The organism is Paraburkholderia fungorum (genome assembly GCF_046027215.1).
In the GTDB taxonomy this organism is placed as follows: Bacteria; Pseudomonadota; Gammaproteobacteria; order Burkholderiales; family Burkholderiaceae; genus Paraburkholderia; species Paraburkholderia fungorum_D.
Map to the genome: position 1 here is coordinate 230687 of NZ_JAQQEN010000003.1, position 57671 is coordinate 288357.

The following is a 57671-nucleotide window of genomic DNA, read 5'->3' on the forward strand; positions in this document are numbered from 1 at the left end:
GCCGCGCTCTCGGTAGCACTGCTGCTGAAATCTCCCTACCAGTCGATCATCGCCCTCTCGATCGGCTCCGCGGCCTGCTTCTGCAGCATCACGACCTTCTGGCAGCTGCCTAGCCGCATTCTCACCGATCGCGCTGCAGCCGCCGGCATCGCGCTGATCACGAGCATCGGGGTATCGTCAGGATTCTTGCTGCCGTATTTTATCGGTTGGGTAAAGGATACGACCGGCACGTTTGTCCTCGCATTTGTCGGCATAGCCGCGACGATGGTGCTCGCCTCGATCACGGTCACGCTGCTCGAGGCACGCTGGCGCAACGTTGGCCAGCCACAGCTTGCCGGCGAATAGCGTGGCCAGCGCCTCGCCGATCATAGGACTATCATCGACGGATCCATTGCCCATTTCTTTTCGCCAGCAAGGATTCCCGATGCGCCGCGGTGTCCCCAGTCTCAGTGCGCTGCAAGCCTTTGAAGCCGCGGCGCGACATGAAAGCTTTTCGAAAGCAGCCGTCGAGCTGTCGCAAACGCACGGTGCTGTCTGCAAAAAGGTCAACGAGCTCGAGGCTCATCTGGGCATCCCGCTGTTCGAGCGGGTGCGTCAGCGTCTGGTACTGTCCGCGGCGGGCGCAGAGTACGCGCGGCGAATTCGCGTCCATCTCGACCAGATTCGCCGCGATACGCTCGAGTTGATGCGCAAGCAAAGCGAAGTGAAGATCCAGTTGGCCGTCGGCGTCACGTTCGCGTCTCAATGGCTGATTCCGCGTCTGCATGACTTTTACGAGTTCAACCCGGACCTGCAACTTCACATCATGGGGCGCGACCAGCCGACGTTCTTCGACAATTCAAGCTTCGACGCCGCGATCTATTTCGGACAGAGCCTGTGGCCCGCTATGCCAGGACAGCCGCTTGTGAGCGACGATAAGATTCTGGCTGTCTGTGCGCCCGGGTTGATCGGCAGGCGCGATAGCCTGAGCAGCGAAAAGATCGGCGCACTGCCCTGGATTCACACCCGCGATCTTCCGCGCGCGTGGCTTGCATGGTCCGAAAGCGCGTCCACGCAGATCATTGAGCATAGCGCGATGAACCAGCACTACGACATGTTCATCATGGCAATCAACGCGGCGACTTCCGGACTAGGTGTGGCCTTGCTTCCGCATATCCTGATCGAACGGGAGCTGCGCAGCGGCGCACTCGTCCAGGTGCATCCTCATTCGATCCCGAATCCGGAGACCGTCTACTACTCGTTTCCCGAGCAGAAACGTGACTGGGAACCGCTTCAACGCTTCGATCAATGGCTAGGCGCGGCTGTGCGCGACTATCGCGAAGGCTGCCATCGCGAGCGCACGGCAGCATTCGAAACGACACTTGCGTCAACCTGAGGACGTCCCGTATGAGGACGCCCATATTCACGCGAGTTCGCGCAGATCAGGGCTGTCGCGCAGCAGTTGCTGGTAGAGCCCCTGGAAGTTGAGCCACGCGACGTAGTCGGATCCCAGTTGCGCGCGCGTTGCCCGCGCGTCCTCGTCCGATAGCGGCTCAATTGGACCGGCCGCCTCGGCCAGCAACTGCACCTCGCAGCAACGCTCCATTGCGATGAAGCGGTACGCCGCAGCGTCGACCGTTGAACCAACGGTCAGCAGGCCATGATTGAGCAGAATGACGGCGCGCTTTGTACCCATCGTCTCCGCGATTCGGCGCCCCTCTTCGGTAGCGAGCACGACTACGTCGCCGCGAAATAGCACGTGATCGTCATAGAAGAGACAGGCTTCCTGATTAAGCGGAGCAAGGAGCCGTGCGCGCGCTGAAAACGCGCGGCCTGACGGCGTATGCGTATGGGCTGCTGCAACGACATCGGGATTCGCGCCGTGGATGCCGCAGTGAATCGCCGCCGCAGCGGCGTTGACGGGTCCGGTCCCGTGATAAACGTTGGCCTCCTCGTCAATGCAAACGAGATCATCGGGATGGATGGACGAAAAATGCTGCGCGTACGGATTGACCCAAAACCGGTCGTGAAACTCCGGATCGCGGACCGTGATATGTCCTGCTATGCCTTCGGCCAGCCCGAAGCGCGCAAAGATGCGGAATGCCGCAGCGAGTTTGAGCTTGCGATGTTGCCGCTCGTCGTCGAGGCTGGCGAATACCGGCGGCTCGGGCAAGCGTCCGCCGATTGGTTTGGGAATCTGCAACTCGCGGACTTCCGCGTGGCCCATGACATACTCCTTCGCGCTGGTGGGAGTCTTGATTTTCGTCTGCACAGGGAACACCGTCCATCGACGATTTGTCACAAGATCGCTTCTTGCGCTCACAACTCCGGGGATGACATACACCTCACCGCGTGATCGTCGCTCGACGATCACGCGCTCAGCGCACGGCCCGCTCGAGCACGGATTTGCCGAAGGTGTCCTGAGCAAATACATCGAGCGCCCGCCGGATCGCGACGACCGAATGCTCCCCATTGGCGCCACCTGTGTGCCCTTCGTAGATCACCGGCGTTCCGAGATCAATGGGCAAAACACGCGTACATAAAACATTCAATCGCAAGTGTTGGGATAGTCATGCGATACTCATCACTTGACGAACTACGCCGCGTATCGAATGTGGTTCGAAGAATTGACGCACGCCGACCAAGCAAACATGCGAGGCGATGATTTCAGCCACATCTGGCGATCACAAGAAGGCACTTGACGGTTTCATACTCTCCCCATGGAAGCAAATTGCTACGGTGCGCCCTGCGCCGACAACAGCGCGCAAAAAAAGACCGATGATCTTGCGCGCGACATCATTGAGCAGATCGCCGATAAGTGGACCATCCTGGTGATCGATGCACTTGGAACTGACGGCGAGATGCGTTTTTCGCGCCTACGCGAACACATTGGTGGCGTCAGTCAGAAGATGCTCACGAAGACCTTGCGCCAGCTTGAGCGCGACGGCCTGGTTTCGCGCCATGTGCACCCCGTGATACCGCCGCGCGTCGACTATCGGCTGACACCGCTCGGAAACAGCCTTCTGGACAAAATCTGTGGGATTTGGGATTGGGCTGAAAGCCACATGACAGAAATGGAAGCGGCGCGGCTGCAGTTCGATCGTAGAGAGAAGCGGGTTGGCACCTCACGGTCGCCCGACGGGGCGACTGTCTAGACGGCGCGATTCAGGCGGTGCGCTTGCGCCGTGTTGGGGGGAGCGTCCACTCCCCGCCCTCCTCTACGTGTTCCGTCAGCTTGTTGATGCAGTCAAAAAGCACCCGCTTTTCCTCTGCTGACAAAACGGACATGAGCTGCTCGTCGAAGACCTTGCCGATCCGATCGCACTTGCGGACAATTGCCTTGCCTTTCCTGGTCAAGTTCAGGTTGATGACACGTGCATCCGTCGTGCCGGTAGAGCGCGTCAGCAAGCCGCGATTCGCTAGTGTGGTGACCAGCTTCGAAATCAGCGTCTTTTCAAGGTAGGTCAGCTCAATCAGCGGGCCGAGAGAGATACCCGGCTGCATATCGACGAAGCGCAGCACGCGCAGGTCGCGCAGGGTTACGTCGCATTCGGCTTCGTAAAGGCCAGACGCCACGCCCTTGGCCAACTCGCTCAGTACATCGAGGCGGAAGTTCAAATGCTCCAGTCTTGGATACGGCGCCTTCGACATGCTGCTCTCCCATTCAGCTATTCTGATTCCGTTGCACACTGCAACTTTTGAATTTTACGTGTTTCTTGCACGAAACGTACCATCGTGCGGAAACTCCTATACGTGCAGACAAGCCGGCGCTCGCCAAACGGCACGAGCGTACCGCAATGCGCATGAATGGGGCAAGCACGCCCGATGCCGGTGCCGCAAGCGGATAGATGCTGACTAACCCTTCGCCCCTTCGTCAATCGCCTTGAGCACCAAACCAAAAAATTCGTCGGCGTGGGCCGGGTTGATCCAGCGCACCACCACCGCCAACTCGCGTTCAGGTTCAATCCAGGTGAACGAACCGCCAGCGCCGATTGCAAAGTAGCTGGACGCCGGCACGCTCGGAAAGACGCTGCGCCCGTGGTTGAGCCAGACCAGGTAGCCATAGAACGGTGCGATCGCACACGGTGTCAGCATGCGCTGCAGCCACTCGCCGGAGACGATCTGCTGGCCGTTGACGCTGCCCTGGCCCAGCAGAAGCTGAGCCACCTTGATCTGGTCCTGGGCGCTGATTGACAGGCCGCCACCCCAGTGCGTGCCGCCCGGAACCGACTGCACGCGCTGTCCGCCCACTTCCACCCAGGCGTTGTCGTAACCGACCCATTGCCAGTTCTCGCTCGCGTCGAGTCGCCGCATGATCCCTTCGCGGAACACCTCTGGCAACGGTCGGCGGAACAGGTGCAGCAGCGCCAGCGAAAACTGGTTGATGCGCACGTCGTTGTATTCCCAGTAGGTGCCGGGAGCCCGTAACGGCCGGCGGTCCCCCTTCTTCCCATCGGGCTCCTTGCCGAATTTGACGTATCGGTAGTGGTCGGCCTCGTCGGGCAAGCCGAAACACACGCCTTGCCATTCGCTCGTCTGCTGCAGCAAATGCGCCCACGTCACGCTCGCGTTGTGCTCATCATCAAAGCCGATACCAGGCACGCGCACGTGCACCGGCTCGTCGACATCGGGCATCAGGCCGCGATCGTGCGCAACGCCGGCCAGCAGCGCGAGATAAGTCTTGGCAATGCTGAAGGTCAGGTCGGCACGATCAGGTTCGCCCCACGAAATTAGCGGCCGGCCGGCCCGAGTGATGACGCCGGACACGGGACCACGCCCATGCACGGGTCCAAGCAGCCGGTTCCAGGGTGGTGGGTCGTCCGGATGTACGCCCCATACGCCATCGACCTCACGGTCCCACGGGGTTTCATGATCGATCGCGAATTGCACAGCATGCTGGAGATTGGCGGTTTGCATGAAGGTCCTTTACCGGGCGCAAAACAGCTTGACGAGGTTCACCCAATAACTCGCACCGGTCGCAAGCGCGGCGTCGTTGAAATCGTAATGCGGATTGTGAAGCGGTGCCGCCGGAGTCGCCTCATCAACGCCCATCCAGATGTACGCGCCGGGCTTTGCGTGCAGCATGAACGCAAAATCCTCCGAGGCCATCGAAGGCACACAACCTCGCCGCACGCTGGACGCGCCGACGGTCGCCTCAGCGGCCGCAGCTGCAAGATCGGCTTGAGCAACAGTGTTGATGGTGGCCGGATACGCGTAGCGATAGTCAAGCGTCGCGTTTGCGCCCAGTGCGCGCGCGATACCCGAGGAGACTTCGTCGATCGACGCGCGGATCCGTTCCTGCACATCGCTCGAGAAGCAGCGCACGGTGCCGCGAATGACCGCACGGTCAGGCAGTACGTTCCACGCTTCGCCGCCATGAATTTGCGTGACGCTAACGACGCCAGATTCCTTCGGGGAAATTCGTCGGCTGATGATTGTCTGCAATGCGGTGACGATCTGGCTGGCACACACCAGCACGTCGGTGCCCTCCTCCGGCATCGCGGCATGCGACCCTTTGCCGCCGACAATAATCTCGAACGTATCGAACGATGCCATCATCGGACCACCGTTGATCGCAAAATGTCCGCGCGGGATGCCTGGCCAGTTGTGCAAACCAAACACGGCGTCGCACGCAAAGCGCTCGAAGAGTCCCTCTTCGACCATCATCCTGCCACCGCCCGCCGGCCCCTCTTCCGCCGGCTGAAAAATCACATGTACCGTGCCGCGCCAGCTGGAGTCGCGGCTTAACGCGACAGCGGCACCGAGCAGCATTGCAGTGTGGCCGTCATGGCCACACGCATGCATCTTGCCTTCATGTTGCGACCGATGCGCGAAGCTGTTGGCTTCAGCGATCGGCAGCGCGTCCATGTCGGCGCGCAAGCCGATGGCGGGTCCCGTACCTCGGGTCATGGTGCCCACCACACCGGTTCGTCCGATGCCGCCATTTACCTCGAAGCCATACTGTCGCAATACGACGGCGACGAGGTCTGCGGTTGCGACCTCCTCGAATGCGGTTTCCGGACAGGAGTGCAGTGCGTGCCGCCACTTCATCATCAGGTCGATCAGGTCGCTATCCATCGGAATTCAAGCCCTTTCAGTGGAAAATTAAGGAGACAAACAAACAGAGAATCGACGAGGCGATACAGCATCCGCGCAGATTCAGGTGGTCGAGATTGCTGGCAAGCTGGCCGAGGAGGATTGCCTTACGGGCGCCTGGATGCGCGGGCAAACCACGCGCGGCGCATCGGCTTGAGTGCGGCGATCGCAAGCACAGCGGTACAGCTATCCAATGCGATAGCCGTGCCGAACACCGCGTCCCACCCTCCCGTATGCTCGTGGAGTAGCGAGGCCAGCGGTCCGCCCAGGATCGAACCGACACCTTGTGCATAGGACAGGCACGCGTAGTTGACGATCGCATGCTTGCCGCCAAAGGTGTCCGTGAGGGTCGAAGGGAACAGCGAAAAGATCTCGCCCCAACCGAGAAAGACAACGCCTGACAGCAGCACGAACAACACCGGGTCGTGCCGCGACGTAAGCCACAAGGTCATCGCTATCGCTTCCATCCCGAATGCGATCAGCATCGTGTGCTCGCGGCCGATCAGGTCGGAGATCCATCCGAACATAGGCCGCGTTACGCCGTTCGCCACGCGATCAATCGTCAACGCAAGCGGCAACGCTGCGAGGCCGAACACGGTAACCCCCGCCATGCCGAAGTCTCGCGTGAAGACTGCCATTTGCGAAGTCACCATCAGGCCGGAGGTCGCCATCATCGACATCATCACAAACATCAGCCAGAACAACGGTGTGCGCAGCATGCTGCCGGACCGCGTATCGGGTACGGCGGCGGCGGCTTTCTGCGGCCGCCAGTCCGCCATATAGCCGGCAGGCGGCAGCCTCATGCCGAGCGCGGCAAGTATCCCGATCGCGCCGAGGATCACGCCATAGACGACCAGCGTATGCTGGTAGCCGTACCTGGCGATGCTATTGGTGATCGGAAACGTCGTGAGCATTGCGCCCATACCGAAGCCCGCCATCACGACGCCGATCGCAAAACCGCGACGGTCTGGAAACCAGCGTGCCATCAGCCCGATCGTGCCGACCACGACAATACCCACGCCGATTCCCCCGAGAACGCCATAGCAGAGATAAACGGACAGCAGAGATTCCGCGCGGCTCGTCAGTACCCAGCTAAGCCCCGTGATCGCGCCACCCGCGGCCAGCAACCAGCGCGGTCCAAAACGCTCGATTAAATAACCCTCGAGCGGCGACAGAAAAGTCTGGCAGACAATCAGGATGGAGAAGGTGACCTGCAGACTCGGCAGCGACACGCCGAGCTGCGCTGTCAGCGGGCGCGTCAGCACAGTCCAGATATATTGGGGATTGGACGCGACCATCGCGCATACGAGGCCGCACAATAATTGCCACCAGCGGCTGTGTAGTGAAAGGGCAAACGGCGCGCGGGTGCGGAGGCCGAAATTCTGGGTGCTCATGCTTCAACTCCGTACGAATAAGTGACACGAAATGACTCAGGCGACGCGCTTATCTGGAAGCTCAACACCACGCTCCTGGACAACGCGCTCAGTACATCGAAGCGTAGGTTCAGATGATCCAGCCTTGAAAATGGCACCTTCGACAATCTGCTAGTGAGCTCGCATGACGTCACGATAGTTGCACTTTGCAATAATTGCCATTCACATGTGACTTTGATTTGCACGAAGCGTGCCACGATGCGGGAAACCCTGTATTCATGGACAATTCAGGTGTTTTACATAGCGCAACGCACACCCGGCCATGCGCGGAAACCATGCGCGGTGCGCGCGACAAAGGTGCACTGCGCGACGCAATATCACCGTTGCACCGATTTCGGGCGCAACATTGGCATTCGTCGAACCTGTGCGGTTGCGACGATGCAGGGGAGCGATTTGAATGTGATGACGCAGTCTGCCGAAACACCCGACTCAGTTCATCGCGGTGCGCATTGCGTCGTTCTTAACGTTCGCCGATGATGGAGAACGCGGCCCGTACGGGTGAGCTATCTGTGTTGCGTCACCGGTCTGACAGCCGCGCAGGTTGCTGCGTCAAGCAGCACACCATGCCTGCGATGAGGTCGCAGCCGCGGCGTGTCCAGCACGTCAGTCCTCAAGATGCCGGGTTATCGCAGCGGAAATAAACGCGGCATCGTCCACATTGGCTGTCGGCAGCCCGGCGCGATGGCCCCATATCGACGAAATGGGAAGGAGCCTGGCGTTGCGCATTTGCTCGACCTCGAGACGGTTGTCTTCCACCTGAAAATAAAGGTCGGTCTCGCTTGGCATGATCAACGCCTTTGCCGTAATCGCCTTCAGCGCCGCGTTAAAGTCGCCGTTATATATGGAATTGGCGGCGATATTCGCATGCTGCCATGTCCATAGGTGAGCCAGCAGGTTATTGCCGTCGCGCTTCAGGAAATTCGCTTCCCACGACATCACGAGATAATCTTCCAGCGAGGAAAAACCAGCCTGCCGCCATACTTCGTTCCGATAAAACGTCTGCGACATCGCCATGGCGGCGTAGTTGCGGCCCATGGCCCGCAGACCTCGCTCGGGACGCTCGACGAAGGTTCCGTTTTGAAAGCCGGGATCCGTCGTCAGGGTCGCGCGCACGCCTTCGATGAAGACCTGATTGTGCGGCGAGGCCTTTGCCGCGCCGCAGAGCACGACCAGCCGCCTGACCATGTCCGGATACATCGATGCCCATTGATACGCCTGTAGTCCGCCCATCGACCATCCGCACGCTAATTGCAATACGTCGATGCCGAGTTCCTGCGTCAGGAGCTGGTGTTGAATCGCGACGTTATCGGCGATCGTAAAATTCGGCCAACGGCTACCGTTAAAGGGCTCGCTTGCGTTGCTGGGCGAGGACGACAATCCATTGCCGAACAGATTCGGAATAACGACGAAGTACTTGTCAGTGTCTAGCGCTTTGCCCGGACCGACCATCCACTCGATGTCATAGTGATGCGCGGAGAATGACGTCATATACAGAATGACATTCGATTTTTCCGCGTTCAACTTACCGTAAGTTTGATAGGCGAGCTTGGCATCTCTGAACGTGATGCCGGATTGCAACACCACGTTTCCGGCATTGAATACAAAATAGTCTTCCATGGATAGGGATCCCTCCTGGTGAAATGTGACGAGTGGTTAACTGAAAAATTCGCATAGCAGGTGTCGATGCGCAAGTCAGTCTTGCTCCGAGGGTAACTCAGGACATTACTGTGATGAAAACGCACGCGTCAGGCGGCGCCGAACGCAAAGCCGCGCCCTGGCGCCGCCGCCAGCAGGGCCTGGGTATATTCGTGGCGCGGCGCGAGGAACACGTCCTGGATCGCCCCTTCCTCGACAATCTCGCCGCGCCGCATCACGATGACCCGATCGCAGATCTGACTGGCCACCCGCAGATCGTGCGTAATGAACAGAATGCCGATCCGCAACCGCTGCTGAATGTCGTCCAGTAGTTCGAGAATTTGCGCCTGGACCGAGACGTCGAGTGCGGACACCGCCTCGTCGGCGATCAACACTTGTGGCTCGCATGCCAGCGCCCGCGCGATCGAAATGCGTTGCCGCTGGCCGCCGGAGAATTCGCTGGGGTAGCGGTTCAGCGCATCGGGCCTGAGCCGTACCAGCGTCATCAATTCTTCAGCACGTTGCCATGCTTGAGCGTATGGCACGCCGAAATTCAACGGCCCTTCGATGATCGAGGCGCCCACTGTCTGGCGCGGATCCAGCGACCGATAGGGATCCTGGAAGACAACCTGTACGCCGCGCCGGAACGGATAGAGCGCGCGGCCGCGCGCTTTGGCCACCGATCGGCCGTCGGCGAAGATATCGCCGGCGCTCGGCTCGATCAGCCGCGCAATGCAGCGCGCGACCGTCGATTTTCCCGAGCCGGACTCGCCCACAATTCCGACCGTTTCGCCCGGATGCACCGTCAGCGAGACATCACTGGCCGCCTGCACCTTGCGCTTGCGGGCTGGCCAGGAACCCGTCACATACGTCTTGCCGATCCCGCGTGCATCGAGCAGCGGATAGGCTTTCTCCACCGGCGGGCGCGTTCGCGGCACCAGCGCGGGGACGGCTGCCAGCAACATACGGGTATAGGGCTCGCGCGGCTGCTGCAATACCTGCAACTTGGCGCCCTGCTCGATCATATCGCCCAGCCGCAACACCACGACACGATCGGCAATCTCGGCCACGACGCCGAAATCGTGCGTGATGAACAACACGGCGGTTCCGCTCTCAGTCTGCAATTCACGAATCAGCTTGAGGATCTCGGCCTGGGTCGTGACGTCGAGCGCCGTGGTGGGCTCGTCGCAGATCAGCAGCGACGGCTTCAGGATCAGCGCCATGGCGATCACGATGCGCTGGCGCTGTCCGCCCGACAACTGATGCGGATAAGACGCGTAGATACGCTCCGGTTCCGGCAGCCTGACGTGGGCGAAGATCTCGAGTATGCGCCGGCGCCTCTCGCCGGCGCCGACACGGCTATGCTGTGCCAGCATCTCGTCGACCTGCGCGCCGCACGTCATGATCGGATTGAGGGCCGTCATCGGCTCCTGGAAAACCATCGCCATTTTTTCGCCGCGCAATTGGCGGATGCGGTCCGGGCTTGCTGTCAGCACGTTCTCGCCGAGCAGTTCGATGTTGCCGTCCACCGCCTTGAGCGTCGCCGGCAGCAAGCCCATCACTGCCTGCGCGATCACCGATTTGCCGGAGCCCGATTCGCCCAGCAGGCAGACAATCTCCCCCAGCCGCACGTCGAGCGAGACATGCCGGATCGCATGGGGGCGGTCGGCACCGGCGGGCAGAGAAATGCTGAGGTTATTCACGGCGAGCACGGTTGTGGCCGCTGCGGCGACAGAAGGTGCTGCCGTTTTGAAGTCTGGATCGCGCATCGCGTCAGCTCTCCCGTTTGTTGAATTTCGGATCGAGCGTGTCACGCAATCCGTCGCCCAGAATGTTGACCGCCAGCACCGTCAGCGCCAGGAAAACACCTGGGAACAGCACGGTCTGAGGATACTGGTTGAACTGCATGCGGCCGTCGGCCATGACGTTGCCCCATGTCGGAATATCCGGCGGCAGGCCGACGCCGAGAAACGACAGGATCGCTTCCACCAGGATCGCCGACGCGCACACGTAGGTGCCCTGCACGATCAGCGGCGCAATTGCATTCGGCAGAATATGACGCCACAGAATCTTAAGGGTCGGCGTGGCCAACGAAATGGCGGCCTCGATGTACGGTTCCTCGCGAATGGTCAGCACGATCGAGCGCACGAGGCGCGCGACGCGCGGAATTTCGGGAATCGTGATCGCGACAATCACCGTGACCAGCGTCGGCCGCCAGAGCGCCATCAGCGTAATCGCGAACAGGATGCTGGGAATCGCCATCAAGCTGTCCATGGCGCGCATGATGACGTCGTCGAGGCGGCGAAAATACCCCGCCGCCACGCCGACCAGCGCGCCGAAGCTGAGCGCCAGCAGTGCCACTGCGATGCCGACCGACAGGGACACGCGCGCACCATATACCACCCGGCTCCACGTATCGCGGCCAAGACTGTCGGTGCCCATCAGGAAGAAGTGCTGGAACGTCGCGCCGGACAGATCACTGAATTCGGCCGTCGCGCCCGGTAACAGGTTGGCGCTCGCGGGATCCATCGCGGTCGGGTCGATCGTGCCAAGCCACGGCGCGGCGACGGCTACGAAAATCAGAAGCGCCAGTGCGCCGCATCCCAGGCGCACCGACCAGTTCCGCAGCACCCGGCGCCACAGCGGTGTGCGCGAGCGGATAGCAGGCACCACCTCCAGGTTGGCAAGAATGGCGCCCGGCGCGGCAAGGGTCATCGGATCGTGATCGTCGCTCATGTCCAATCGTCCTTTCACTCAATAGCGGATACGCGGGTCGAGCAGCAGATAGCTCATGTCGACCAGCAGGTTGATAAGCACGTAAACAAAGGAAAAGAACAGCGTGATGCCTTGTACCAGCGGGAAGTCGCGCGCCAGTACCGCGTCAACCGTCAGTTGCCCGAGCCCGGGGATCGCGTAGACGGTTTCGGTGACCACCACGCCGCCGATCAGTAAGCCGACGCCGATACCGATCACCGTGACAATCGGTACCGCTGCGTTGGCCAGCGCATGGCGAATCAGCACGCGAGCTTCGGAGATACCTTTGGCGCGGGCGGTGCGGATGTAGTCTTCGGTCAGCGCCTCGGCAACGGCCGCGCGCGTCACCCGTGCAATCAGCGCAAGGTAGACGATGGACAGCGTAATGGCGGGCAGAATCAGGTGCGTGAGCCACGGACCGATACCCGCGCTCAGGGGTGCGTATCCCTGCACCGGCAGCAGCTTCGCATGCAAGGCGACCGCCCATATGAGGATATAGCCGACCACGAACGAGGGCACCGAGAACCCCATCACCGACACTCCCATTAGCGTCCGGTCCAGCCAGCCTCCGTGCCGCGAGGCCGCGATCACGCCGAGCGGCACCGCGAGCAGGAGCGTCATCACCAGTGTCAGGGCGGACAACGACACGGTTGGTGCGATGCGTTGCGCAATCAACCGGGTCACCGGCTGTTTCATGTAGTACGAGTCGCCGAGGTTGCCCTGCAGCAATTGCCCGGTCCATTTGACGAACTGCACCGGTAGCGGCCGGTCGAGCCCAAGGCTCGCGTGGATCCGCGCGATGTCGGCGCTAGTGCCGTTGTCACCGACCAGTGCCGCAGCCGGATCGCCCGGGGTCAGCCGCAGAATCATGAACACGATAAGGGCGACAATGACCAGCACTGGCGCCGTCGACAGTACGCGCCGGAAAAGAAAGAAAGCCATGTCGGTTACGCTCCGAAGCCGGATAACAGATAGACGGGCTCGCGTTGCCCTGCGAGACGGCGGTCAGCCGGCGAACGGCCGGCCGCCGACACGGGTTAGCTCTTGCGAATGTTCCAGAACACGTTGACCTGAGCCGGGACGACGCCGCTGACCACGCCCTTGCGGATCACCGAATAGAAATCGAAGTCGCCCAATGGTGCCAGGATCCCGCTCTGGTACGTTTCCAGTTGGATCGCCGCAGCGATCTTCTTGCGCTGCACAGGATCGCTGGCGACAAGGTAATCGCTCTTGAGCTGCTCGATCTTGTCGTCAGTCGCCCAGCCGAACCAGCCCTTGTCGCCATTGCCCGTCAGCGGTGTGAAGAACAAGGGATTCATGGTGTCGCCGGGCGCCCATCCGGTAATGAACAGGTTCCAGCCACCCTTGTCGGCCGGCGCCTTGCTGGTCCGGCGCGTCACGAGCGTCGACCAGTCCATTGCCTGAAGGTCCACATTGAACCCGGCCTGCTTCAACAGTTGCGCCATGACCGGCGGAAACTTGTTCAGTACTGCGTAGTCCGACGGATACATCAGCACTACCGGCTTGCCATCGTAGCCTGCTTCCTTCAGCAGATTGCGGGCCGCCGCGAACTGGGGCTTGCCCGTGAAGTAGGCGGTCTCGGTCGACGCCAACGGCGAATCACACGGGTAAATCGAGGAACAGGTCCGGTACAGATCCTTGTTCACCAGTTGCGCGCGCATCAACGCTTCCTGGTTGATCGCCATCATTGCCGCCTGGGCAATCTTCGGGTTGTTGAACGGCGGCACCAGATGATTCAGGTGCAGGTCGAAGAGCCCGGCGGGAGTCGGCTTCACCAGTTCCAGCTTGGGATTGTTCCTGAACGCGGCGTACTGCTCGGCGGGCATCCATTCGATCATGTCCACTTCACCGTTCGCAATCGCATTGGCCTGCGTCTGTGCGTCCTTGAGCACGATCCATTCGACCCGGTCGACATAGACATGCTTGCCGCCCGCGGTACCGGAAGCCGGCTCCGGTCGCGGCACATAGTTCGGGTTCTTGATGTACACAATCTTCGCGCCCGGGCGATATTCGTCCTGTTTGAAGATGTAGGGGCCCGACCCGGTGTAGTCAGAGATCTGCTGGTCCGCCGGCGTATCGGCGACCCGCTTCGGCATGATGAACGCGGCGCTGCCCGACGGCTTGCCAAGCGCGTCGAGAACCATCGGAAAGGGTTGCCTGAAGGTCATGCGGAAGGACTTGGCGTCGACCGCATCGAACGACTGCAGAGCCGTGAACATTCGCTCACCGAACACGTCGCGCTTGCCCCAGCGCGTGATCGACGCGATAACGTCAGCCGAGGTAACCGGCTTGCCGTCGCTGAATGCGAGCCCCTTGCGCAGCGTGAACGTCCAGGTCTTGCCGTCCGGCGAGGTCGTATACGTGTCCACCATCTCCGGTTGTACTACGCCCTTGGCATCCACGCCGAATAGCGTGTCGTAGATCATGTAGCCGTGGTCGCGCGTGATGAATGCCGTGGTCCAGATCGGATCGAGGATCTTCAGATCGGCTTGCGGCACGACTCGTAGCACCTTGGTTGCATCCTGCGCGCACACCATCGTCGCAGCGCTGGCAATCAGCGCTCCAGCCAGGCATCGAGTAAACAATCGCTTCAACATGCTTCACCTCATAGGAAGAAATGACACAAAATGAATTCAAGCCGCGCTTGCGTCGTATTAGCGGCCGTGTCCAATCGCCACCTCTTCGACGTGTTCTGGCAGGTTGATTTCCGACCCACCGTGCCGTATTAATTGCAACTTGCAACAATTGAAATTTACATGCTTATAGGCACGAAGCGTGCCATCATGTGGTAAATCCAGTACGTGTAGGCAAGTCGGGCGCTTGCACGGCCGGCAAGAGCACGTCGCAATGCGCGGGACTTGTGCAAAGTGCGCGCGAGGACGGTGCATCACGCAGTGCAAGATCGGTGTCGCACCGATTCCGGGCGCGAAAACGGCGCTGCTCTCCGGTAGCGACTCCTTGCTATTTGAGCTACGGATCAAGCTGAGATTTTCAACACACTCGAGAGGAACGCTTCGATGAACTATCCGAGTATCGCTGTCGGGGCACTAGGCGGCACGATATGCATGACCGCCGACAATGCCGACGCTGGCGCGTTGCCACGTCTTTCCGCGCAACAACTGGTGACTGCGGTCCCCGGTCTCGCTGATATCGCACAGATTCACGCCGAGACGCTCCTGCAATTACCCAGCCCTTCGCTGAACCTTGCGCATGTGCTGGACAGTTTGGCCTGGGCAGAGCGCATGGTGGCGGCCGGCGCCGCCGGGATCGTGCTGACCCAAGGGACCGACACGCTCGAGGAAACCGCCTTCCTGCTCGATCTTCTGTGGACGCATCCTCAGCCGCTGGTGGTCACGGGCGCGATGCGCACGCCGCTGGCCGCGGGTGCGGATGGGCCCGCCAACATTCTTGCCGCGGTGGCCTGCGCGGCGTACGGCGCCAGTCGTGGACGCGGTGTAGTCGTGGTCATGAACAATACGATCCATGAAGCGCGCTGGGTGCGCAAGGCGAACTCGATGTCCGTCGAAACCTTCGAGTCGCCGGTCGTGGGGCCAGCCGGCATGGTGCTCGAAGGTGTGCTCCAGTATTTTCGTCCGCCGTCAAAGCGTCATTCCCAGCGCTTTGCAAAGCCCGACCTGTCGGTGCGCGTGGCACTCGTCGAGACATGTCTGGGCGAGACGGGGGAGATGCTCGACGCGGTCGCCCACGCGGGATATCACGGGATCGTCATCGCAGCCTACGGTGCAGGGCATGTTTCGGATCACGAAGCACAGCGCATCGAGGCGCTGGTGCCACAGCTGCCGATCGTCATCTCCAGCCGCACGGGATCGGGATCGACGGCGGCGCGCACCTATGGATTTTCCGGTTCAGAAATCGACCTGGCCCGCCGTGGCGCTTTGTTTTCAGGATGGCTCGGGCCGCGCAAGGCGCGCCTGCTTCTCTGGCTGCTCCTCGCCACAGGCACGCCGCGCAACGCATGCGCCACCGCGTTCGAATTCTGGAAGCGCGTCGACGATGCCAGGTAGGCGCGCGACACAAAGTCAGTTGCCAGCTGGCACAACCGCCGTGTTCCGGGTTGCGGTGCAAATTGCAGGTGAGCGGGAAACCACCGGCCTTTTCGCCATCTCAGCCCGCTCCCGGCCCCTTCCCCAGAAACCCTTCGAGAAACTCGACGAACGCCGTCACCTTCGCCGTCAGATTGAGCCGCTCTGGATACACGGCATAGATGTCCGCCGGCGGCAACGACCAATCGGGCAGCAATTGCTTGAGACGCCCAGACTGAAGATAGGTGGTCGCGTCCCACTCCGAACGCATGAGGATGCCCTGTCCGTCAAGCGCCCAGACGAGCGTCGCTTCGCCATCGTTGCTGCTCAGCACGCCGTGCACCTTGACGGTCTCGTGACGCTTCCCCTTGTTGAAATGCCATGTGCCGTAGGCCGTGTCGTTTTCTCTGAGTACGATGCATTGATGCCGCTGCAGATCGCGCGGCGTGTCGGGTTCACCTTTCGCGCGCACGTAGATTGGCGACGCACAGACCATCCGGCGGTTCGTCGCGACCTTGCGTGCGATCAGCCTCGAATCAGGAATTTCGCCGAACCGGACTCCGACGTCGAACGCCGCTTCGGCGAGATTCAATGGGCGATCCGTCAACTCGAGTTGTACCTCGACGTCGGGATACTGGCGATGAAACGCTGCAATAGCCGGGGCGATGTGCCGGCGGCCAAAGCCGAACGTCGCATTGACGCGCAGCAGCCCCTTTGGCGTCGCTCTGCTGCTCGAAATGGTCCGGTCGAGTTCCTGGAGCGCAGACAGCAGCTTCGACCCTGTCGCCAGGTATTGCTCGCCCTCATGCGTCATGCTGAGCCGGCGCGTTGTCCGGTTAAGCAGCCGCACACCGAGGCGCCGCTCGATCTGCGCAAGACGCGCACTTACCGCGGGCGGCGTGACCCCGACGTCCCGCGCGAGCGCCGACAGGCTGCCATGTTTGACGAGTTCGACGAAAAACTCGAGGTCTGAAACCGAATCCATTGATAAATTTAATTTAAGAGTAGTTTAGATTTTCCTGAATTCTATAACGGAATTGGCGAATTAGACTCACGCTCATCGGTCGATCATGACCGCGCCCCACGCTTCAGATTCAACCGGCCAGAGGAGTCCATGCCGCACACCTTCTATCAAAAGCTCGTCGCATCCCATACGGTCGACCGCCTCGACGAGCAGCATGTGCTGCTGTATGCGGACCTGCACATCATGAACGAGTACACAAGTCCGCAGGCGTTCGCCGGACTCGCTGAGAAAGACCTCCTCGTGCGCCGGCCACGGCAGCAGATGGGTATTGTCGACCACGTCATTCCGACGCGTGCGGTGCCGGTTGCCGCCCGCACGATCGACATCGTCGACGCATCAAAGCAAGCCGCGAATTTCACACGCAACTGCGTCACGCAAGGCATCCACCTGTTCGACGTGAACGATCCGGCGCAGGGGATCGAGCACGTCGTCGCACCAGAAATTGGACTGATCCGGCCCGGCATGGTCGTACTGTGCGGCGACAGCCACACGACGACTTACGGTGCGCTCGGCGCGCTCGGTTTCGGGATCGGCACCTCCGAAGTCGAACATGTACTCGCGACACAAACGCTCGTCTATCGCGTGGCGAAAGATATGCGGATCACCGTCGACGGAGAACTGCCGCCTGGTACCACGTCGAAGGACCTGGTACTGCATATCATTGCCCGTATCGGCGCACAGGGCGCCCGCGGCTTCGCGCTCGAATATGCGGGATCGACAATCGCTTCGCTTTCTGCCGAGGCGCGAATGACCCTGTGCAACATGACGGTCGAAGCCGGCGCGCGCGCTGCGTTGATTGCACCGGACGACACGACGATCGACTACGTACGCTCCCGCGTGCGCGATCTCGATACAGCGACGCTCGATAGTGCAACGGCCGCATGGCGCTCGCTGCGCTCGGACCCCGATGCTCTCTTCGATGCCGAACATCATGTCGATGCATCGCAAATCGCGCCGTATGTCACGTGGGGCACGAGTCCAGACCAGGCCATTCCCGTCGACGGGCACATTCCCGAGGCCGACACGGCAACCGGCATCGACGCAGCAACCGCGCGCAAGGCACTCGACTACATCGCGCTGCCGGCCGGCGCAAGTATTGAGGGCACGCCAATCGATCGTGTGTTCATCGGTTCGTGCACGAATGCGCGCATTGAAGACCTGCGAGCGGCAGCGGCGATGGTGCGGGGACGCAAGGTCGCGGCCTCGGTTCGCGCCATGGTCGTTCCTGGTTCCGGCATGGTCCGCGACCAGGCCGAGCGCGAAGGCGTTGCCCAGATCCTGATCGATGCAGGCTTCGAATGGCGCCAGCCCGGCTGTTCGATGTGCCTCGCGATGAACGACGACGTCCTGGCACCGGGCGAGCGCTGCGCTTCGACGACCAATCGCAACTTCGAAGGCCGCCAGGGCCGCGGCAGCAAGACCCACCTGATGAGTCCCGCAATGGCCGCTGCCGCCGCGATCGCGGGCCATATCGTCGACATTCGCAAGGAGCTTGTACATGGCTGATCGCCGTCTCATTCAAGGCATCGCAGCGCCGTTGCCGATCAACAATCTTGATACCGACCAGATCATGCCGAAGCAGTTCCTGTTCGGCATCGACAAATCGGGGCTTGCGCGTGGGCTGCTTTACGACCTGCGCTACGATGACCGTGGTCAGCCGCGCGAGGCGTTCGTGCTGAATCGCCCGGAATATCGCGACGCACGCATTCTGATCGCCGGCTCGAATTTCGGCTGTGGGTCGAGCCGCGAACACGCCGTGTGGGGACTGCAACAAGCCGGCATCGAAGCGGTCATCGCTCCGAGCTACGGCGAAATCTTCTACTTCAACGCCGGCAACAATCGCCTGCTGCTCGTGACGCTCGCGCCGGAGATAGTGGATGCACTCGTTGCAGAACTTGCTCATGCGGACACCAGGCAGTTGTCGATCGACGTCGAGAACGAAGTTGTGGTGACAGCCTCGGGCGAGCGCCATTCGTTCTCGATCCCGCCGCGGCAAAAACGCATGTTCATGGACGGTCTCGACATGGTTCAGATGACACTGCAACAATCCGACCAGATCGACGCGTTTGAAAAGCGGCATTGGGCAGCCAATCCATGGGCGCGCATCGATCTTCCCGCCCAGCAACGCAGCATGTCGTAACTGGACGCGCACACGCTCCCCATGCGTGAGTGTCGACATCGAGCGACGCGAATTTCAACCTGGTAACGAGACCGGCGCGTGGAACGCGCCGGCGGGAGACAACCATGCCCCAGCCTTCCAAACGCGCGACCGTGCCGGACGCGAACGCGCTAGAAACACGCACCGTCAAGAAGATTACATGGCGCATCGTGCCATTCATCATCGCGCTCTATTTCGTGAGCTTCCTGAACCGCGTCAACGTCGGCTTCGCCGGCCTGACGATGAATCACGACATCGGCCTCACGCCAGCGATGTTCGGCTTCGGGGCGGGAATCTTCTTTGTCGGCTACATCGTGTTCGGCATGCCGTCGAATCTCGCGCTGCAGCGCGTCGGCGCGCGACGGTGGATCGCATTGCTCATGGTCGTGTGGGGAGGCCTCTCCGCTGGAACCGCGAGCGTCAGCGGTCCATATAGCTTCTATGTGCTGCGCTTCCTGCTAGGACTGGCGGAGGCCGGGTTCTTCCCCGGCATCATCCTGTACCTGAGCTACTGGTTTCCGGCCCGGCATCGCGCGCTCGTGACGGCGATCTTCATGACCGCCGCGCCGCTGTCGAACATGATCGGCTCGCCGATCTCCGGCGCCATCATGGGCATGGACGGCATCGCACAGATTCATGGCTGGCAGTGGCTCTTCATTCTCGAAGCGGCGCCGACCGTCGCGCTCGGCGTGATCGCGTTCTTCTTCCTGACCGACAAGCCTGAAGATGCGCGCTGGCTCGATACCGACGAGCGTGAGTGGCTCACCCACGAGATGGACCGGGAGCGCGCCGCCAAGGCGACGAACGCGGCATCCAGCGTATGGGCGGCCATGAAGGATCCGCGCGTGCTCGCCCTCGCCCTCGTTTATGCAGGCACGTCGACCGGTCTGTACGCGATTGGCATCTGGGCGCCGATGATCATTAGCCACTTCGGCTTCAGCTATTTCGAATTAGGGCTCGTCAACGCCATTCCCAATGTTGTCGCCGTTGTCGGTATGGTGCTGTGGGCGAAAAACTCCGATCGAACCGGCGAACGCAGATTGCACGTGTCGATCGCATGTCTGGCCGCAGGCGCAGGGATGCTGCTTGCCGGGTATGCACCGTCAGCACTGCTCCTGATCGTCGGGCTGTCGATCGCGAACTTTGGCATCAACGCTGCGAAGCCACCACTGTGGAGCATGCCTACGCAGTTCCTCTCCGGTTCGGCTGCAGCAGCGGGCATCGCGTTGATCAATGCGATGGGCAGTCTGATCGGCGGTACGATCGGGCCAATGGTTATCGGCAAGCTGCGCGAAGTCAGCGGCGACTACTCGCTCGGACTCTACTTCGTTAGCGGTACGCTGGTCGTGTCGGCGGTCATTTCCTGGATGTTCGGCCGGCGGCAAAGGGAGTCGTCCGTCACGACCACGGTCTCCTGATTTCTGCGCAGAAGCGCCACTACCCGGAAAACACTCGCTGGCGTCGGGGGTAAGCCGAATTTCTTGCGGCCGCCCGCCGACGCCACGGCATTGATGCGGCGACCGAAGCGACACGTCATACCGCATGTCCCCTAGCCAAAACGGCGACTAGATCGAACTGGCACGACGCTGTATCAAGCGCACCCTCAAGCTGCAACATAGACGTCCTGATGCAACCGCGTTGCCACGGCCCTTCAATACCGGAGCCGGTGCTCGCACCGATTTCCAATCCTAAATGTCGTGCCATGGCCTTTCGCCGCTGAACATCTGCGTTTCGCCCAGAAGCGGTGCGCCGCCGATTTTGTCGTGCCTCATGCACCTTCCTTGCGCCTATCTGCACACTTCCCGAACATGGCAGTACGCTCACTTCCACCTGAAAATATTCGATTTACACGTGCACATAGGGGTTTTCTCACGATGGCACGCTTTGTGCGAGTTGATTCAATGTGGACATTTCAATTGTTGCCATTTGCACCTATATTTCGTCGATAGCCGACGAAACCAGCAACTGAGCGCCCCCATGACAGACACTTCACAAGCGTCAAGCAACCATGTACCGACGCTGCGCGTAGCGGGCACGTGAGCGAAGCGCGAAGTGATTCAGGTTCAGCACGAGGATCAGCATGCCAGTACAGCTAGCGTTGCGAAACATTCGAAAATCCTTTTCCAGTAAGCAGGGCTCGGTCGATGTGCTGGGTGGGTTGTCATTCGACATCAACGAACGGGACTTTGTCAGCATCATCGGCCCGTCGGGCTGCGGGAAGACGACCGTGTTCAACGTGATTGCCGGCCTTCTCGAACCTGACAGCGGCGAGATCGTCTATCGAGGGCAAGCGGTCACCGGCTTGCGCGGCAAAGTCGGCTACATGATGCAGCGCGACCTGCTGTTGCCGTGGCGCACCGTGTTGCAGAACGTCCTGATCGGCCCCGAGTTGTCCCGCATGCCGGTTGCGCAAGCGCGCGAAACGGCGATGGAATACCTGAACACCTACGGCCTTGCCGGTTTCGAAAACGCCTATCCCCGCATGCTGTCTGGCGGTATGCGCCAGCGCGTCGCGCTGATCCGCACCTTGATCAACGATCCCGACATCATCCTGCTCGATGAGCCATTTTCAGCGCTCGACTATCAGACCCGGTTGTATCTGGAAGGCGTGCTGATGGAAGCGGTCGAAACGTTCCACAAGACAGTTGTACTGGTCACGCACGACATCGACGAAGCCGTCGCGTTGTCGAAGCGTGTGGTGGTGCTAGGCGGCCGGCCTTCGCAAGTCAAAAAGGTCTATGACATCGAGATCGGCGCGCGTTCGCCAATCGGTGCGCGCAGCGATCCGAACTTTTCCGGCTACTTTCACGCGCTGTGCGCGGAACTCGATATCCAGACCGAGGTAAAGGCAGCATGAACCGGTCCGTATCCATCAACAGCGCGAAAGTCTCTGCGGCACGCAGCAAGACGCGCTCAGGCCCCGTGCTGAATACAGGATGGGGGCGCACAGTCCTGCAACTCGTCGCGGTGATCGCGTTCTTTGCGATATGGGAAGGCGCTGCGCGGCTTGGCTGGGTCTCGAACTTCCTGGTCGGCTCGCCGGCAAAAATCTACGACGCTTTAGCCCGCTCCGTTGAATCAGGCGACCTTTTCGTCGATATCGGTTACACGATGTTCGAAGCGATGCTCGGCTTCCTGTTCGGCACTGCGGTCGGCTCGGTCTGCGGCCTCGCGCTGTGGTATTCGCCGTTCGTCGCGCGACTGATCGAGCCGTTTATCGTCGCGATCAACAGCGTTCCGAAGATCGCTTTCGCCCCGATCGTGATTCTCTGGTTCGGCACCGGGCTCGTTTCGAAAGTTGCACTGGCCATTTCACTGACGGCGATTGTCGCGCTGATAGCCGCCTACGAGGCGGCGAAAGAGGCCGATCCTGATCTTCAGGCACTCCTCGTCACGCTTGGCGCGAACAAGAACGATGTGTTCCTGAAGGTCGTCATTCCGTTCACGCTGCCTTATGTGATCTCGACGTTCCGCATCAACATCGGCTTTGGTCTGGTGGGCGCAGTGGTGGGTGAATTCATTTCGTCAGAGAAAGGGCTTGGCCACATGATCTTCACCGCTTCCAGTCTTTACGATCTGAACACCGTATGGGCCGGCCTCTTCGTGCTGATGGCGATTGGCTTCGTATTGTATTTCCTGATCGACCTGCTCGAACGCAAGCTGCTGCCGTGGCGGCAGGTATCGAATGCACCGACGCTACGGGTTTGACGCCGTCGCCACACAAGGCAGAACTGTTCTTTCCGCCCCGCACTCTAACTTCTCTCTGGACCTGAAAATGGCAATCATTGCACGAAAAATGCTGGCTGCTCTGACTACAGCAGTCGCTGTTTCGGCCGTTAGCATCGCGACGCCCGCCTTGGCCGCCGACAAAAAAGCCGTCATTTCGCAGGCTTTCCAGTCGATGCTGTATCTGCCGCTCTACGTCGCCATCGACGGCGGCTTCTTCACGAAGGAAGGGCTGGATGTGACCAAGCAGACCGCAGGCAGCCCGAGCGCGGCGTTGTCGGCCGTGCTGTCGGGAAGCGCGGACTTCTCGCTGCATGGGCCCGAATGGACCGCGGTCGCCGCCGAAAAAGGCGCGGATGTCGATGTGATCGCCAACGTTGTGAACGGCGCGGCGGTGTGGATCGCCGCCACGCCGGACAGCAAATTCAGCGGCGTCAAGGACGTGAAGGGCCAGACGGTCGTGTCGGGTCAGATGCCGACCACCAGCACGTCGCTGTTCTTCAAGTTGCTAAAGGAGAACGGCATGTCCCCGTCCGACGTAAAACTATCCCAGGTACCGCTTGGCTCCGAGATTGGCCCGCTGGTGGCAGGCCAGTCCAAGGTTGCAGTGATGTATGAGCCCGGCCTCGATCAGGCCGTTGCCAAAGGCATGAAAGTGGTGCTCGGCTTTCCGAAGTTGTACGGCGAATACGCGTTCTCGTCGATCTCGGCGAAACGGAGCGTGGATCCCGATGTGGCTGCACGGTTCGTGAGAGGCATGGAGCAGGCGCTCGTATTCATGCAGAACAATCCCACGGAAACCTTGGCGATCGCCCGCAGGGAATTTCCAGGCCTTGATCCAGACATCGTGAATGCTGCGGTAAAACGCATGCTGGCCGAAGGCGTGTATCCGAGGAACGTCGACATCACGCCGAAAGCGCTGACGGTTGCAATGGATACGCAGATCGCGCTCGGCAACCTGAAGCAGCAGCCGAACTACAGCACCTTCATCGTGCAGAACTTCATTCATCAAGCACTTGCCGCGAAATGAGCCACTCTTCCCCCTCCCCCACCATCCGAGAAATCCGTGACGCGATCCGCGCGGGAACACGCACTATCGAGCAGACGGTGCAACAGGCGTTCGATGCCGCGCAACGGCTCCAGCCTGAGTTGCAGGCGTTCATCCATCTGCCGGCGTCGCCGATAGTCAACCGTGCGGATCCCGACGCGCCGCTCGCGGGCGTCCCTGTCGGCGTGAAAGACCTGATCGATACAGCCGATATGCCCACCGCGTACGGGTCGCCGGCCTACGAAGGGCGCAGGCCCGAGAAGGACGCCTGGGTGGTCACCCGTTTGCGCGAAGCCGGTGCCACGATACTCGGTAAAACGGTCACCACCGAGTTCGCCTGGCGTCAGCCCGGCGCCACGACCAACCCATGGAATAGCGATCACACACCTGGCGGCTCGTCGAGCGGCTCGGCTGCCGCCGTTGCGGCCGGCATCGTGCCACTCGCGCTCGGCACGCAGACCTTCGGATCCGTCATTCGCCCCGCCGCGTATTGCGGTGTGGTCGGGGTCAAGCCGAGTTACGGCACGATCGCGCGGACCGGTGTGTTGCCGTTGTCAGGGTCGCTCGATCATCTTGGTGTTTTCACCACCAACGTCGCTGACGCAGTTCATGCGCTGTCGATTCTGGCGGGTAGCGATGCGGACGATCCACACGCCTCGCACAACAGTCGCCAGGGGAAGGGCCCAGACGATGCGGTAAAGCGGCCGCCACGCATCGGCGTGTTGCGCGAGCAGATCGGCGGACCGATCGACAAAGCGCAGCAACACGTGCTGAATCAACTTGCCTTGCGTTTGCGCGCTGACGGCGCAGAAATCGTCGGTGCCGACTTGCCTGTCGAACTGGTCGACGCCACACGCCATGCTTCGATCTTGCTCGCAGTTGAAGCGGCGCTGACGCATGGCGAACTGGTAGACCGTTCGCCGGCTCTCGTCAGCGCACCGATCAAGGCTCTGGTCGAAGAAGGCCGGGCTTTGCCCGCAACTGAGTATGCGAAAGCGAAGGCATTGCAGCTCAGGATGGCGCTTCGCTTCGATCGCTGGCTCACCGAAGCGGCGGGACTGGACGCGCTGCTGGTAGCGCCCGCATCGGGCGAAGCGCCCCGCGGGCTCGACTATACGGGCGATGCGGCGTTCTGCACGCCCTGGACCTTCCTCGGCGTGCCGGCGGTGACGTTACCGGTTGGCTTCGGTCTGGGCGGGCTGCCGCTTGGCGTGCAACTGGTTGGTGCGAGTCAGCACGATGCCGCGTTGCTGTCGCTCGCAGAGTGGGTGGAAGGTAGAACCGGCTGGAACATGGCAGTGGCTTCTCGCTGATGCCAGCTTCGTTGTGTGCAGCAGGTTTCACGTGATCAAGCGAAGCCGTAGCGGCTGAGCGGGTAGCGATGATCGATTGATTTTTGAGGAATTATGTCAGCAGAATCTTTAAATCCCGTGCGGGGCATCCGCGGGATGGCAGTCACACCCCATGCGCTGGCGTCGCAAAGCGCGCTCGCGATCCTGCGCGACGGAGGCAATGCCGTCGAGGCGATGATTGCCGCAGCGGCGACCATCGCAGCGGTATATCCGCATATGAACAGCATCGGCGGCGACGGCTTCTGGTTGATTTCGCGGCCGGGCGAAGAGCCCGTCGGCATCGAGGCGTGTGGAGCGGCGGCATCGGCCGCGACGATCGACGCCTACCGCGCACGCGGCCTGCAGTCGATCCCGTTTCGCGGCCCGCTCGCGGCGAATACAGTGGCCGGAACCGTGTCGGGCTGGTCGCTGGCGCATCGCTGGTCGACTGACACACTCGGCGGCAAGCTCCCGGTCGCGCGCCTGCTCGAAGACGCAATCACCTACGCGGGAGGCGGTATTCCGGTCACGCGGAGTCAGTCCGAATGCATCGCGCTCAAGCGGCAGGAACTCGAATCGGTCGCGGGGTTCGCCGAAACGTTTTTGACGAGCGACAACCCGCTGGGCGTGCCGGCCACCGGCGATCGCTTTGTGCAACCACGCCTCGCCGCGACGCTCGAGCGTCTCGCTCACGCGGGTCTTGACGACTTCTACCGGGGTGACCTCGCACGCAGCATCGCAGCCGATCTGCGCGCCCTCGAAAGTCACCTGTCGCTAGCGGACCTTGAACAGCATCGCGCACGGCTGCGCACGCCGCTGGCACTCACGCATTCGCTCGGCACGATCTACAACATGCCACCGCCCACACAGGGGCTTGTGTCGCTGCAGATTCTCGGTGTGCTTGACCGTGTCTTACGCGACGATATGGATCCGCTCGGGCCCGAGTATGTCCACGCATGCGTGGAGGCGACCAAACTTGCGTTTGCCATGCGCGACAAGCACATCACTGACCCGGATTACATGGACATCGATCCACAGGCACTGCTCGCGCCGTCTGTGCTCGACGCGATGGCCAAAGAGATTTCAATGTCTGCGGCAGCTCCGTGGGGTCGCGGTCTCGGACCGGCCGACACCGTGTGGCTCGGCGTGATCGACGCCGATGGTGTGGCCGTCAGCTTCATCCAGAGCATCTATCACGAGTTCGGCAGCGGCCTCGTGCTGCCAGATTCAGGTATCAACTGGCAAAACCGCGGCTGTAGCTTCTCGCTCGATCCCTCCGCGCGCAATCCACTTACGCCGGGGCGACGGCCGTTTCACACGCTGAACCCGGCGCTCGCGCGTTTCGCCGATGGTCGCACGATGGTGTACGGAAACATGGGCGGCGACGGCCAGCCGCAATCGCAAAGCGCCGTGTTCTCGCGGATCGCGCACTTCGGCTGGAATCCGCAAACCGCTATCGATGCGCCTCGCTGGTTGCTGGGCCGGACCTGGGGGCAAACCAATGAATCACTCAAGCTGGAGGCGCGGTTTCCCGTCGACACATTCAATGCGCTGCGTCGTCTCGGCCATGACGTCGAGCAGATGCGGCCGTACGACGAAGCAATGGGCCACGCCGGCGCAATCGTCCGGCACGGTAATGGATGTCTGGAAGCAGGCTACGACCCGCGCAGCGATGGCGCCGCGGCTGGTTGGTAGGCGCGCCGGCTAAATAGCGGGCGGCCGCTCCGCCCGCACCCTTTTGAATCGACGACCCGCGAGCGTTCGCGCCGACGGCAAGGACGGCGCACGTCCGTCCATCTGTCGATACTTCAATCCAGAAACGGAGAAACACCTTGAACACCCGCACGCAATCACTCAAAGGCGGCGCCTCGCCCGTCGCGCAAACAGCCGCGCATACGCGCTGGATCCAGCTCGGACTCGGCCTTGTTTGCATGATGACGATTTCGAGTCCGCAATATGTATGGACTCTGATGACGAAGCCGCTCATGGCCAAGCTCGGCATCGCGCTGCCGGAACTGCAAGTGACATTCTCACTGCTGGTGCTGCTGCAGGCATTTTTTTCACCGTTCCAGGGTGCGCTGATTGATCGTTTCGGGCCGCGCATGCTGATCTCGATCGGCACGTTGCTGGCGGGCGTGAGCTGGGTGTTGGCATCGTATGCGCACAGTACGTCGATGCTGTACCTCACGTATGGCTGCATCGGCGGTCTCGGTACCGGCATCGTCTACGTCGGCGTAGTGGGGTTCGTGGTTCGCTGGTTCCCCGATCGACGCGGCTTCGCCGCTGGTGTAGCAGCCGCAGGCTACGGCATGGGCGCAATTGTCACCACCTTTCCGATCTCTGCATCGCTGGCAACGCACGGCGTCGAATCCACGCTGTGGCTGTATGGCATCATTTTCGCAGTGGTCGGCCTCCTCGCCTCTCAGGGCCTGCGAGTACCGCCTGCGGCCGACAGTATCGGCTCGGCAGTACCCCGGACAGCGGTCACGACGCGCGACTACCGCCCGTCCGAGATGCTCAAGACGCCGCTGTTCTGGCTGATGTTCGTGATGATGACGATGATGTCTACTTCGGGCCTCATGGTTACGTCGCAGATGGCAAGCTTCGCCGCGGACTTCGGCGTCAGCAAGGTGCTGGTCTTCGGGCTCGCCGCGTTGCCGCTGGCACTGACGATCGACCGCTTCACGAACGGCCTGACCCGTCCGTTGTTCGGCTGGATATCGGATCGCCTGGGGCGCGAAAACACGATGTGTTTCGCGTTCGCGCTGGAAGGTGTGGCGATGGCGCTCTGGCTAATGACGCGCGATAACGCGGTCCTGTTCGTGCTTCTATCCGGCGTGGTGTTCTTTGGCTGGGGCGAAATTTTTTCGCTGTTCCCTTCGACGCTGACCGATTCGTTTGGTGCCCGCTATGCCACCGCGAATTACGGCTGGCTTTACATCTCATTCGGGATCGGCTCGATCTTCGGCGGTCCGCTGGCCGCGCTGCTGCATCAGCAAACCGGTAGCTGGGTGCCGGTGTTCGGCTGCGCGATTGTGCTCGATCTGAGTACCGCCGCACTTGCGATGTTCATGTTGAAGCCGGCGCGCGCGCGTTTTGTCGGCGCGCATCGATAACAAGTCTGACCGCGGGCGACGCCCCTTCTACGAAACGGCATGTCACAACACCTGAAAACAGTACGACCGCTCGTTATTGCATCGGTCATGGCGTCAATGGCAATGGTCGCGATCGAAGCGACCATTGTGTCTACAGCGATGCCGCAGATCGTGACTCAATTGGGCGGCCTGCATCTTTATAGCTGGGTCTTCTCCTCGTTTCTGCTCACGCAGACCGCGATGACCGTCGTATTCGGCAAGCTCGCTGACCTATACGGTCGTAAGCCCATCATGCTCGTTGGTATCGCCATCTTTCTGGTGGGATCAGTGCTTGCGGGCTTTGCCCGGTCCATGCCTGCAATGATCGCGTTTCGACTGATTCAAGGTGTCGGCGCTGGCGCGATCCAGCCTGTTGCGCTCACTATCGTGGGCGACCTGTATCCAGCACGCGAACGAGGGAAAATCCAGGGTTATCTCGCCAGTGTCTGGGCGATCGCTGCCGTCGTCGGACCGATGGCAGGTGGCGTGCTCATTCGCGACCTTTCATGGGCCTGGATCTTCTGGATCAACATCCCCATTGGCCTCGCCTCCGCCGCCGGCTTCATCGTCTTTCTACACGAACAGGAAAGGCACCAACGCCCTTCGATCGATATCCTCGGTGCAACGCTCTTCGCTGCATGCATCGGCGCTCTCATGGTGGCGCTGACGAATGCGGGGACATCGGTCAGTACCCGAACCATTCTCGAGTTTGCTCTGTTCCTGATATGCGGCGCACTCTTTATTCTCCAGGAGCAACGGGCCGCCGACCCCATGATTTCGTTTTCCTTGTGGGGGCACCGGCCAATCGCGGCTTGCAATGCAGCCACTGTCCTTTCGGGAATGGCGCTAATGGGGCTGACCAGCTTCCTTCCCATGTATGTACAGGGCGTCCTGGGCCGGTCCCCGGTGGTGGCAGGCCTCGCGTTGACTATGATAATGGTCGGTTGGCCAACGGGCGCTACCATTGCAGCACGCTCCTTCCATCGGATCGGACTGCGGCGCACCCTCATCGGCGGCAGCGTGTTCTTGCCAATTGGCGCCCTGGTCTTCGCGGCCCTGACCCCACAGAGCACGCCGCTGTTTGCGGGAATTGGGTCGTTGATTATGGGCTTTGGAATGGGAATAGTAAGCGTGAGCTCACTTATTCTGATCCAGGAAATCGTCAAGCCCTCGGAACGCGGTAGCGCGACGGCGTCCAACCTCTTCTCCCGTAACCTCGGTAGTACGCTTGGTGCAGCCGTGTTTGGTGCGGTTCTGAATTATGGGCTTACTCATTCGACCGGCACCGCGGCCGTCACCTCCGATCAGTTGCGACAGCTTCTTGGCTCGGTACCAGGCGACGCTATCGTCAACGCTGCGGTGAGACTTGCGCTCCACCGCTCCCTCCATCTCACGTTTTCCTCCATCCTGATGATATCGATCGGTGCGGTCGTCTCCCTGATGCTTGTACCCACGATCAATCTCGCGCAAAGGAGCGAACCCGCACCAATCGATACGCCGGCCTCTCCCTCGCGGAGTCACCTTTGACCCAGCGCATGATCAGCGATTTCTATCGATTGTCCGGGTCACTTTCGATTATCTCCACTCGGATCCGCGCACCTATACTCAATTTCAACCAGTACGGAACAGGCACCTGCGGCGTGGCAGATGACCGGTTCACCATCGCCGATGCGCTGCGCGCCGGGCGTGTACCTGACATTCAAACAGCGAATTAGGAGAACAGGCATGAGCAGAGCATCTGCGGCGGTCGTGGCGTACGCCCAGCCGAAAACATCGGTTCGCTGGAAGATTTTTCTCATCATGTTGCTGCTGGTCACGGTCAACTACATCGATCGTGCCTCCCTGTCCGTCGCGATGCCGATGATCGCAAGCGAGTTCACGCTTACGCCGGTCATGCAGGGCCTCATTATGAGTTCGTTCTTCTGGTCGTACACGTTGATGCAGATTCCGGGCGGCATGGCAGTCGACCGCTTCAAGCCGCGGCTGGTCCTCGCGCTGTGCACCTTGCTCTGGGGTGCCTTCCAGGGTCTTGGCGCGTTGACGACCAATGCGATGTCCCTGCTCGCTACGAGACTCGGACTCGGTGTGGCAGAAGCGCCCGTGGCCTCGGCGGGAGGCGCGCTCAATGCGATGTGGCTCACGCAGCATGAGCGGGTCCGTGGCGCATCGCTGATGGACGGCGGCTCGCCGCTCGGCGCAGCGCTCGGATCGGTGCTGATCACCTGGCTGATCGTAGTCGCGCACTCCTGGCGCGCAGCGTTCGCGATCGCCGGCGTCGGCACGATCCTGTGCGGCATCGGTGCCTGGTATTACATCAAGAATCAGCCGCGCGAACACGCCGGGGTCAATGAAGCTGAAGCGGAACACATCGAGCAGGCCCGGCGCAAGGAAGATGAAAAGGAAGCCAAAAACCTGTCGGGTAACTCGCTTGATTTCTTCAGGTATCGCTCAGTATTGCTGATGTTTGTCGGCTTCATGTGTTGCACGACGCTTTACTACGGCCTGTTGACATGGATGCCCACTTATCTGCAGAAAGTGCAAGGCTTCAACATCCAACAGATGGGCAGCGCCAGCTTCGTGATCTTCTTCTGCGGCTTCATCGGCGAACTCTGCGGTGCTTACGTCGCCGACAAGTGGCTCGCCAGCGGCGCCTCGCCGAACCGCGTCATGCGCACGATCTTCGGCATCGCCGGCGTGGTCGCCACGATTGCGGTGTTTTCAGTGGCACATGCAACGAGCCCCACGATGGTCGTGATCCTGCTGTCCATCACGCTCTTCTTTCTGCGGTGGGGCGGTCTGTACTGGTCGATCCCCGCGATGCTCGCCTCGCGCAACAAGGTCGGCATGCTCGGTGGTCTGCTCAACTTTGGCGGCAATCTCGGCGGCATGGTGATCCCTATCGCGATCGGCGCGATCGTTCAATTCACAGGCTCCTATTTCCTTGCACTGATGTGTTTCGCCGCAATGGGCGTCGGCCTGCTGCTCTGTTCGATCGGAATCGATTATGAAACGAAGATTCCGGTCTAAGCGGTCGTCGCGCCTCACATGAACAACGTAGCTACTGAGATTGGAAAATGGGAATAGCGAAAGTTGAAGACATCATTGGCCAAACCGTCCGGCGCGACATTGGCCGCATGAAGCGGTTCGTTGAAGGTCAGCTGGAAGCGGCGGCGCGTTCGATCATGAGCACCCCGAACGCCCACGTCGGTATCGTAACTGGCTTCTTCATACGCAATGCCGTCCCGCCCTCGCCGGAGACGGACGGCCTGGGCGGCATGGCCCATCTGGCCGCCGCACTGTCGAATCTTGGCATACCGGTGACGGTGATCTCGGACGCGCCATGCTGCAAGGCGGTCTGGGCAGTCACCACGGAATTGCCGAAAGACGTGGCGTTCGAGATCACCTCGGTGAGCGTGGCATCGGTCAAGTCGCTGAGAGCCCGGCTAAGCGCGGCTGAACGTCCGATCACGCATATGATCGCGATCGAGCGGGTCTCGCCCGCGAGCGACGGCAAGCCGCACCGCGAGTACGGCGCGGACATGTCCGACGATACCGCTCCGCTGCATCTTCTGTTCGAGGATCCCGAGTGGCGGCGTCCGTGGGTCACGATCGGCATCGGCGACGGCGGCAATGAAATCGGCATGGGCGTGCTGCCCGAGGAAATCGTTCACGACGACATTCCCAACGGCCCCTTGATTAGCGCAGCCATTCCCGCGGACTACCTGATCGTTTCCAGCGTTTCAAACTGGGGCGGCTGGGGATTGGTATCCGCGATGGCGATGGTCGCGCCGCGAGACGCGGCGGCGCGGCTGCTCACCGATTTCACGCCGGAGCGCGACCGGGCGTATCTCGCCGCGGCCGTCGACATCGGGCAGGCGGTTGACGATAGCCGCGTCGACCGTCCCGCGACGCCGAAGATGAGTGTCGACCGGCTGTCATGGGAACAGCATGCACACGTGCTGGGTCAGCTCAGGGCGCACGTCGACGGATACCTCGCAACGGCGTCACACGCGTGAGCGCGACGCCATTTTTATTTCCTAACGTACCAGCCATGTCCGACCTTTCGAGTACCACGCTCAGACGTTCGCCGTCGTGGGCCGCCAGCTTGCCAGAAGAATTGCAGACACCGTGTTTCATCGTGTCCGAGCGCGGCATTGTCGATAACTTGCATGCGACCGCCCGTGCGTGTGGCGGGGTGGAACGGCTCATGCCGCATGTGAAGACGCATCGCGCCGGATGGATCGTCGAGAGGCTGATTCGCGAAGGCGTAACCGCATTCAAGGCCGCTACCGTGGCGGAAGCGGCCATGGTGCTCGAGGCCGGCGCGAAACACGTCCTCTGGGCGTATCCGACCGTGAACGCTGCTCATATCCGCACCTTGCTCGCGCTGGCCCACGCTCATCCGGACGCACGGGTCGAGGCGCTCGTCGACTCGGCGGCAGGCGTAGCCGCGTGGCGTCTCGCGACGAATGGGGCGCCGTTGACCAATCTCGCCCTGCTCATCGATCTGGATGCCGGCATGGGCAGAACTGGCGCGCCGATAGCAGCGGCGACGCTGCAGCTGGCCCGTGAACTGGCCACGATCGGCTGCTTTGGAGGATGGCATGCCTACGACGGCCATATCCATGATCTCGACAGTGCCACACGCCGCACGCGCGTGGCCGCCATAGTGGAAAACGTGGCGGCGCTGACCCGCGCAGCCGATGTGGAGGGACTGTCGACGAGGCTCATCGCCGGGGGCAGCTATACGTTCGATCTATGGCCGCGCACGCTCGCCGACTTCGTATCCCCGGGCAGCTGGACCTATTCGAGCGCCCAACACGACCTGGAGCTGCCCGCGCTCGGCTGGGCGCCAAGCGCATATGTGCTGGCAACGGTGATTTCACGCACCGGCACAACCGCCACGCTCGATGCGGGCTCAAAGGCTATCTCGCCTGACAAGCCGCTGGCCGAGCGCTTTCGCTGGGACGGCAAGATCGTCATGATGAGCGAAGAGCATGTCGTGGTCGAGAACACCGATCTGGCAGTCGGCGACCGGGTGATGTTATTGCCGCGCCACGCTTGCACGACTGCTTATCTCTACCCCAGCGCGATGGTGCTTAACACCGAAGGGTCGTGGGAAGTGCGTGAGCAGCTCGGGAGCCGTCGATAGGCCGCGAGGCCCGCAGCGGGTACGCGTCGATTGAAGCGATGCAACGCGACGCAGCCACGCACGTCATGCGGCACGTTGGAAAAACACCAGATCAAGCCGAAGGAAAAAAACATGAACGACAGTGGCGCGCCCCGCCCATTGCGTGCCGTCAATCCAGCCGACCTCAAACCAGGCGGGCACTATTCGTCCGCGATGATCGCGGGCGACTTCGCCTTCCTGTCCGGCCAGACACCGCGCGACGCCGACCGGAAGGTGATCGGCGACTCGATCGAAGAGCAGACCCGTGCGACGCTCGCCAATGTGGAACGGGTATTGACCGCCGCCGGCGCGGGACTGGAAGACGTCGTCAAGGTCACAGTCTATCTGACCGACTTGACGCTCTTTAGCCGCTTCAACGCGCTTTATGCGAGCTGGTTTGGCCAGCACAAGCCGGCGCGAACGACTGTGGAAGCTGGTTTGCAAGGTGTGCTCGTGGAGATCGACGTGGTGGCTTACATCGGCAAGCGATGAAGCAGGCGGCGCGGTGCACGCACGCTAAAAGCCGTAAAGCCTTGCAGGATTTTCGACGAGGATCCGATGCCGCGTCGATTCATCGGGAATCCACAGCGTCAGATCGTCCAGCAAGCGGGCGGCGTCCGGCTTGTTATCGGCCGCTTGCGTCGGATGAGGCCAGTCCGATCCCCACAGCATCCTGTCCGCGGCAAGCGCGGCTAACCTGAGTGCGACCATGCCGGCGTCGGCATAGACCGGCGCGCCGCTTCGCGACACGAGATAGGGTCCGCTCAATTTGACCCAGGTGCGGCCGCCGGCCAGCAGCGCCTCGACCATCCGGAACGCGGCATGCTCAGCGCCTCCCGGTTGCGGGATCTGCCCCATATGATCGATCACGAGCGGCGACGACAGACGCGCAAGCACCTGCCGATGCGCGAGTAGCTGCAGAGCGGTGGCATTGACCTGAATGTGCCAGCCGAGTGGTTCGATGCGCTTCGAGAGCGGCTCCATCATCGAGACCGTGACGCCGACCAGATATTCGAGGTTAAAGCGCAGCCCGCGTACGCCCATATCGTGAAGAGCGGCCAGTTCACCATCCGTCACGGTGTCGGGTACGGTCGCGATACCGCGGGCGTTCTTTCCGAACTGCGACAGCGCATCGAGCAGGCAACGGTTGTCGGTTCCATAGGTAGACGGTTGAACGACGACATGTCGTTCGACGCCCAGCCTCCTCTGGAGCGCGCGATAGTCGGCGACCGTCGCGTCGGGCGGCTGCAATTGCGCGGACGGATCGACTGGATACCGCGCATCGTAGATGTGGTGGTGACTGTCGGTCGACTTCAGCGGAACGGGAAAGCACGGCTGGCCGGTGCCGTTGGCACCGACGCGCGCCGGCTTCTCGGGACCAGCAGATGCGCCGGATGAGGCCGGCGTGGTCGCGAGGTCCGTCGTCCGGTTGCTGCGGCGAGGGTCCTCGCCGCCTTGGGGTATATCACCGTGGCCCTGCTTTTTTTGCTTCAAGCGGCATCTCCTTCAGCCGGCCGGTCAATCAGAACGACGGACTGTCCTGCTGCAAACCGACCAGCAACGCACTTCGTTCGATGCAACGGAAAGAGTGGGTCAGTATACGAATGCAATTTGTCCGGGAGATAATCAAAGTTAGCGACGCCATCTGATAGAAACCTTCGATCATGCGCATTTCTCTTCAGCAAATTGAAACCTTTTATTGGGTGGCGCGATTAGGCGGATTTCATGCGGCGGCGCGTCATCAACACCTCACGCAGCCTACTATTTCCGCACGCATCCAGGAGTTCGAAGAACATCTCGGCGTGCAACTCTTCACGCGCAGCCGGACCCGCTCCGAACTCACGCGCGCAGGCCGCGACGCGCTCGCGAATGCGGAACAAATGCTAAAGCTCGCCGAGAAACTCGAACAGATGGCGAAGCGTACCGACCCCATGTACGGGCTTCTACGTCTCGGCGCGATCGAGTCCATCGCCCACGCGGGGCTCGCGGATCTACTGACGCAACTCAAGACGCGATATCCACACATGAAGATCGAACTCACGATCGATGTGGGCGTGGCGCTCGGACGCAAGCTTGGTGCGCACGAACTGGACATAGCAATACTGAACGATTCCACCGACGCGCCTCACGTGATCGAGACCGCCATCGGCTACACCGATCTCCACTGGGTCGCGTCGCCGCAACTCGTGCCCAACTGCAATGTCTCGCCTCACGATCTTGCCGCCGTGCCGATCATCACCGTCTCGCAGCCGTCATCGAACCATTCGCTTGTGATGAACTGGTTCCGCAGCGCCGGCTGCAATCCGGACAACATCAGTTCATGCAATTCCCTGTCGATGATGTCGCGGCTGGTTGCGGCCGGTCATGCGGCGGCCGTGTTGTCGCCCGCGATAATGCGCGCGGAGATCGATGCCGGGTTGATTCACGTGCTGAATACTGAACGGCCGATCACTCAGCAAGGATTTTTTGTCGCCTATCAGGAAGAGTGTCTGAGCGGCGCGGATACCCTCGTGGAGCTAGCGAAAGAGGTGCTGACACGCAGTCGCGTGCTGGTTCCGGGTTAGTCGGCGGGAAGCGTGGACTATTGCGCGCCGTACGAAGCGACTCCGGGTTCCGCGGCTGTGATTCCGGGTGTCGCTGTCGAGCACCTCATCATCGACGCGACGCGGCGCCACGCCGCGTGTCGGCAACCTAGATGTTGCGAGGACGCGCCGTCGTTCCGCGCACGATCAGATCGGTCGGCACGATGTATTGCGAACTCACAGGCCGTCCTTCAATCCGCGCGAGCAGATACTCGGCGCTGCGCGCGCCGATTTCATCAGCGGCGAGCCGCATGGTCGTCAGCGGCGGCGAGGTGAAGCTGGAAAATTCGATGTCGTTGATGCCCGCGATCGAGAGGTCGCCCGGTACGTCGATACCTGACTCGCGCGCCTCGGCCAGCGCGCCGATTGCAAGCAGATCGGTGCCGCAGATCACCGCCGTCGGACGCTCGGGGCCGTTCATCAGCGCCTTCATCGCCATCTGCCCTTCGATGATCTTGTGCGGCATCTCGATTAGATGTTCGTGGCGCAACTGCAGCCCGCGCGACTGTAGCGCCGCGCGCACGCCGATGATGCGATCAGCCGCGCGATCGCTGTGCTGCGTCATTTGCGTAATCATGCCGAAGCGCGTGTGCCCGAGATCGAGCAGATAGTCTGCGAGGCGACGGCCTACCGCCACGTTGTCGAAGCCGACGTACGGATAGTCGTGATCGACTGTCCAGCCATTGACGAGCGGAATCTGTTCCTTTTCGATCAGTTCGTAGAGCGCGGGCGAGTGGCTGCGGCCCACGAGCATCAGCCCGGCGATGCCGTCCGCGATAAGGGCGCGGACCTGCTTCAGCTCGTCTTCCTGGTCGTAGTACGAGCATCCGAGCAGCAATGTGTAGCCGGCTTCCCCGATGCGTTTTTGCAGCGCGAACACGCCAATCGCGAAGTTCTGGTTTTCCAGCGATGGGATCACGGCGCCGATCGTTTTCGAGCGTTGCGATGCCAGCGCACGCGCCGCGGCGTGCGGTGTGTAGCCGAGCTCCTGCGCGATGTCGCGCACGCGGTTCTGCAGTTCGACCGCAACCTTTGCGTTGCCGTTCAGCACGCGCGAAACGGTCGCAGTCGATACCCCTGCCGCACGCGCGACATCTATCACCGAAATCGCATTCGACTTGCGACGCGGCGCTCTTTTCTTTGTCTCGTTGCTCAACTTGCACCCTGCCCGGTGTCGAGGCGCACCATCGCGCCTTTCCTGTGCGGCATACTATAACGCGGCACCTTGAGAAATTGGGCACCGCCGGGCGTGGGCCTTCGCCTGGTCGTGTGGATGAAATCCCACCGTGCGATTCGAGCTCGCGAACACAATGCGTTTGACGCCGGCATGCTGCCAGGCTTCGAAGAGGTTGTAGGAGCTTCGATGTTCATGTTGCGAGGACCGCTGTCAGGGATACGCGCCGGCCTCACATCACTCAAACACATAAATTTAAGTAATCGCTTTCTATGTGGTTTGAAATTTCGCTCGACGATTCGCTTAAACAGGCAGAATTTTAGGGGCAAACCCGTATGAATTCAAGAGAAAGCGCTTACTCATTTAACCTATACTGTGACTTCGCGAACGGCAAGGCACGCAGCCGTCACGGAGCGCCCGTTGCCTGCGGACGCGCGCGGCGGGTCATGTGTACCGGATATGACGTCTGCATCACCATGCTTACGAATTCGTACGAGACTCAGACATGACATTCACCATCGTACCGATCCGCTGCGGCGACATCGTTAATCATGAGCGCTCGTGCTTTCTGTACCGCAAGAACTGCGGTTCCGCGCGCCTGCATGCGCCGTGTATCGCGTGGTTGCTGCGTAGCGCTCTCCATACGATCGTCGTCGATGCCGGGCCAGGCTCCCGCTCGCGCGCACCGCAGTGCTACACCGAGACGGATGCCGGAATCGACGACCTGCTGCAATACGGCCTGGCGCGCGAAGGCGTCGACCCAGCTTCCGTCGAACTGGTCATTCTCACTCATCTGCATAACGACCATGTCGGCGGCGCGCGGTTGTTCACGAACGCGCGCTTTCACGTCCAGGAAGCGGAGCTGAAAGAGGCGGTCTGGCCGGTGCCGTTCCAGCGTCCGATCTACGAAACCAACCAGCGCGGCCACACGCCACCGTGGGTGGACATTCTCGACCGGATGGACGTGGCGTTCGGTGACGCCGACGTGCTACCCGGCATCCGCGTGTTGCGCTTGCCGGGACATACAGCAGGCTCACAGGGTGTGCTGGTCGATACGCAGGGAGGACCGTATCTCATCGCCGGCGATCTGATTCCGCTCTACGAGAACTGGCCGGAGGACGGCAGCGAGCCGATCCCGAACGGCAATCACACGGACCTGCGAGCTTACGACGAAAGCTTCCGCCGCATCGCGGCGCTTGGCGCAAAGGTGCTGCCGGCCCATGAGCCACGGGTCTTCGAGCACAAGGTGTATCCATCACCGCTGAGCTTGACTGCCTGAAACATTGACTGCTCATCAAACGCAGGGCTGCACAAGCCGCGGCGTTTAGCAAGCCTGAAGCACGTGGATGGCGCGGCTCACGAGCAACGGACGAGTATTGCGTCCGTATTCGGCCATATGCGCGGAGGCCGCATGCGCCCTCAACGCTGCCGGGCTTTCCCAGCGTTCGATTACCGCAAAGGTGTCTTTGCCGAGCGGCGTCTGAATCGCGCCGAAGTCCGGTACGTCGACTACGGCCTCGTAGCTGATGCATCCCTCTTCCGCCAGTACCGCCGGACGATTCTTGTTGAAGAGTGCCAGCACGGCTTCGCGTTGACCGGGCTGGGTTGTGATCGTTGCAACGACATGGATCATCCGGGTTTTCTCCTTTGCTGTTTCGGCGTCGATCGCCACACGAAATCATAGCCGCATTTGGACACGCTCACTGACGCGGGCCTCGACGTGCGGTTGCAGTCGCGCTCCCGGCGCAACCGGTCAGCGATTCATCCGCCGCGCGGCGCGCGCACACGCGCCGCTTTTCTAATTTCGCCAGCGACGTACGAGCTGAACGTATTGGCAACGTCTGGCAGATTCAGGATGTTGGCCTCAGTGACATTAGCCGGTTTGAGCATTTGACGCTCAATAGCACGGAGTCCCATTGTGCTCGACGCGACAAACTTGCGGACAAGGTCCTCTCGTGTCTTCTTATCTGCCGTGTCGAAGAATTCGCGTGCCAGGCGAATCTCCTCCTGCCGACGCTTGTCGGCTGCCGCGTTAGCGGCCGCGAGACTGGCTTCGACTGCCTTTTGCCTGTCAGACCTGGCCCCCTGTTCGCCCGTCGTCGCCTCAGCAAGCTGAGCCTGAATCAACTCAACCTGCCTGTCGGCTTCGGATACTCGGTAGTTGTCCGAAAGAGCCCTCATCAAGTAGGCGGAGGCCCTTTTTACCTTGGTGCCCTGCCTGATTGTCCACCGGGTGTAGTCGATGGCTTGTTGAATGCGCTCATCTGTCCAAACGAACCTGTTCTCGGCGATCTTCTCAAACTGTTTTTCAGACAGTCCGAATTCATCTTGAAGCATTTTGAAAAGTACGACCGAGTTGAGCATGGCCGCTTTGGATGCCAATGCCCCTTCTTTGCGTTTGAGCCGGAAGCGTATCTGGTCTTTCTTTCGCGAGCCGGGCGTTCCAGCACGGGTCTCGTACGACAACTCAATGTCGGACAGCTCATTGATCTGGTTGACGGCTGGCTCGAGATAGTCGCGCTTGAAGTATTTGAACTCAGCGTTGTTTGCCCATGACTTGCCGGGCAGGTTTCGAACGAGGTCGAGCGAAAGCCAGTCCGTTATCCCGCTGGGTACGGACGGCAAGACATGGTCATAAATGCCTCGAGCATAGATGAGCGTAAATCTCGAGGTGACTAGCAGGCTAGTCCAGTACGAGTTCTCAGGATCCTTGATGAGGCGTTGCAGCTCGATCGGCACCCGGAAGCGAATCCGGCCATTTCTGACGCTGACCCGACCTATCAACTCGAGCCAGTCTCCGTCTTCGTTCTGGACCACCAGGTCCTCATCCGCATCGTCATCACCGGCACTGCGATCCTCTCCGGGTTCGGGAGGCTCCTCCAGCATCCGCCCTTTCGAATCAACGGACACCACCGGCGCGCTCATCACTTCGAGCATGGAAGATTTCACGCTGCGGATGACGCTGGAAAAATGCTTCTTGTTCCTGCTGTCGTAGCGCATCAGCCATTTGAAAAAGCTAAGCGTCACGTCATAGGTTTCCTGGATTTCAGGGTCCTGCGCGACAATGAAGTAGGCAGCATCCACGAAGCGTCTGGCGGACAGGCCTAAACCGATAATGCGTGCGAAGACCCGGTTCTTTTGATAGCCGATATCTTTGTCTGGACTAGCCTCGTCGATGGACCTTTGCGCCGGCGCCATCTCCACGAATAGGTCCAGTGCAAATTGAAGAGGGGTCACTCGTCGGTCGACGCTGCTGGACATGCCTGTTCCCTGGAAATTTCAGCAGACTCTAGGCATACAGAGGTGAGATGTCAATAAAAAAGTCTCACCTTTGCCGTTGAGACGGACCGCGTGCACATCATCTCTCACCTTCGGCACACCATCTCTCACTTCTGGTGCAGATCCCAGAGCCTCAGCCCAAGGTGGTAGCGGGTTTCAGCCGGTTATCCACAGCCTTCGGGGGAAAATCTCTCACCTTTTGCAAAACACGTTTTTATCTCTCACCTCGCCACACCGTAAATCTCCCTTTCTGCGCTTGAATGTCTCACCCGAAGTGCACATTTTCTCTCACCTTTGGCACATTGACTCTCACCTCTCTGAGGTTAACTAGTTGATAACAAAGGGATACTGTTTCGCCTGTAGGTTTGTTAGTTCGTTTTTTTTTATAAAACAACCAACAAACCGGTGGACAACATGAGCGACGGTCTTCTTACGTGGCCCCGTTGCAGACAGTTGAGCCAAGTGCCAAGGTCGGACGTCCCACTGGGCATGGTGAGGGTTCGCGAATACATGCACTGAACTCAGTCACACAAGGCATTACCGCGGCATTTTAAGAGCGTGCGAAGCGAACGACGGTGCTTTTCGATTCGTGAGAATGAAGCAGCCGCCCCATACGCCCAGGGGCACGGTCCCGTGAACCTGTCCAGCAAAGGTGAGAGATTGTGTGCAGCATCCTCTCCTGGCCGACATATTCAACGTCCTCGGTGCACACGACCTGCCAACGTCGGCGGCGCGAAGGACTAGCCTCCAATGCAAAGGTCTCGCCGGCTGACGTCGATGAAGCGCCGGGTGAGGGATTTTGTGCACGCTGATGCGTGTCCGACGTTGGCATTGGCGCTCATACACACTATCTCTCACCTTCGCCCACGTGCTGCGGGTCAAGCGAAATGAAAATGTAATTCAATCGCAGGTGCCTGAGCGCTCATTGCGCTATTTGACGTGTCGAGCGCTACCTTCTGTCGATTTCTCCACGCGGTGTGCCGGTTCAGTGGACAAAAACTCTCACCTTTGTGCACGACTGTTTCCCCGCAGGGGTAGGCATCTGTCAAAGGTGAGAGATTTTGTGCCGGCATTCCATTCGTCTGGGTTGGCAGAGCCCCCCGGCTGAAGGCATAAAAAACAGTGGTTTACGGGCGATATTTGAGAAACTGCACGACAATACAACGCTGTTTTTGCGTTTTTCCTGTATTCTCCGTTTAGCTTCAATTTCCATGGAAAACTCCGAAATGGCCAATGTCAGCCAACCGATGCCGATAGACCGAACCGTGACGCTTGAGGAAATCTCAGATTTCGCGGATGTCGTCACCGATTATGCAACGGAATTGCGGGACCAGATTCTCGCGCCGCGCCCGCGCAAGGAAGCGCCGGTGTTTACGACTGGAGAAGTCGCCGAGCTGTGCGGCCTGACACGTCAGCAGGTGCAATATTTAGCAACGAAAGGAGATGGTGTGCTGCCGGAAGGGCAGTCCACCGGGACGGGACGAAGCCGTAGTCGGCTTTTTACGTTGGCTGAGGCCCGAAACTGGGTACAGCAGGTGTCGGACATTTACCAGACGCCGCTGGTGGCCGGGCCGAGCGATTTTGAAGGCAAAGTGCTTATCACGTCGCAACTGAAAGGCGGCTCTGCCAAAACCACGACGTCAATGTGCCTCGCCCAAGGGCTGAGCCTACGCGGGCGAAAGGTTCTCGTTGTCGACCTTGACCCTCAGGCATCGCTTTCTGAGCTATGCGGACTGTACGCCGAAAAAGAAGTATCCCCGGACGATACAGTGCTTCCTTTTGTCTATGACCAAAAGGTTGAGGGAGGTCTGCTTTCCAAGGTGCAGCCAACGTACTGGGATGGGTTGGATATCATTCCGGCGCATACAGAACTGGTCGGGGCCGAGTATCACCTTCCCGCTATGCAGATGAAGCTTGCAGGATTCAAGTTCTGGCAGGTGCTCCGGGATGGACTCGCGCCACTACGCAAGCACTACGACTACATCATTCTGGATACCTCGCCCTCCCTGTCCTATCTCAACCTGAACGCATTGATGGCAGCGGACGCGATGGTCATGCCGATGGTCCCGGAGAATCTTGACTTCTTCAGTTCGCTTTCCTTCTGGCGGCTTTTCTCGGACGTCGCCAAGTCGTTCATCAAATACGAAGCCAACAAAAAGTACGACTTCGTTTCCGTGTTGCTAACCCGCGTGAACTACAACAGCACGTCCGCGGCACCTGTGGTGCGCACGTGGGCGCAAGGTGCGTATCGCCATTGGCTTGATCCGTTCGAGGTTCCTGCCAGCTCCATCATGAGTTCAGGCGCTCTCGCATTTACGACCGTTTTTGACATTAGCAGCTCTCACAGCCAGGCGAAATCCTTGGCACGCGTCAAACAGCCGCTAATCGACTACTGCCGATGGGTCGATGACATGTTCGTTAAACAATGGAGGCCAGCACAGTGAGCACCAACAATATCCGTGACCAGATGTTGGCCAAGACCGCAAATCTACGGTCAACAGCGGAAAGAACCCCCGATGCCAGCCGGCGCGCGAATCGGACAGAGACAGCACCTGGGATGGCCGGAGCATTAGCGGCCGCACAGCTGAGGGTGCAGGAGCTTGAGTCGACCGGAACGACCTCGCAGCTGCCGGTGACGGAAATTGTTCCTAATCCCTGGCAGCCGCGGCGCGTATTCAATGAAGTCAAATTGTCCGAGCTGGCAGAGTCGATTCGCGAAGTGGGGCTTATGCAGCCTATCGTGGTTCGTCGGGTTGAATCGGCCTACCAGATTGTGGCCGGAGAGCGGCGCTGGCGAGCGCACAAGATACTCGGGGCGGAGCACATCAAGACGGTGGTCATCGAGTGCTCGGACCAGGACATGATTGTGCTGGCGCTAGTCGAGAATATGGACCGGGACGACCTGACGGATTATGAAGTGGCCATCTCCCTTCGTCGGTCGGAGAGCGAATTTCCGAGTCGTAAAAGGCTGGCAGAAGCGGTAGGCCTCTCACGTACCGGGCTGTACCAATTTCTTGCGTTCGAAAATCTGCCGGACTTCATGAAGAAAGACCTCGATTTGCAGCCTGCCCTACTCGGCTGCAACGCGGCAGAAGAAATTGTCTCAGCGCTTAAGAAGCACGGTAGCGAAGCTGAGTTGGTGGCACGCGAACTCTGGCCGGATGTGGTCAAGGGCGAGTTGGCCCAAGGCAAATTGGCGCCGGCGATTATCGCAATGGTGACTCGTCGTGCGTCGGGGACGACGGCTCGGGAGCGGCTCATCGAGAAATTCTTCGCCGGAAAAGATCAGGCGGGAAGCATTACCAAGGACGTCAACAGCTTTACGCTCAAGATCAAGGCAGCGGCTTTGACCGAGGCTCAAGAGGCGCGAATCCGGCAACTTATCAGTGAGCTGTACAAAGGCGAGCCGCGGTGAACAGGCATTTCTCGCAATGAAAGAGCCCGCTTCGAGCGGGCTTTTTTGTGCCGGCGGGGGGCAGCGTCAGTATTACTGACACCGGACTCTCGAAGGGAGACATTGTGTTATGTCGCCGAGCGGCGCGGGAGGTCGACGGAAGCCGTGGCTGCTATCCGCATTCCGTTCGGGCGGGATGCAAACATTGCATGCGAGTCGATAGAACCGGGATGCCCTAATACCGAATCACATCCGGTGGGTAGCGCGCGCGAGTTGCGCACGCTCGGCAACCCGGGCCGTTGGAGAAGTGTCGGTATTACTGACACTCTGAACAGGGGTCAAAAAAGACACCTAAGGCAGAAGCCCCAGCTGACTTGAGCTGATCGTCCATGCGGGAGTCAGCTCTAGCATCGCCAGCCTTATTAATTTTCGACGAAAAGCGCCGGTATCAAACGCCGCTTCGCTCCCGCCTTGGAGTCAACGACAAGGTTTAGTCGCATGGGCGAGAAGTGGTCCTATCCGCAATCCTTCGTCCCGAACAGCTCTGATTGCTCAGCAAAGCCAACTCTCGCGACTTTCCTTCGGTACTTCAACGATCTCTTGACTTGCCCCCACGGCTCAGACGGTTCCAACGCAGTCCACGAGCAATAAGCTTCGGTCAAGACAGGGCCGACCGCAAGCATCCCGTGTGGCATTCACGTGCAGTGCGCTTGCATTCAATAGAAGACAAAGCCCCGCTCGCGGCGACCCTCAGAAGAGGAAGCAGATTGCAGTTGTCACGAGGAGGGGCTCGCGGTAGGCCCCACCGCTTCACCATGTGGTGCTGGGAAGCGGCATTTTTGTTGTAGTTACTGGTCCGCCGCCCGTTTGCGCTGCGTGGGGTTATGGTATTTCCTTTTGCGAATGTGATGTGTGACCGACCGGCCCGATTGCCTTGACAATGTGGGAGGAGGACTCATAGGCACTGGGAATTTGCACATCAACCCCAGGGAGCCGCGAGTGTGCGGTTGGTTCGCGGCAATGCCCGTACAAGGCGCACTGCTCGGAGTGTCGGTATTACTGACACTCGCTTTCGACTGTGGATTTCCTTCGGCCTGCTCGACGCGTTCTGGATAGGCGTCAGTATTACTGACACATGTTCACCCCTTGCCTCTCGAACCATTGGTGGGCAAATAGATGGTGACGGTGTGCCTAATACGAGAGCTGCAAAATCTCTACTCGTTTTGTCCGCCGCAGAGGGCAAGCATCTCCGTCTGCCTCGCCCAGGCGGCGTCGTGTTAGAACTTAGTCATTTCATCGAGGCTGCGGATGTGCTCGACCAATATATCGATCGCGGCCGACGGGAGGAAGGCATAGCCCAGCACGCGCCGCAGCACGTCCACGCATATGGTCATCAACTGGCTGACGAAATATATGTAGCACGCGCCGCGTCGCCTCAAGCAAAAACCGCCCCCTCGACGAGCGGCAGAGTTCCGTCTTCCGCGAGACGCAGCAGCGTCCGTATCACGACAGGGTACAGCCGTCGGCGCAAAATGCATTACGCAGCTAGCGTGGGACGCCTTTCTGAGCAGATGCTTTGTCTCGGCGATTTTCGTGGTTGAGATCGCCAACGGAGAGCAGGCTGAACATCTCGCTTTTTCGCAACTTCCAAATCTTGGGGGCGATCGACCGTGAACGCGTAGCGCGTCGACAATCAGTTGCGAGGGAAGCCAGTGCGTCACTTTCCGCGCAACAGAATCGCGACCTTCCAGCGACATCGACGTCTCCGTCATGCCCGGGCCCCGGCAGGACTCGGATAATGTGGACAGCATCTTCCCGCTGAATAATGGTGAAGCCGATCAGCAGCACGGTTGCGCACGCGAGGCGATACGGCGCGCCAGATATCTCAGGGTCGTTGGCTCCCAGCGGCATGGCATGCCGAGTGGATTAACTTGGCACAGACAAGGTCAAGAATCCTGTCGGCACACCTGAGCGACTCCCAGTGTGCCATCGACAAGCCCTTGTCGATGGCCACGGCTAGCTCATTCGGATTCGTGACGCCCAGCTACGGGTTGTCGTCGAGGTAGCGCACGCCAACCGTCCACGCGAAATTCCTGCAATACGAATATCCACCTCGCACTGCAAATCGACCACGAATTCGCCGGCAAACATCCGCCAGCGCGCGGATATCTTGGGCTGCCGTCGTTCCGACCCACGCTGGAGCCAGACGCCTGAGAAATTCTTGTACGCCGTGCGCCATGCTATCGAGGGGGCCGAGATCCGCTGTCCGTCCCGTCCCGTCCAGACGCACGGCAAGAGGAAGCATTCGAGCCCCTTCTGGGCCGCGCGAGTGGTCGTGACTATCGCCAAAAAAGCAGGCACCAACTTCAGCCGACGATTGAATCTTCGTGCGTCCGCTCGCTTCCGAAACAAGCAGGGATGCTCATACGCTGGAATAGCTGGTCGCGCTTTTTGGCGAGCAACGCTGTCAGCTGCGCCATCGTCTCCATGCGGTTTGCCGTGAGGACGTCTTCTGGGTAGACCTTGGTGCAACTATGCGGCGTGGGACCACGTTTAGACAGAAACAAAGGGTGGTCAAGTCCACCGGCGCGCGGGGCCGCACACGGTCGCGGCCTTGTTATGTTGGGCCATGAAAAAGGCGCTGGCCAACATCGTGACACCGATTGCCTGACAAGTATCGGGTGCAAGACTGCAAAAAAGAATCCGATAAGTGTCTCTCCAGAAGAAGAGGGATACGCCAGGAGGAGGGTTGGCAGAGGTCCTGCATCAGTTCGCCGGGCGGGAGTGGTGGGAGATGTGCAGCTATCTGTTCGATGCGTTACATCATCTGCGGCAGCCATTTCAGCCGGAATTCTTCCGGCAGGCCGTACTGATCGCACGCCGCGTTAATGTGTGTCGAGGAAGCAACTTTGGTTACGGCTGATCTGGAGATACAGACGTACCCGCGCTTGCTCTCGTAGCGCCGCTATTCGCGGTGACGCTTTCCACCGTCACCGTTTCACGGTCATTTGACTTCGAGTGGAACGGGTTGATCTGCGTCCGAATATATCGTCCGCTACCGCGGCGACTAGGAGAGTCTGCGCATTATATGAAATAACTATCAAGTTTAAATAATTAATAGTTTATACAGCCTGCGCCGCACCTCCTCACACAATTGAAAGTAGTGACATGTGCGCGCGTCGAAGGAGGGGCGCGTTATCCCTTTTAACCGCTATTGGTGTATATGAAGGCAAACCCAAAATCGTTTTAAATATATTTCAATATGCTTTCATGCTTTGGCACTCTCCCGGGCCGACACTGTCCGCTGATCGGCAGCAAAACTTGCGAAACTTCGACACCCGAGTTATGGCCGCTGAGCTGCGGGACGGCAATGGCAACGTGTGTGCCCATCCTCAACGAGGCCGACATCCAGGGCGGCGCCTTCGATCAGGAGGGCGGGGCGTCGTATTAATCGATAGTGAAGCGGCCGCGTGATAGTGCGCAGTGTCACGCGGAAGGCGCCGACGGCGCCGTTCACGAGCGGTTGTCGTGCTGCTCCAGGAAGCCGGCAACAGCACGGCGCTTCACGTGTACGGCCACGACCCGATCGAATAGTTAGCTCCCCTCGCGGCTCGCAGGCCATTAGTCAAGAAACGAGCTTCGTTACAGACATCCATTAGACAGCCTTTCGTGAAACAATTAAGCGCGCAATCAGGCAATAAAAAACTTTGCACAAACAATGGCTTGGAACACTTCCGACCTCACGCCTCCTTTATGTTTCACGACGGGCCGCATTCTGAGGCAGAAAAATCCACAAAGGGATAACAATTATCGCTGCGCAGTACCTTCGCAAACCGCTATGTATCAAATACTACGTATTCTGTAGTCGCGCACCTCGCGCGCCAATGTTAGAGATGACGACCGTTGCGCGGTGAACGAAGATGGCGCGCCGTTCACCATTGCGCGACCGCGCGGCGATCGGATACGGTGGCGACTTCACAACCACAACAACGGATCGACAATAAACAAACAGGAACTGGTGGATGCGGTGGCTGCGGCGACTGGCGCGAGCAAGGCGGCAATACGCGAGGCGATCGATGCGTTCATCGGCGCAATCACGAGCGCCGTCAGGAAAGGCGACACGGTTCAACTCATCGGCTTCGGGTCGTTTTCGACGGGAGCCCGCGCCGCACGCGTGGGCCGCAATCCGGCGACCGGCGCCGAAATCCAGATCCCCGCAGCGAAGACCGTCAAGTTCACGGCGGGCAAGGCGTTCAAGAATGCCGTGAACGGATCCTGATAGCGTGCGACAGCCGCCGGCCGATGACATGCCGGCGGCTGAGCATTGCGGACACGTCGCCGCCGGAGCCCGGCGTGCCCCGCGGACTGCGCGATTCGCTGGGTGGCACAGATCCGCGCCTTCGACTACGCCCATAACTGATCGAGCAGAATCGCGGCAGGATCAAATTGCCGGCAAACGTGATGCAAGGCTTGCCGGTGTCGAGCCGATGTCTGGCCACCAGTTGCCAGGTCGACGCGAGCGCGGGACGACGGTGGTCACCCGCGACGCATGCTGAATCGTCCCACGGTTTCGACTGCGATCTGCGCCTACCGCTTCGCGCCAAGTCGGAACTTGTGCAGTAATGGCTCCGTATACCCGCTGGGCTGTGACCGCCCTTCAAAAACCAGCGCCTTCGCCGCCTTGAACGCAAGCGAAGTATCCAGGTGACCGGTCATTGGCTGGTACTGCGGGTCGTTGGCGTTCTGCGCGTCCACCACCTTCGCCATGCGTTTGAACGTTTCGTTCACCAGCGCTTCCGAGACCACTCCGTGATGCAGCCAGTTCGCAATGTGCTGGCTCGAAATGCGCAGTGTCGCGCGGTCTTCCATCAGACCGATATCGTGGATATCCGGCACCTTCGAGCATCCGACACCCTGATCGATCCAGCGCACCACGTAGCCCAGAATTCCTTGCGCGTTGTTCTCGATTTCCTTGCGGATTTCCTCATCTAACCACTGCGCCTTTTCGACCACTGGAATCGTCAGCAAGCCGTCGAGCAGTTCATCGCGGACGCTGTCGTAGCCGGTCTTTTCCAACTCTTGCTGCACGGCTTGAACGTCAACTTGATGGTAGTGCAGCGCGTGCAGCGTCGCGGCAGTCGGCGACGGCACCCAGGCCGTGTTCGCGCCCGCTTTCGGATGCGCGATCTTCTGTTCGAGCATTGCGTGCATCAGGTCGGGCATCGCCCACATGCCCTTGCCGATCTGCGCGCGCCCGCGCAACCCCGAGCTTAAGCCGGCCAGCACGTTATTACGCTCGTAAGCCGCGATCCACGCGGACGATTTCATATCACCCTTGCGCATCATCGGACCGGCTTCCATTGCGCTGTGCATTTCGTCGCCGGTGCGATCCAGAAAGCCCGTATTGATGAACGCCACGCGCGCCGATGCCGCCGCGATGCACGCCTGCAGGTTGACGCTGGTGCGGCGCTCCTCGTCCATGATGCCCATCTTGATGGTATGGCGCGGCAGCCCCAGCAGATCTTCTACGCGGTCGAACAGTTCATTGGAGAACGCGACTTCGGCCGGGCCGTGCATCTTCGGCTTGACGATGTAAATCGATCCGGTCCGCGAATTGAGCTTGTTTTGCAGGTCGTGCATCGCGCCCAGCGATGTCATCACGGCATCCAGAATGCCTTCGGGAATCTCATGACCGTGGCGATCGACGATCGCCGGATTCGTCATCAAATGCCCGACGTTGCGGATGAACAGCAAAGAGCGGCCATGCAGCGTCACGGTCGAGCCATCGGGCGCGGTGTATTTGCGATCGGCGTTCAGGCGACGCGTGAAGGTCTTGCCGTTCTTCGTAACTTGCTCGCTCAGATCGCCTTTCGCGAGCCCGGTCCAGTTGCGGTAAAGCTGGACCTTTTCGGCGGCATCGACGGCGGCAACCGAGTCTTCGCAATCGATAATCGTCGAGACGGCCGCTTCCATCAGCACGTCCTTCACGCGCGCTGCGTCGGTCTTGCCGATGGCGTCCGTTGCGTCGATCTGGATCTCGAAGTGCAGGCCGTGATGTTTGAGCAGGACGGCGGAAGGGGAGCCTGCATCGCCCTGATAGCCGATGAACTGCGCGGGAACCTTCAATGCCGACGAGCCGTTTTTGAGCGTGACTGCGAGCTTGCCGCATTCCACGCGATACGCGATGGCGTCGACGTGCGAGCCGTCGGCGAGCGGTGCGGCTTCATCGAGGAATGCGCGGGCGCGCGCGATCACGCGTGCACCGCGGACCGGGTTGAAGTAAGCGGTGCGCACCGCGCCGTCGGTTTCGGGGATTGCGTCAGTGCCGTAGAGCGCATCGTACAGGCTGCCCCAGCGCGCATTCGCAGCGTTGAGCGCGTAGCGCTGGTTCGAAAGCGGTACGACGAGTTGCGGACCGGCTTGCCCGGCGATTTCGGTGTCGACGTTCTGGGTCGTCGCCGTGACGGCTGCGCTCGCCGGCACGATATAGCCGATGTCTTCAAGAAATGCGCGGTATGCCTTCAGATCGCGCACCGGTCCCGGATTCGCGCGGTGCCACTGGTCCAGCTCCGTCTGCAGACGATCGCGTTCCGCGAGCAGCGCGCGGTTCTTCGGGGCGAGGTCGTGGACGAGGGCGTCGAAGCCCTTCCAGAAGGCTTCGCTGTCTATGCCAGTTCCGCTCAACGCCTCATCGTCGACAAATTTGCTGAGAACAGCCGCGACGCGCAGTCCGTTTCGCTCGATCATTTCACCCATCATGTGCTCCAACAGTTCCAGATATCAATCAATCAGCCGTTGAGGCTGTTTGCTGCGGTTTTGGCCACCTGCGAATCCTGATCCGGCTTGACACCGGACACGCCGACTGCACCCACAATGTGTCCGTCGACGGTGACGGGCACGCCGCCTTCCAGCATGCCCGCCAGCGGTGCGCTCAGGAATGCGGTCCGGCCGCCGTTGATCATGTCTTCGTACTGCTTCGATTCACGTCGGCCGAGCGCTGAGGTACGCGCCTTTTCGGTCGCGATGTAAGCGCTAATCGGCGCACAGCCGTCGAGGCGGAGCAGGGTCAGCAGATGGCCCCCGTCATCCACGACCGCAATGGTGACTGCCCACTGGTTTTTCTGTGCTTCCGCGCGCGCGGCTTCGAGGATTCGCGTAGCTTCTACAACGGTCAATACGGGTTTGCTTTGCATGTCAGGGTTATCAAGTCAGGGTTTCGAAGTGAAGTGTCGCCACCGGCGCATGCCGGTGGCCGGGATATGTTTCGCGGCGAACCGGGTTATCCACCCAGCGCGCCCTGCGTGTTGACGTGCACCGCATAAATGGACTGCGACGACGCCATGAACAGCCGGTTACGTGCGCGTCCGCCAAAACACAAATTCGCGCAGCGCTCGGGCAGGGCGATCCGGCCAATCATTTTTCCTTGTGGCGAAATGACCATGACGCCATCGAGTTCGTCATTGCCCATGCCCCAGCCGCACCACAGATTGCCGTCGATGTCCGCGCGCATTCCGTCGATCGTGCCGGCCCCCGCGTCGTAGAACATCCGGCCTTTACCGATGCCGCGACCGTCCGCGTCCATTTCATAAACGTGAATCATCCGGTTGGGCACACCGCGCGATTCGATGATGTAGAGCAGCTTCTCGTCGGGCGAAAAGCACAGGCCGTTCGGCCCTTTCAAGTCGCGGGTGACGACGGATGCTTCGCCCGTTACGCCATCGATCCGATAGACGGAGTGGGGGAGCTCCTGCTCCGCCTTGATTCCTTCGTAGTGCCCGGAGATGCCCATCGGCGGATCGGTGAACCAGATGGAGCCGTCTGACTTCACTACCAGATCGTTAGGGGAATTAAGCGACTTGCCTTCAAAGGAATCGAGAAGGACTGTGATGCTGCCGTCGTATTCGGTGCGTGTGACGCGGCGCCCGTGCTCGCACGTTACGAGCCGCCCCTGCCTGTCGCGGGTGTTGCCGTTCGCGTAGTTGGAAGGTTTCCGGAACACGCTGACCACGCCCGTTTCCTCCTCCCATTTCAGCATCTGGTTGTTCGGAATGTCGCTCCAGAGCAGGTAGCGTCCATCGCCGAACCATACCGGACCTTCGGTCCACCGGTAGCCGGTAGCCAGTCGTTCGACAGCCGAAAAGGCCACGCGGTATTTGTCGAAGGAAGGGTCTAGCGAAATCACCCGCGGGTCGGGGTATCGCTCAGCTTGTTGCCACATCTCAATCTCCTGTTCGGGTACCCGGAATTTCCGCCTAGGCGGCGGCACGATCGGTAGTATAAAGGGAAATGAGTAAGCGCTTTCTCTTGAATTCACAACTGAAGTGCCATAAGATGCTTGAAATTCTTGAGTTCAGAGCAGTGACGTACCGACCGTAGCGGTTATATAAGAAAGCGATTACTCGATTCACGCCTTTTTTGGCCGCTCGGCGCAAATTTTTTAGAAGGGCAATGCCTGATGACTGAGATGACGAGCAAGAACGTAACCGGGCCAGTGATCCGGTTGCATCCCGCTGACAATGTGGTCATTGCGCGCATCGACGTCGCAATCGGTACGCCGGTTTCAGCGGAAGATTTTGTTTGCCGCAGCCAGGTGGCCGCAGGTTATAAGATCGCGGCGACGTCCATCAGGAAAGGCGAACCGGTTCGCAAATACAACGTGGTGATCGGCTTCGCGGCGACGGATATTGCGCCAGGCACGATGGTCCATAGCCATAACGTCGAGTTCCGCGAGTTCGACCGGGACTACGCATTTGGCGCGGACTACCGGCCCGTCGAGATGGTGCCCGAAGCCGGGCGCGCCACGTTCCAGGGCATCGTGCGGGATAACGGCGAGGTTGCCACGCGCAACTACATCGGCGTGTTGTCGACAGTCAATTGCTCGGCCACGGTCGCACACAAGATCGCCGAATGGTTCACGCCGGAACGGCTGGCGGACTACCCGAACGTAGACGGCGTGGTCGCATTTACGCACTCGATCGGTTGCGGCATGGAAATGAGCGGTGAGCCAATGGCGTTGCTGCGCCGAACGATGGCGGGTTACGCGCGCCATCCCAATCTCGCCGCGGCGCTGATTGTCGGCCTGGGATGCGAACGTAACCAGCTGGCCGGACTGATGGATCAGGAAGGTCTGAAGGCCGATTCGCGGCTGCACACGTTCATCATGCAGGAGAGCGGCGGCACCCGCCGGACCATCGAGGCCGGTGTGGCTGCGGTCAAGGCGCTGCTGCCCGACGCCAATCGCGTGAAGCGCACGACGGTTCCCGCAAGCCACCTGAAGATCGGTCTGCAATGCGGCGGCTCGGACGGCTTTTCGTCGATCACCGCCAATCCTTCGCTCGGCGCGGCGATGGACCTGCTGGTCCGTCATGGCGGCACGGCCATCCTCTCCGAAACACCCGAAATCTACGGTGTGGAACATACGCTCACGCGGCGTGCGGTTAGCCGCGAAGTCGGCGAGAAGCTGGTTGAGCGGATCCGCTGGTGGAAAGACGAGTATTCGGTCGGCCGAGACGTTCAGATTAACGGTCAGGTCAGCCCAGGCAATCAGGTGGGCGGACTGGCGAACATCTTCGAAAAGTCGATTGGATCAGCGATGAAAGGCGGCACCGGTCCGCTGATGGAAGTGTATCGATACGCCGAGCTGGTGAAGCAACCTGGCCTCGTATTCATGGACACGCCCGGTTTCGACCCTGTCTCCGCGACGGGTCAGATTGCGGGTGGCGCAAATCTTATTGCCTTCACCACAGGGCGCGGTTCGATGTTCGGCGCCAAGCCCGTGCCATCGCTGAAGCTCGCCACCAATACGCCGATGTACACCCGTTTGACCGAAGACATGGATCTGAACTGCGGCGGGATTCTGGATGGCATTGCGTCGATTCAGAGCACGGGCCAGAAAATCTTTGACGCTATTCTTGCAGCCGCATCGGGCGAGCGCACAAAAAGCGAAATGCTCGGGTTAGGTGACCACGAATTCGTGCCGTGGCAGATCGGCATCATGAGCTGAGTCCACAGTGACTCAGCGCATCGCGAGGGCAAACGGCGATTTACACCCATAACTAGAACCGCCGCCCTGTAGCTGGTTGAACGAAATAGCGGAGACAGCCCTTGAGTACCCAAACCCCGGCAATACACATACCTGACAGCGCGGCAAGCAACTCGATCTACACGCGAGTCACCTGGCGCTTCATGCCCTTGCTGTTCGTCTGCTATGTGGTGGCGTATCTGGATCGGGTCAACGTGGGCTTCGCCAAGCTCCAGATGCTCAGCGATCTGAACTTCAGCGAGGCAATGTACGGCTTCGGCGCCGGCATCTTTTTCATCGGGTATTTCTTCTTCGAGGTGCCGAGCAATCTGCTGCTGCACCGGCTCGGCGCGCGCCGCTGGATCGCCCGGATCATGCTCACCTGGGCCGTGCTCTCGGCCGCGACCGCGTGGGTTTCCACGCCCACGATGTTCTACGTACTACGCTTCTTTCTGGGCGTGGCCGAAGCGGGCTTTTTCCCGGGGCTGGTGCTGTATCTCACCTACTGGTTTCCAGCGCACCGGCGCGGCAAGATGATCGCTTTCCTGATGGCGGGCAATCCGGTGGCGGGCATTGTCGGGGGCCCGATATCGGGCTTCATCATGCAGCGCCTGGCGGGGAACGCGGGGCTCGCCGGCTGGCAGTGGTTGTTCATTCTGGAAGCGATCCCTGCGCTGATCCTGGGAGTCGTCATTTTCTGGTTCCTCGATGACCGGGTGAAGGACGCAAAGTGGCTACCGGTTCAGGACCGCGACTTCATTGCAGCGGAAATCGATGCGGAAGCCCGCACCAAAAGCCACGGTTCCGTGCGCGAGGTCTTCACGTCGCTCAAAGTCTGGACCTTGTGCACGATTCTCTTCGGTATCGTGATGGGCTCTTATGCCGTTGGCTTCTGGCAGCCAACCATCATAAAGAGTTCCGGAATCACGGACGCCTTCACCATCGGTCTGCTCACCGTCGTGCCTTATCTTGCCGCGCTGGTTCTGATGATCGTGGTCGGCCGCCACGCGGACCGCACGCGTGAGCGCCGCTGGCACGTCGTGTTGCCGCAATGCATGGCGGCTACGGGTTTCGTGATGTGCGCCTATGCAGGCAGCAATACGTATATTGCGTTGCTTGGCCTGACGCTTGCCGCTTCGGGCGTGATTACGGCCTTGCCCATGTTCTGGGCCTTGCCCACCTCCTTTCTCGGCGGCACCGGTGCGGCCGCCGGCATTGCATTGATCAATTCGACGGGCAATCTCGCAGGCTTCGTAAGCCCTGCGCTTGTGGGGTGGTTGAAGACGGTCACGCATTCACTTGATTCGAGCCTGTTCCTGATTGCGGGGTCGCTGATTGTCTCCGCATGTCTCATCTTGACGCAGCTTCCCGCCAGGCTTGTCAACAAGTAGTACCGCCTTGGCGTTCGAGAGAAATAGCAGACAATAACATTCGGCATCCTTATTTATATGAAAACGGAGACAGCATGAAGACTGGGAAGTATCGCTACGTTGTCGCCTTGCTGCTGTTTATTGCGGGCGCGATCAATTACATGGACCGCGCGGCGCTCGGCGTGGTCGCGCCTGTCCTCAACAAGGAGCTGAGTCTTTCACCGTCGCAACTCGGCGTGGTATTCAGTAGTTTCTTCTTCGGCTATTCCATCTTCGCATTCGTCGGCGGGCAACTCGCCGACAAGTACGGACCACGCCGGGTGTTCTCGTGGGCGATGGGAACGTGGTCCATTCTCTGCGGGCTGACTGCGGCCACGACTGGATTCGGCACGCTGCTAATCTCCCGGGCGCTGTTCGGCTTCGGTGAAGGTCCGATGAACTCGACGACCAACCGGACCATCACCAACTGGTTCCCCCGGCATGAAACCGCGACCATGGTCGGTTTTACGTTTTCGGGCCAGACGGTAGGCAGTGCGATCGCTGGGCCGGTGGTGGGTCTGATTGCCATCGCTTACGGCTGGCGCACGTCGTTTGTGATTATCGCAGCGCTCGGGCTGGTATGGATCGTCGCCTGGCGCATGTTCGCGACCGACAAGCCGGCGCAAAGCGCGCGCGTCGGCGAGGCCGAACGCGAGATGGTCGAAGCGAGCCGTAGCGCGGCGCATCCGGCAGAAGGCGGCGACGAAAGCACGCCGCTGCGCAGCTACCTGTTTCGTCCGAGCACGCTCGCGCTTGGCGTCGGCCTGTTCGCGGTCAACTACACGCTGTTCGTGTTCATCTCGTGGATGCCGAGCTATTTCACCAATGCGCTGCATCTGGACATGAAGCACATGAGCATTCTGAGCGCGGTGCCATGGGCATGCGGCGGGATCGGATACTTCGGCGGCGGCCTGCTCGCCGACGCGTTTTTCAAGCGCATGAGCAACAAGCTGCTGGCGCGCAAGATCTCGGCGATCGTGCCGCTCGCGTTGTCGGGTCTCGCCCTGCTGGGCGTCAGCATGGTCGATTCCGTCACGCCCGCAGTACTGCTTGTCGCGTTCGCCGTGCTGTTCCTGACGGCTTCGTCGCAAGCGTGCTGGGCCACCATGCACGAGCTTGTGCCGGGCAGGCATCTTGGGGGCGTAAGCGGCTTTGTTCATCTGATGAGCAACATTTCGGGCATCGTCGGCCCGACCATGATGGGTCTGGCTGTCCAGTACTTTGGCGGTTACAGCAGCGGCTTCCTGCTCGGCGCGGCGGTCGATCTGGTCGGCGTGCTGGCCATGCTGCTGGTCATCGGCCGGCGCGCGGCGGGCGAGACTGCCGGGCCGCAGACCACCGCCGTATAAGCGGTCTGTCCTGTAACGCAAGGGGTCCATGCGATGAATGGAAAATACCGTTATGTGGTCGCCGGCCTGCTGTTCGCAGCAGGCGCGATCAACTATATGGACCGGGCGGCGCTCGGCATTGTGGCGCCGATCGTCGGCAAGAGTCTCGACTTGTCCCCGTCGCAATTGGGGATCGTGTTTAGTAGCTTCTTTATCGGCTACTCGATTTTTTCGTTCCTCGGAGGTTATCTTTCCGACAAATTCGGAACGATGCGCGTTTTCTCGTGGGCCATGGGTATCTGGTCGCTATTTTGCGGGCTGACTGCCGCCGCCACGGGATTCGTTTCGCTGTTGGTGTGCCGGGTATTCTTCGGCATTGGCGAAGGACCGATGAGTTCGAACACCAATCGCACCATCTCCAACTGGTTCCCGCGCCACGAAACGGCCACGATGATCGGTTTCACGTTTTCGGGCCAGACGCTCGGCAACGCGATTGCAGGACCGGTAGTTGGCCTGACGGCCGTGATGTTCGGCTGGCGTGTGTCGTTTGTGGCAATCGGCGTACTCGGTTTCTTGTGGCTTGTTTGCTGGCGTATCCTGGTGACGGACAAGCCGTATCAGAACCACCGCGTCGGCCCGCACGAGACGCGGCTGATCGACGAAAGTCGCATGGCCGCGGAAGTGCGCAACGTCGAAGACGACGGCACCACCCTCGCTTCCTACCTGCGCCGTCCAAGCACGCTTGCGCTCGGTGCGGGCCTGTTTGCCGTCAACTACACGCAATACGTGTTTATCTCGTGGCTGCCCAGTTACCTGACTAGCGAGATGCATCTGGGATTGCGTCAGATGAGCGTGATCATGTCGATCCCGTGGATCTGCGGCGCGATCGGCTACTTCGGCGGCGGCCTTGCAGGTGACTTCATTTACAAGCG

48 protein-coding genes (2 of these 48 running past the window's edge) are annotated in these 57671 nt (G+C 60.3%); 29 read left to right on the top strand and 19 right to left on the bottom strand.

Going from position 1 to position 57671, the window contains the following annotated elements; genetic code table 11:
- Positions 1 to 345, top strand: partial view of an MFS transporter gene (locus PQR27_RS36910; RefSeq protein WP_408528602.1) — the final stretch only. 948 nt of this gene lie to the left of the window's left edge; the window shows 345 of its 1293 coding nt (coding positions 949-1293); its start codon lies beyond the left edge, outside the window; it ends in the stop codon at positions 343 to 345.
- Positions 346 to 424: 79 nt separating this feature from the next.
- A complete protein-coding gene (locus PQR27_RS36915) occupies positions 425 to 1375 on the top strand; it encodes a LysR substrate-binding domain-containing protein (RefSeq protein WP_408528603.1) in 951 nt (316 codons plus the stop codon).
- A gap of 27 nt (positions 1376 to 1402) precedes the next feature.
- Here PQR27_RS36915 and PQR27_RS36920 read toward each other — a convergent pair whose 3' ends face one another.
- Together PQR27_RS36920 and PQR27_RS36925 are read right to left on the bottom strand one after the other, a co-directional pair.
- Entirely contained in the window at positions 1403 to 2251 is an 849-nt protein-coding gene (locus tag PQR27_RS36920) for a class II aldolase/adducin family protein (protein ID WP_408528604.1), read from the bottom strand.
- Positions 2252 to 2357: 106 nt separating this feature from the next.
- Positions 2358 to 2483: a hypothetical protein gene (locus tag PQR27_RS36925; RefSeq protein ID WP_408528605.1), complete on the bottom strand. Its 126-nt coding sequence runs from the start codon at positions 2481 to 2483 to the stop codon at positions 2358 to 2360.
- A 216-nt stretch (positions 2484 to 2699) separates the two neighbouring features.
- On the opposite strand from PQR27_RS36925, the gene PQR27_RS36930 reads away from it, so the two are divergent.
- On the top strand, positions 2700 to 3134 hold the full coding sequence (locus tag PQR27_RS36930) for a winged helix-turn-helix transcriptional regulator (protein ID WP_408528606.1): 435 nt from the start codon (positions 2700 to 2702) through the stop codon (positions 3132 to 3134).
- A gap of 10 nt (positions 3135 to 3144) precedes the next feature.
- Here PQR27_RS36930 and PQR27_RS36935 read toward each other — a convergent pair whose 3' ends face one another.
- The 9 genes from PQR27_RS36935 to PQR27_RS36975 all read right to left on the bottom strand — a co-directional run bounded on the left by PQR27_RS36935 (position 3145) and on the right by PQR27_RS36975 (position 14515).
- Positions 3145 to 3630: a MarR family winged helix-turn-helix transcriptional regulator gene (locus PQR27_RS36935; protein WP_408528607.1), complete on the bottom strand. Its 486-nt coding sequence runs from the start codon at positions 3628 to 3630 to the stop codon at positions 3145 to 3147.
- 204 nt (positions 3631 to 3834) lie between these two features.
- Positions 3835 to 4896 carry a serine hydrolase domain-containing protein gene (locus PQR27_RS36940; RefSeq protein ID WP_408528608.1) on the bottom strand — a complete coding sequence of 354 codons (1062 nt, stop codon included), beginning with the start codon at positions 4894 to 4896 and terminating at the stop codon, positions 3835 to 3837.
- Positions 4897 to 4905: 9 nt separating this feature from the next.
- Complete coding sequence (locus tag PQR27_RS36945) at positions 4906 to 6057, bottom strand: M20 aminoacylase family protein (protein ID WP_408528609.1); 1152 nt, start codon at positions 6055 to 6057, stop codon at positions 4906 to 4908.
- 125 nt (positions 6058 to 6182) lie between these two features.
- Positions 6183 to 7469, bottom strand: a complete 1287-nt coding sequence (oxlT, locus tag PQR27_RS36950) for an oxalate/formate MFS antiporter (protein ID WP_408528610.1) — start codon at positions 7467 to 7469, stop codon at positions 6183 to 6185.
- A 642-nt stretch (positions 7470 to 8111) separates the two neighbouring features.
- Positions 8112 to 9125, bottom strand: a complete 1014-nt coding sequence (locus tag PQR27_RS36955) for an alpha/beta fold hydrolase (protein WP_408528611.1) — start codon at positions 9123 to 9125, stop codon at positions 8112 to 8114.
- 128 nt (positions 9126 to 9253) lie between these two features.
- Positions 9254 to 10912, bottom strand: coding sequence for a dipeptide ABC transporter ATP-binding protein (locus PQR27_RS36960; RefSeq protein ID WP_408528612.1), 1659 nt, complete (start codon positions 10910 to 10912; stop codon positions 9254 to 9256).
- A 4-nt stretch (positions 10913 to 10916) separates the two neighbouring features.
- Complete coding sequence (locus tag PQR27_RS36965) at positions 10917 to 11879, bottom strand: ABC transporter permease (RefSeq protein WP_408528613.1); 963 nt, start codon at positions 11877 to 11879, stop codon at positions 10917 to 10919.
- An 18-nt stretch (positions 11880 to 11897) separates the two neighbouring features.
- Entirely contained in the window at positions 11898 to 12839 is a 942-nt protein-coding gene (locus PQR27_RS36970; RefSeq protein ID WP_408528614.1) for an ABC transporter permease, read from the bottom strand.
- Positions 12840 to 12934: 95 nt separating this feature from the next.
- Positions 12935 to 14515 (bottom strand): ABC transporter substrate-binding protein, encoded by a 1581-nt coding sequence (locus tag PQR27_RS36975; protein WP_408528615.1) that lies wholly within the window; start codon positions 14513 to 14515, stop codon positions 12935 to 12937.
- Between the two features lie 420 nt (positions 14516 to 14935).
- On the opposite strand from PQR27_RS36975, the gene PQR27_RS36980 reads away from it, so the two are divergent.
- Positions 14936 to 15943 (top strand): asparaginase, encoded by a 1008-nt coding sequence (locus tag PQR27_RS36980; RefSeq protein WP_408528616.1) that lies wholly within the window; start codon positions 14936 to 14938, stop codon positions 15941 to 15943.
- Between the two features lie 100 nt (positions 15944 to 16043).
- Here PQR27_RS36980 and PQR27_RS36985 read toward each other — a convergent pair whose 3' ends face one another.
- Positions 16044 to 16946 (bottom strand): LysR family transcriptional regulator, encoded by a 903-nt coding sequence (locus PQR27_RS36985; protein WP_408528617.1) that lies wholly within the window; start codon positions 16944 to 16946, stop codon positions 16044 to 16046.
- A gap of 129 nt (positions 16947 to 17075) precedes the next feature.
- Between PQR27_RS36985 and leuC the strand changes: the two genes are divergently transcribed.
- The 15 genes from leuC to PQR27_RS37060 all read left to right on the top strand — a co-directional run bounded on the left by leuC (position 17076) and on the right by PQR27_RS37060 (position 34044).
- On the top strand, positions 17076 to 18491 hold the full coding sequence (leuC, locus tag PQR27_RS36990; protein ID WP_408528618.1) for a 3-isopropylmalate dehydratase large subunit: 1416 nt from the start codon (positions 17076 to 17078) through the stop codon (positions 18489 to 18491).
- Complete coding sequence (gene leuD, locus PQR27_RS36995; RefSeq protein WP_408528619.1) at positions 18484 to 19125, top strand: 3-isopropylmalate dehydratase small subunit; 642 nt, start codon at positions 18484 to 18486, stop codon at positions 19123 to 19125. The genes leuC and leuD overlap by 8 nt, the downstream gene beginning before the upstream one ends.
- Before the next feature lie 104 nt (positions 19126 to 19229).
- Complete coding sequence (locus PQR27_RS37000) at positions 19230 to 20561, top strand: MFS transporter (RefSeq protein ID WP_408528620.1); 1332 nt, start codon at positions 19230 to 19232, stop codon at positions 20559 to 20561.
- A 662-nt stretch (positions 20562 to 21223) separates the two neighbouring features.
- On the top strand, positions 21224 to 22000 hold the full coding sequence (locus PQR27_RS37005; protein WP_408223646.1) for an ABC transporter ATP-binding protein: 777 nt from the start codon (positions 21224 to 21226) through the stop codon (positions 21998 to 22000).
- The gene (locus PQR27_RS37010) at positions 21997 to 22851 is read left to right on the top strand and encodes an ABC transporter permease (protein WP_408528621.1); all 855 of its coding nucleotides are present in this window, start codon (positions 21997 to 21999) and stop codon (positions 22849 to 22851) included. The genes PQR27_RS37005 and PQR27_RS37010 overlap by 4 nt, the downstream gene beginning before the upstream one ends.
- Positions 22852 to 22918: 67 nt before the next feature.
- Positions 22919 to 23899 carry an ABC transporter substrate-binding protein gene (locus PQR27_RS37015; protein ID WP_408528622.1) on the top strand — a complete coding sequence of 327 codons (981 nt, stop codon included), beginning with the start codon at positions 22919 to 22921 and terminating at the stop codon, positions 23897 to 23899.
- Positions 23896 to 25230, top strand: a complete 1335-nt coding sequence (locus PQR27_RS37020; protein ID WP_408528623.1) for an amidase — start codon at positions 23896 to 23898, stop codon at positions 25228 to 25230. The genes PQR27_RS37015 and PQR27_RS37020 overlap by 4 nt, the downstream gene beginning before the upstream one ends.
- A 135-nt stretch (positions 25231 to 25365) precedes the next feature.
- Positions 25366 to 26943 carry a gamma-glutamyltransferase family protein gene (locus PQR27_RS37025; protein WP_408528624.1) on the top strand — a complete coding sequence of 526 codons (1578 nt, stop codon included), beginning with the start codon at positions 25366 to 25368 and terminating at the stop codon, positions 26941 to 26943.
- A 137-nt stretch (positions 26944 to 27080) separates the two neighbouring features.
- Positions 27081 to 28364, top strand: a complete 1284-nt coding sequence (oxlT, locus tag PQR27_RS37030; RefSeq protein WP_408528625.1) for an oxalate/formate MFS antiporter — start codon at positions 27081 to 27083, stop codon at positions 28362 to 28364.
- A 39-nt stretch (positions 28365 to 28403) separates the two neighbouring features.
- Positions 28404 to 29909: an MDR family MFS transporter gene (locus tag PQR27_RS37035; protein ID WP_408528626.1), complete on the top strand. Its 1506-nt coding sequence runs from the start codon at positions 28404 to 28406 to the stop codon at positions 29907 to 29909.
- Positions 29906 to 30097 (top strand): hypothetical protein, encoded by a 192-nt coding sequence (locus PQR27_RS37040; RefSeq protein WP_408528627.1) that lies wholly within the window; start codon positions 29906 to 29908, stop codon positions 30095 to 30097. Before PQR27_RS37035 ends, PQR27_RS37040 begins: the two co-directional genes overlap by 4 nt.
- Positions 30098 to 30107: 10 nt before the next feature.
- Positions 30108 to 31409 (top strand): MFS transporter, encoded by a 1302-nt coding sequence (locus PQR27_RS37045; protein ID WP_408528628.1) that lies wholly within the window; start codon positions 30108 to 30110, stop codon positions 31407 to 31409.
- A 47-nt stretch (positions 31410 to 31456) separates the two neighbouring features.
- A complete protein-coding gene (locus tag PQR27_RS37050; protein WP_408528629.1) occupies positions 31457 to 32398 on the top strand; it encodes a glutamate cyclase domain-containing protein in 942 nt (313 codons plus the stop codon).
- Between the two features lie 35 nt (positions 32399 to 32433).
- Positions 32434 to 33534, top strand: a complete 1101-nt coding sequence (locus tag PQR27_RS37055; RefSeq protein ID WP_408528630.1) for an alanine racemase — start codon at positions 32434 to 32436, stop codon at positions 33532 to 33534.
- Between the two features lie 111 nt (positions 33535 to 33645).
- On the top strand, positions 33646 to 34044 hold the full coding sequence (locus PQR27_RS37060; protein ID WP_408528631.1) for a RidA family protein: 399 nt from the start codon (positions 33646 to 33648) through the stop codon (positions 34042 to 34044).
- A gap of 24 nt (positions 34045 to 34068) precedes the next feature.
- On the opposite strand, the gene PQR27_RS37065 is transcribed toward PQR27_RS37060, so the two are convergent.
- Positions 34069 to 35046: an amidohydrolase family protein gene (locus tag PQR27_RS37065; RefSeq protein WP_408528632.1), complete on the bottom strand. Its 978-nt coding sequence runs from the start codon at positions 35044 to 35046 to the stop codon at positions 34069 to 34071.
- A 170-nt stretch (positions 35047 to 35216) separates the two neighbouring features.
- On the opposite strand from PQR27_RS37065, the gene PQR27_RS37070 reads away from it, so the two are divergent.
- Positions 35217 to 36116 (top strand): LysR family transcriptional regulator, encoded by a 900-nt coding sequence (locus PQR27_RS37070; protein WP_408528633.1) that lies wholly within the window; start codon positions 35217 to 35219, stop codon positions 36114 to 36116.
- 127 nt (positions 36117 to 36243) lie between these two features.
- Here PQR27_RS37070 and PQR27_RS37075 read toward each other — a convergent pair whose 3' ends face one another.
- Positions 36244 to 37290 carry a LacI family DNA-binding transcriptional regulator gene (locus tag PQR27_RS37075; protein ID WP_408528634.1) on the bottom strand — a complete coding sequence of 349 codons (1047 nt, stop codon included), beginning with the start codon at positions 37288 to 37290 and terminating at the stop codon, positions 36244 to 36246.
- Positions 37291 to 37813: 523 nt separating this feature from the next.
- On the opposite strand from PQR27_RS37075, the gene PQR27_RS37080 reads away from it, so the two are divergent.
- Positions 37814 to 38587, top strand: a complete 774-nt coding sequence (locus PQR27_RS37080) for an N-acyl homoserine lactonase family protein (RefSeq protein ID WP_408528635.1) — start codon at positions 37814 to 37816, stop codon at positions 38585 to 38587.
- 45 nt (positions 38588 to 38632) lie between these two features.
- On the opposite strand, the gene PQR27_RS37085 is transcribed toward PQR27_RS37080, so the two are convergent.
- Both PQR27_RS37085 and PQR27_RS37090 read right to left on the bottom strand, forming a co-directional pair.
- A complete protein-coding gene (locus PQR27_RS37085) occupies positions 38633 to 38941 on the bottom strand; it encodes a putative quinol monooxygenase (protein ID WP_408528636.1) in 309 nt (102 codons plus the stop codon).
- Positions 38942 to 39069: 128 nt separating this feature from the next.
- Positions 39070 to 40569, bottom strand: coding sequence for a replication initiation protein (locus tag PQR27_RS37090; RefSeq protein WP_408528637.1), 1500 nt, complete (start codon positions 40567 to 40569; stop codon positions 39070 to 39072).
- Positions 40570 to 41813: 1244 nt separating this feature from the next.
- Between PQR27_RS37090 and PQR27_RS37095 the strand changes: the two genes are divergently transcribed.
- The 4 genes from PQR27_RS37095 (at position 41814) to PQR27_RS37110 (ending at position 48260) form a co-directional block, all read left to right on the top strand.
- Positions 41814 to 43031: a ParA family protein gene (locus PQR27_RS37095; protein WP_408528638.1), complete on the top strand. Its 1218-nt coding sequence runs from the start codon at positions 41814 to 41816 to the stop codon at positions 43029 to 43031.
- Positions 43013 to 44002, top strand: coding sequence for a ParB/RepB/Spo0J family partition protein (locus PQR27_RS37100; RefSeq protein WP_408528639.1), 990 nt, complete (start codon positions 43013 to 43015; stop codon positions 44000 to 44002). Before PQR27_RS37095 ends, PQR27_RS37100 begins: the two co-directional genes overlap by 19 nt.
- A gap of 2728 nt (positions 44003 to 46730) precedes the next feature.
- A complete protein-coding gene (locus PQR27_RS37105; RefSeq protein ID WP_408528640.1) occupies positions 46731 to 46904 on the top strand; it encodes a hypothetical protein in 174 nt (57 codons plus the stop codon).
- A 1077-nt stretch (positions 46905 to 47981) separates the two neighbouring features.
- Complete coding sequence (locus PQR27_RS37110; protein WP_408528974.1) at positions 47982 to 48260, top strand: HU family DNA-binding protein; 279 nt, start codon at positions 47982 to 47984, stop codon at positions 48258 to 48260.
- 308 nt (positions 48261 to 48568) lie between these two features.
- Here PQR27_RS37110 and PQR27_RS37115 read toward each other — a convergent pair whose 3' ends face one another.
- From PQR27_RS37115 to PQR27_RS37125, 3 genes are all read right to left on the bottom strand, one after another.
- Positions 48569 to 50728, bottom strand: a complete 2160-nt coding sequence (locus PQR27_RS37115) for a malate synthase G (RefSeq protein WP_408528641.1) — start codon at positions 50726 to 50728, stop codon at positions 48569 to 48571.
- A gap of 41 nt (positions 50729 to 50769) precedes the next feature.
- A complete protein-coding gene (locus PQR27_RS37120; RefSeq protein ID WP_408528642.1) occupies positions 50770 to 51174 on the bottom strand; it encodes a heme-binding protein in 405 nt (134 codons plus the stop codon).
- 86 nt (positions 51175 to 51260) lie between these two features.
- Entirely contained in the window at positions 51261 to 52199 is a 939-nt protein-coding gene (locus tag PQR27_RS37125) for an SMP-30/gluconolactonase/LRE family protein (protein WP_408528643.1), read from the bottom strand.
- 237 nt (positions 52200 to 52436) lie between these two features.
- Here PQR27_RS37125 and PQR27_RS37130 point away from each other — a divergent pair, with 237 nt between their 5' ends.
- The 4 genes from PQR27_RS37130 to PQR27_RS37145 form a co-directional block, all read left to right on the top strand.
- On the top strand, positions 52437 to 53984 hold the full coding sequence (locus PQR27_RS37130; RefSeq protein ID WP_408528644.1) for a D-arabinonate dehydratase: 1548 nt from the start codon (positions 52437 to 52439) through the stop codon (positions 53982 to 53984).
- Between the two features lie 101 nt (positions 53985 to 54085).
- The gene (locus PQR27_RS37135; protein WP_408528645.1) at positions 54086 to 55393 is read left to right on the top strand and encodes an MFS transporter; all 1308 of its coding nucleotides are present in this window, start codon (positions 54086 to 54088) and stop codon (positions 55391 to 55393) included.
- 74 nt (positions 55394 to 55467) lie between these two features.
- Entirely contained in the window at positions 55468 to 56760 is a 1293-nt protein-coding gene (locus PQR27_RS37140) for an MFS transporter (protein ID WP_408528646.1), read from the top strand.
- A gap of 33 nt (positions 56761 to 56793) precedes the next feature.
- On the top strand, positions 56794 to 57671 hold the 5' portion of the coding sequence (locus PQR27_RS37145; protein WP_408528647.1) for an MFS transporter. Its footprint extends 412 nt past the window's final position; only the first 878 of its 1290 coding nucleotides appear in the window; the start codon lies at positions 56794 to 56796; its stop codon lies off the right edge, out of view.

Bases quoted from the DNA above. Each gene is read 5' to 3' on its own strand.
- PQR27_RS36915 (WP_408528603.1), top strand. From the start codon at position 425: ATGCGCCGCGGTGTCCCCAGTCTCAGTGCGCTGCAAGCCTTTGAAGCC.
- PQR27_RS36930 (WP_408528606.1), top strand. From the start codon at position 2,700: ATGGAAGCAAATTGCTACGGTGCGCCCTGCGCCGACAACAGCGCGCAA.
- PQR27_RS36935 (WP_408528607.1), bottom strand. From the start codon at position 3,630: ATGTCGAAGGCGCCGTATCCAAGACTGGAGCATTTGAACTTCCGCCTC.
- PQR27_RS36940 (WP_408528608.1), bottom strand. From the start codon at position 4,896: ATGCAAACCGCCAATCTCCAGCATGCTGTGCAATTCGCGATCGATCAT.
- PQR27_RS36945 (WP_408528609.1), bottom strand. From the start codon at position 6,057: ATGGATAGCGACCTGATCGACCTGATGATGAAGTGGCGGCACGCACTG.
- oxlT (WP_408528610.1), bottom strand. From the start codon at position 7,469: ATGAGCACCCAGAATTTCGGCCTCCGCACCCGCGCGCCGTTTGCCCTT.
- PQR27_RS36955 (WP_408528611.1), bottom strand. From the start codon at position 9,125: ATGGAAGACTATTTTGTATTCAATGCCGGAAACGTGGTGTTGCAATCC.
- PQR27_RS36960 (WP_408528612.1), bottom strand. From the start codon at position 10,912: ATGCGCGATCCAGACTTCAAAACGGCAGCACCTTCTGTCGCCGCAGCG.
- PQR27_RS36965 (WP_408528613.1), bottom strand. From the start codon at position 11,879: ATGAGCGACGATCACGATCCGATGACCCTTGCCGCGCCGGGCGCCATT.
- PQR27_RS36970 (WP_408528614.1), bottom strand. From the start codon at position 12,839: ATGGCTTTCTTTCTTTTCCGGCGCGTACTGTCGACGGCGCCAGTGCTG.
- PQR27_RS36975 (WP_408528615.1), bottom strand. From the start codon at position 14,515: ATGTTGAAGCGATTGTTTACTCGATGCCTGGCTGGAGCGCTGATTGCC.
- PQR27_RS36980 (WP_408528616.1), top strand. From the start codon at position 14,936: ATGAACTATCCGAGTATCGCTGTCGGGGCACTAGGCGGCACGATATGC.
- PQR27_RS36985 (WP_408528617.1), bottom strand. From the start codon at position 16,946: ATGGATTCGGTTTCAGACCTCGAGTTTTTCGTCGAACTCGTCAAACAT.
- leuC (WP_408528618.1), top strand. From the start codon at position 17,076: ATGCCGCACACCTTCTATCAAAAGCTCGTCGCATCCCATACGGTCGAC.
- leuD (WP_408528619.1), top strand. From the start codon at position 18,484: ATGGCTGATCGCCGTCTCATTCAAGGCATCGCAGCGCCGTTGCCGATC.
- PQR27_RS37000 (WP_408528620.1), top strand. From the start codon at position 19,230: ATGCCCCAGCCTTCCAAACGCGCGACCGTGCCGGACGCGAACGCGCTA.
- PQR27_RS37005 (WP_408223646.1), top strand. From the start codon at position 21,224: ATGCCAGTACAGCTAGCGTTGCGAAACATTCGAAAATCCTTTTCCAGT.
- PQR27_RS37010 (WP_408528621.1), top strand. From the start codon at position 21,997: ATGAACCGGTCCGTATCCATCAACAGCGCGAAAGTCTCTGCGGCACGC.
- PQR27_RS37015 (WP_408528622.1), top strand. From the start codon at position 22,919: ATGGCAATCATTGCACGAAAAATGCTGGCTGCTCTGACTACAGCAGTC.
- PQR27_RS37020 (WP_408528623.1), top strand. From the start codon at position 23,896: ATGAGCCACTCTTCCCCCTCCCCCACCATCCGAGAAATCCGTGACGCG.
- PQR27_RS37025 (WP_408528624.1), top strand. From the start codon at position 25,366: ATGGCAGTCACACCCCATGCGCTGGCGTCGCAAAGCGCGCTCGCGATC.
- PQR27_RS37035 (WP_408528626.1), top strand. From the start codon at position 28,404: ATGTCACAACACCTGAAAACAGTACGACCGCTCGTTATTGCATCGGTC.
- PQR27_RS37045 (WP_408528628.1), top strand. From the start codon at position 30,108: ATGAGCAGAGCATCTGCGGCGGTCGTGGCGTACGCCCAGCCGAAAACA.
- PQR27_RS37050 (WP_408528629.1), top strand. From the start codon at position 31,457: ATGGGAATAGCGAAAGTTGAAGACATCATTGGCCAAACCGTCCGGCGC.
- PQR27_RS37055 (WP_408528630.1), top strand. From the start codon at position 32,434: ATGTCCGACCTTTCGAGTACCACGCTCAGACGTTCGCCGTCGTGGGCC.
- PQR27_RS37060 (WP_408528631.1), top strand. From the start codon at position 33,646: ATGAACGACAGTGGCGCGCCCCGCCCATTGCGTGCCGTCAATCCAGCC.
- PQR27_RS37070 (WP_408528633.1), top strand. From the start codon at position 35,217: ATGCGCATTTCTCTTCAGCAAATTGAAACCTTTTATTGGGTGGCGCGA.
- PQR27_RS37080 (WP_408528635.1), top strand. From the start codon at position 37,814: ATGACATTCACCATCGTACCGATCCGCTGCGGCGACATCGTTAATCAT.
- PQR27_RS37085 (WP_408528636.1), bottom strand. From the start codon at position 38,941: ATGATCCATGTCGTTGCAACGATCACAACCCAGCCCGGTCAACGCGAA.
- PQR27_RS37090 (WP_408528637.1), bottom strand. From the start codon at position 40,569: ATGTCCAGCAGCGTCGACCGACGAGTGACCCCTCTTCAATTTGCACTG.
- PQR27_RS37095 (WP_408528638.1), top strand. From the start codon at position 41,814: ATGGCCAATGTCAGCCAACCGATGCCGATAGACCGAACCGTGACGCTT.
- PQR27_RS37100 (WP_408528639.1), top strand. From the start codon at position 43,013: ATGGAGGCCAGCACAGTGAGCACCAACAATATCCGTGACCAGATGTTG.
- PQR27_RS37115 (WP_408528641.1), bottom strand. From the start codon at position 50,728: ATGATCGAGCGAAACGGACTGCGCGTCGCGGCTGTTCTCAGCAAATTT.
- PQR27_RS37120 (WP_408528642.1), bottom strand. From the start codon at position 51,174: ATGCAAAGCAAACCCGTATTGACCGTTGTAGAAGCTACGCGAATCCTC.
- PQR27_RS37125 (WP_408528643.1), bottom strand. From the start codon at position 52,199: ATGTGGCAACAAGCTGAGCGATACCCCGACCCGCGGGTGATTTCGCTA.
- PQR27_RS37130 (WP_408528644.1), top strand. From the start codon at position 52,437: ATGACTGAGATGACGAGCAAGAACGTAACCGGGCCAGTGATCCGGTTG.
- PQR27_RS37140 (WP_408528646.1), top strand. From the start codon at position 55,468: ATGAAGACTGGGAAGTATCGCTACGTTGTCGCCTTGCTGCTGTTTATT.